Here is a 57,671-nt window from a genome sequence, read left to right as displayed (position 1 = left end):
AAAAAAGCGGCGACAAATGAGCCGGTATTTGATGCGATATTATTGGATTCTCCTTGTACCGCGACTGGCGTAATTCGCCGTCATCCTGATATCAGTATCCTGCGTACCGAAGAAGACATCGAGCAAACGGCGCTGCTACAAGCAGATATCTTGCATAACCTATGGCCACAACTTAAAGCTGGTGGTTATCTGCTGTACGTGACATGTTCTATCTTAAAGCAAGAGAACGTCGAGCAAATGCAAGACTTTGTCACTCATCATAATGATGCAGTAGCGATTGAGTTTACCGAGGATTGCAGTTGGGGTATCGAACAAGCGATCGGTCGTCAGTGCTTACCGATTGATAGCGCAAGCGGTGATGGTTTTTATTATGCGCTGTTGCACAAAATGGCCGAATAAACCGTTTTTCACTATTAAATAACATTATTGTAGACAGGACAATCTAATGAAATATATCAGTACCCGTGGTCAGACAGCGCCGATGGATTTTAGTGATGTGCTTTTGATGGGTCTTGCCCCAGATGGTGGTTTGATGTTGCCTGAGCATTATCCGAATATCGATAGTGCAACGCTTGATGAGTGGCGTACGTACAGCTATCCACAGCTTGCGATGGCGATTATGCAGCGTTTTGCGACAGATATTCCTGTGGCTGATTTGCAAGACCTCATTGAACGCACTTATACCACTGAGGTGTTTGGCTCTGACGAGATTGTTCCTGTCCGCAAACTTGACCATAACTTATATATTCTAGGATTATCAAACGGTCCGACATTAGCATTTAAAGATGTCGCCATGCAGTTTTTGGGCAATGCTTTCGAGTATGTGCTTAAGAAAAAAGACGCGCGTATTACGATCATTGGTGCAACCAGTGGTGATACGGGTAGTGCAGCGGAATATGCACTACGCGGTAAAGAAAATGTCGAAGTGTTTATGCTGTCACCACATGGCAAAATGAGTGAATTCCAGCGTGCGCAGATGTATAGTTTGACGGATGCTAATATTCATAATATCGCTATCGATGGGATGTTTGATGACTGTCAGGACATCGTCAAAGCCCTACAGCAAGATGCTGAGTTTAAAGCCGCTTATAATTTAGGCACGGTAAACTCTATCAACTGGGGTCGTATCCTAGCGCAGATTGTTTACTACTTTAAAGCTTACTTTGCAGTCACGACGAGCAACGATGAAAAAGTCAGCTTTAGCGTACCATCAGGTAACTTCGGTAATATTTGTGCTGGTCACATCGCGCGTGAAATGGGACTGCCAATCGACCGTTTGATTGTCGCAACCAATGAAAACGACGTGTTGAATGACTTTTTTAATCAAGGTGCTTATCAGCCGCGTCCGACTGAAAAAACCTATATCACCTCAAGCCCATCGATGGATATCTCAAAAGCGTCTAACTTTGAGCGTTTTGTTTATCTGTTATTAGAGAAAGATAGCGCCCGTGTCCATGAGTTATTCGAAGGGGTGAAGTCTGGTCAAGGTTTCGACTTATCTGAGCTAATGGAAGCGGTTAATACTCGCTATGGTTTTGCTGCTGGTAAATCTACCCACAGCGATCGTCTGCAAACCATCAAAGCACTGTACGAACAACATGGTGAATTGGTCGATCCACATACTGCTGATGGTATCAAAGTGGCTAAAGAGCTACAGCTTGATGGCGAAATCATCGTTTGTGCAGAGACAGCATTACCTGTCAAGTTTGCGGATACCATTGTTGAGGCGATTGGTCAGATAGACATTGCTCGCCCAGCTCATACCGAAGGATTGGAGAGTTTACCGCAGCATGTAGTCGTGCTAGACAATAATGCTGAGCTGATCGCTGAGCAAATTCGCCAACATGTTACGCCTAATCCAGCCTAAATAATGGCGAGTTTGAGGCTTTTTGAGTGTGTCATCCAAACAAGCTGTATCCGCATAAAAGTTACACCATTGTAATAAAGTGTTTATGATTGTGTTATGGTAGATATAATTGTAATATTAGAAACAGCGTCGGCCATATATCATTGTGCTAGACGCTTTTTTAGAAATCCTACTGGCCAATTATACTGAACCGTTGCCCTATAAGCGTCATAAAAAATTTCTGATATATCACTGATATCGTTGATTTTTACTTGAACTTTAGTCAAGTAAAAATTTTAGAAGTGATAAATCAAGTACGATGTATTGTGACGAAAACAGTGGTACATATTGTGGATATAACAATGAAGATGAGCTTAAAAAAGATAGCAAAAGCACTGTTAATCACGACATTTAGCAGTGCCATGCTAATGACCACAGCCCACGCTAACAATCCACCACCTACCATCAAAGCCGATGCACCTAATCGCTATACCGTCAAAAAAGGTGATACGCTTTGGGACATCTCGGGTCGCTACTTGGACAGTCCATGGCGCTGGAAAGAAATTTGGGCAACCAATAAGCAAATCAAAAATCCCAACCTCATTTATCCCAATGACATTCTTATTCTCTGCGTCATTCAAGGCAAGACTCTCATAGGTGTTGATACGGGCGAGGGCTGTGCTGGTATTGAAAAGCAGCTAACAGGTAACGTGGTTGCTAGTACAGTATCAGTGACTTCAACTGCCAATAGCATTCCACCTATTCCATGGTCTGCTATTCAGCACTGGCTTGATAAAACACTCATTGTTAATCCTCAAGATTTTAATACCACTCCTTATATATTGGCCTCTAAAAAAGGCAACTTAATCACGGCAAGTGGTGACAAGATATATGCCAAAGGTGTGCCGCTTATCGTCGGTCAGCGTTATGGCATTTACCGTGAAGGTGAGCTGTATGTTGAGCCAAAAACCCAAGAGGTTATCGGATTGGAGGTCACGCAAGTGGCAACAGGTCTGGTGACTTCTACTGAGACCAGTGGCGTTACTAGCTTACAGCTGACTAACAGCTATGGTAAAGAAGTGCGTGAAGGGGATCGCGTATTCGTAGAATTAGATAACGCTATTCCTCCTGTCTTTTATCCAATGCCTGCAAGCGTCAGCCGTGGCGGTATGATCGTACGTGTGATGGACTCTATCAGCTCGGCTGCCAAAGGTAGTGTAGTGGCCATCAATTTAGGTAGCTTAGAAGGCGCCAAGCCAGGTGATGTACTGACCGTCTATCAAAAAGGTGCTTTGGTACGCGATACCAAGGACAATGATATGCCCGTACGCTTGCCAAATGAGAAAAGCGGTATGGTGATGGTGTTTAATAGTTTCGATCACATCAGTTATGCCTATGTGCTAGATTCAGAGTTACCGCTCAATGTCGGTGACCAGTTATTGCCACCGCCTTATCTATAAATAAGTAGCACTGCTCTGATATGACCATGATACGTGCGCCTATACGAGACAGATAACTATGACGGCAGTTACCTCTTCCTTATCTGATGATCAGCGCGCTATATTGGCGCTGTGGTATGAGGTGAATGCATCATTAACGGCGTATCATAAGCTTATTGCTGCTTTTGGCAATGCACAGTTTGCATGGCAAGCAACTGTGTCAGCTTGGCGACAGATGGGTATTCATCATACTCATCTCAAACGTCACGAGGAGCCCAAGCAAACCTCTGCCAACATCGAAAAAATTCAGCAAGCACTCGTAGATGGACGTTATGGTCTACTATTTGCCGATCAGCCTGACTATCCTAATCAGCTTTTACAAATCTATGATCCACCGCCATTATTATTTTTTCGAGGCAATAGTGCGCGTCTACATCAAGCTCAAATTGCGATCGTTGGTAGCCGTAAACCCACTGCGCACGCCCAAAAAATCACGTTTGATATGGCGCAATATTTAGCGCAGGCAGGTTATATTATTACCAGCGGTCTGGCGATGGGCGTAGATAAGCAGGCTCATTTGGGCGCATTGGCGCAGACGGATTTTGACTATCAAGGTCGGACGATTGGCGTGATGGGCACAGGTATTGATGTTAATTATCCCAATCATCGCGATCACTTGTTTACCCAGATTATTGAGCAGGGTGGTTGTATTATCAGTGAGCTGCTACCGCACACTCAGCCGCACAAGCATACATTTCCGCGTCGCAACCGGTTGGTGGCTGGGCTCAGTCTAGCGACGATTGTCACAGAAGCTACTATCCAAAGTGGTTCACTGATTACCGCACGTCTAACCTCTGAGCAAGGCAAGCAAGTGTTTGCGATTCCAAGTCATATTGATAATAACAATGCTGAAGGCTGTCACCACCTGATTCGTGAAGGTGCCACTTTGATTTATCACCCAAAGCAAGTACTAGAAGATGTTAGTGGGCAACTTGATTATAATCATCGCTCATATAATGCCTCAAGTCTCGCAGATAATCTCAATAGCCATAAAACGACCATCACGCGCTCTACTGATGCGCCAAACATAGAGCCAGTCGCGAGCACAGCCACCAATCAGCAGCCATCTTCTAGTATCAAGTCACCTCGTAGCGCAGCGGTTATCCCAGAGCATTTAAGCGGTATTTATGAGCAGCTTGATTGGCACGGTCAGGATCTAGACGCACTTATGGTGTCTACCAAGCTGACTGCACCAGTACTGATTGGACAGCTAATGGAGCTTGAGCTGTTGGGCGTGATCAGTGTGCAAGGCGGGCGTTATTTGCGCGTATAAGCCATCTCTACCTCTAAAGTCTCTACCTTTAAAATAAGTATCCATACTTGTGTATGCCTAGAGATACAAACAGACCAATTTTAGAGATATTTAAACTTCTGCCACTTAGTTATTCTGCTGTGCATGATATTATTGATGATTCATTTCTACTATTCTGAACTGTGCATACCATGAATCAATCTACTCAATTTAGCCCGCTTATTACTGACTCTCCAACACTAGCTGCACAGTGGCTAAAAGAGGGGAAACTGCTCGCATATCCAACTGAAAGCGTTTGGGGTATCGGCTGTGATGCCTATGACGAAGTAGCCGTCCAGCGTATCTTAGACATCAAACAGCGCCCGCAAGCCAAAGGGATGATCGTCATTACCGACAGCGTAGAGCGATTAACGCCTCTGCTATCTGCTTTGACTGATGAGCAACGGGCGACCATTACCAAGAGTTGGCAGACAGATAGCGCCAACGATGACCTACACGACAAGCAAGCACAGACATGGCTACTGCCTGTTCCGCAGACCCTAACTATTGCTATTCCTACTTGGGTAACAGGTCAGCATCAGACCATCGCTGTCAGAGTGATTGCTCATCCTGTCATTCGCCAACTGTGCCAGCAACTAGTCAGCGCACACAATCCATTTGGCTTGCTAGTTTCGACCAGCTGTAATCCATCAGGCCAACTGCCCGCTAATACTTTTGAGGCAGCTTATACTTATTTTGGTGAGCAAATTGGTTACTTACAGGCTAAAACCTTGGGCTATACCTCACCCAGTCAAATTCGCGATGCAACGACAGGGTTAGTCATTCGTTAAAACGCAATCTCCCACATTCCTTTACCAAAAGTATGTCAAAGTCATTTTGATATATAGGTCAAAAAAGAAGAGGATGGTTGTATAGGTCGATACTTTATTGAATATGAGATACGACAGCTAGCAGACATAGGGAGTAGGGCATGAATATTTTAATCAGTGGTGGCTCAGGGTTTTTGGGTAGTGCGTTCAGCAAAGAGCTTCAAAGGCGTTATCAACAGGCTGATAGAGACCTAAACGTTACTTGGCTAACTCGAGATAGCAGTCAAGCGCACCCTGACAATATTAACATGATGACTTATGAAGAGCTTGCGACGTCTGATATGAGCTTTGATGTCATTGTAAATCTGGCGGGTGCAGGCATTGCTGACGCGCGCTGGAGTGATGAGCGCAAAGAGCAGTTGCTCGCTAGCCGTATCAAGCCGACTGAGTCGCTGTTAGCATTCATCGCACGCACCAGCATCAAACCCAAATTACTCGTAAGTGGCTCAGCGATTGGGTGGTACGGTACGCAAGGTGATAAACCGTTAACCGAAAGTAGTGATTATGAGTCAGATTTCGCCCATACATTGTGTAATAAATGGGAGCAGCTGGCCGTAAAAGCAACTCAATATAACGTCCCTGTGGCTATCGTCCGAACCGGTGTGGTGATTCATCCTGAGGGCGGCATGCTTGGCAAGCTGTTGACACCATTCAAAATAGGTGTCGGTGGTCAGTTGGCTGATGGTCAGCAAATCATGAGCTGGATCAGCCGTGAAGACTGGGTAGCAGCTACAATATTTATCATTGAGCAGCAGCTTGTTGGCAAGAATGATGAACGTGTTAATGCTTTGCAGACTGCCAACAATACACCAGCACTCGTGTACAACCTGACGGCACCAAACCCAGTGACCAATCATACCTTTACCAAAACGCTTGGCGCATGGCTACATCGTCCAACGTTTTTTACCTTGCCAACATTCTTGCTTAAGCTGATGTTTGGTGAAATGTCTACATTATTGATTGATGGCCAAAAAGTACTGCCGAAAGCATTAGAGAGTGCAGGTTATGAGTTTAGACAGCCAACCCTCAAACAAGCGTTAGAAATTCAAAAATAGCTATTTATGTTTCATGTGAAACAAAAAACCACTTAGATACTTAGATACGCTGCACCTAGATGCAGTGTATCTAAGAGCTATGAATTATTTATGAAAAGTATGTCATTGGTGCGGATGGCCATAGATTTCGTATAAGATGAACCTATTCCTATATGTATAGATACGACTATGTGGCCTTTTATTATTTTTACTCAGCTGTTAGTGGTGATAACCAGTGCCATGCTTTGGTGGTTTATCAAACCCAAACACACTTTTGGCAAAGTAACGCTAGTAGCCGCTGTCTGTATAGTAAACAACCTAGTACTCGTATATGGACTGACTGAGTCCTTGTATGAACGCTTCCACGTTTATTTGGTGGTTGGTATCTTACAAGGGTTTATGGTCTATACTGCTTTGATAGTGGCGATTATTCGGCTTATTTACCACCAGCTATTTAAACACTCTTTTTCTCCTAAGCGCCTACGTGTAGTAGCGGTTGTTATTTATATCGGCATTGTTAGTTTAGCGGTATTCAATGCGTATTCGCCTGTGATACACCACATAACGGTAACGACGAACAAGCCGCTTGATAAACCGATGACCATTGCTTTAGCGTCTGATACCCATCTGGGCAGATGGTTTGGTAATCGAAAACTGAATAAACTTGCTAGTCTGATTGCGTTGCAACATCCCGATGTGGTGATGCTGGCAGGTGATATCATGAACGATACGACTTATTATTATGATAAAAACAACATGCATGAGTCTCTATCAAAACTGCACGCGCCGCTTGGCGTTTATGCCGTCTTGGGTAATCATGATTATTCAGGAAATCAGGTGGAAATTGCGAAGGCTGTGACTGATGCAGGTATAAATGTCATTGATAATAAAAGTGTCCTGCTTGATGACTCAGTGTGGTTGGTAGGTCGATCAGATGAGACCGACCCTATGCGCCCAAAGGCGGCAAAGTTACTCACTCAAGTTGATACAAATAAGCCAGTTATATTTTTGGAACACAGCCCAGCTGCTATGAATGAAGTAAGTGCTTTACCAGTAGACTTGCATCTGTCTGGGCATACCCATGGCGGGCAAATATTTCCGATGACCATTCTGATACACTGGTTGCAGCCGTTGGTGTACGGTGCTAAGCAACTGGGCGGTACTGAGTTTTTGGTCACTTCAGGTTATGGCTTTGGTGCGGTGCCTTTTAGATTAGGTACGCGCTCAGAGATTTGGATTATTAAGTTGCAGTCTACTTCATAGATTGTATTGGCTGTGTCTACTACTAAAATTTTGTAATACATTCAAAAGTAATCGTTTTCGCTTACTGTTACTTCCTTTGTCTCTCTTTTTCTTAACGTCAGTTGTTCCAAATTTATCATGTCCAAGGACACTTCATGCGTTACGCATTTTTCATCACAATTTTTTTATTATTGCAGTTGTTTAGTGCCGGTACGGTCTTGAGTTTACAGTGGTGGTTAGCGCCGTGGTTCTCAGTGATGCCGATATCAATCGTATGGATTAGTGTGTTTACCGTGACTAATGGCTTGCTACTTCTGAGTGTCAAAAGAGCATTTGCTAACAGTTATCGCTGGATCAGTGGCTGGATGTTGGTCATGCATTTTATGCTACTAACGGCGTTTTTCACCAGTCTACTTTATGGTGGATACTGGCTGGCAATCTCATTGATAAATATCCCTTTACATGACTCGTATGTGATAGGTGTTGGACTACGCATGCTAGCGCTAGTGTTATTTGCTGGATTGTTTGTGTACGCACTATACAGCGCCTATGTACCTGTCATTCGCAAACTGTCTATCAACCTTGACAAGCCTTTAGCAAAACCGCTTCGTATCGCTGTTGCCAGTGATTTACATATTGGGCGATTATTTGGCAGTGGGGCGATAGATAGATTGAGTCGCATGATGACGTATTCTGAGGCAGATATATTGCTGATGCCAGGAGACATCATGGATGATAATACAGAGGCCTTTGCTGATTATAATATGCAAAATAATTTGGCAGAGCTGTGTGATAATGTGCCTTACGGCGTCTATGCGACACTAGGGAATCATGATTTGTACGGCCATGAGCAACCGATCAGTCATGCGCTTCGTGATGCAGGTGTGCAATTACTCAATGATGAGGCAGTGTGTATCGAGCACGCTGGGCAGTCTATTTGGATCGTTGGACGTTTTGACAATCATAAACGGCAGCGAGTCGCGACTACTGAATTATTGGCAGGCATAGATACCGCAGTGCCTGTGATATTGTTAGATCATAGGCCGAGCGATATCGTTGAGCATAGCCAGTTGCCTATTGATTTACAAGTCTCTGGGCATACCCACAATGGGCAGGTTTTCCCTGCTAACTTTATCGTAAACGCTATCAATCGGCTAGGCTATGGCTACGAAGCAATCGGCAAAGGGCACTTCGTTGTGTCATCAGGTTACGGCTTTTGGGGTATTCCGTTCCGATTGGGTTCACGCTCAGAGATTTGGTTAATTACCGTTTCTGGTCAGAAAGATTAGTTGGTAACTGATAGTGGATAGGTAGTAGAAAGTAGTAATGATTAACTATGCCACGAGCTGCGATCTTGTATTAATGACTTCACGCACGAAGCCGCCAAAACCATTGATGATATCTTTAGTTTCTTGACCCAGACCTTGATGCACGCTCATAAAATGAATAAAACCATGCGGTGCACCCAGTATCGTCTGCGTCTCAACGAAAATCCCGTATCCTGTTAATTGTTTGGCATAAGCGAATGCCTCGTCACGCAATACATCCAGTTCAGCGGCAACAATATAAGTAGGGCATACTTGACTGTTGTCGCCAAGCATAGGGGCATTGAGGATATGCTGGCGTGGTAGAGGGCTGTCTTTTAGACAAGCAGCACCGAATACAGCCACATCCGCATGATCCAATAGTAAACCTTCGCCATATAATTCCCAGCTTGGATAATCAGTTTCAATATCAGTGACTGGATAAAGGGGCATTTGTGCTAGTGGTGCTGGTAGCTCGTTCAACAAATCAAACATTTTTTGGCCTTCTACGCCTAAATCTAGCCAAGCTGATTTTGAAGGGGCAGATAGCTGCTGCGCCATCAACGTGGACAGACCACCACCCGCACTATCACCTGCGAGGACGATACGCGATGGTAACGCGCCTAGTGTATGGCAATGCTCAGTGAGCCAAGCATAAGCGGTAATACAGTCTCTGAGTGCAGTGGGAGCAGGATATTCAGGCGCCAAGCGATAATCCACACTGACCACTGGCCAACCAGTCTGCTCACAAACTGCATGACAGAACTCATGATGCGTGTCGACATCACCGATACAAAACCCACCACCATGAAAGAACAACATGACGGTTTCATCAGGATTATGAGCGCGTCCTTTTCTAGAGCCAATTTTATTGATTCTTGCTTGATAGCAGCGAACCGTCATCTCGCCATCATCGGCATTGGCTATGGTTTTATCTTCCCAATGGACAGATTTTTCGCCTCTCTTTGTAAAGGGTTTGATGTTACTTAACATATGGCAGCCAGCTTGCTGCCATACTCTCGGTGCCTGCATCGCCACTGCATCTGCGGTAAAACGCTCACGCAGCTCATGCATCGGCGTAAGCTCTAGTGGTGTTTTGAGATGACTGTTGACAGCAAGGATCAAACGCAGATGAGCATTGGCATGTAAGTACTGCTTTGAATGTGGTCCCTTTAGATAGGCAATCAAACTCTCTAGTATCGGTGTTGGCAGATAACCAAGGCTTTTCATTGCGTAATGCAAAGTATGTGGTTGGTAGTTTGTCATTGGGTTGTAGCTGAGCATTTTCTCTTTAACGCTCAGACGCTTTTCCTGAACATTACTTTCTGTTGTTTCGCTACTTGTCTCATCGTTCGACGCCAAATGCAGCGCCATCAATGTTTTGTTAAGTAGGGTATTGATTGATGATACTGTTGAATTAGACATAACATCTCTCAGGACGGTTTTTAAGTGCTTGTTGTTACATCAACGTACACTTTAATGTAAGTAATAATATTTGTAGAAATAATAAGGTAGTAGTGCGTAAAGCGGGGTGTTATTTGGTAATACCGTGGATAGTAATAGTAAAGTATTTAGATTAATTGACGTTTTTTTGTACCTTTTGTTAGCGAATATTGAGATCCATTGACACAACAAGAAAATACTGTGCGGATGTTATAGACAGTGTTGTGAGCATATTTGTCGTAAATGCGAAAAAATCCTTGGTTTTAGGCTTGAAATTTATACCCATCACCTTTATCAAGCAGCTATTGAAGCGTATTAATAAAAACAATCAGTAAGAACCGTTAAACATTGAATGAAGACACAGTAAGACTAGCCCTTGGCTGATCTGCGGTGTCTAAAATCACTCTCTATTATTGACATTCCAAGGAGCTATCATGAGCGAGCAAACCCCGAACCCTGAATCTGTTGACCAAAACGTGGTACATGACAACATTGAGCACAGTGACAGTATCTTAGAAGAAACCATGAAAGAGTTTGATCCACAGAACAACTCAGGTGAAGCAGCTATTATTGAAAACGAAATCAATCTCGATACGTTTACAGCTCGTATTGCTGAATTAGAAGGCGAAGTAAAACAAGCCAAAGAAGGCACGGCTCGTGCTAACGCCGAAGCCTATAATGCGCAAAAACGCATGGAGCAAGAAGCGGATAAGAGCAAAAAGTTCGCACTACAGAAATTTGCTAAAGAGTTATTAGACATCGTCGATAACTTAGAGCGAGCCATGGAAAACGCGGATGCCAACGATCCTGTCGCTGAAGGCGTGCAACTCACGCACAAAGCATTGGTTGCGGTATTGACCAAAAATGGCGTAGAAGTGGTCGATCCACAAGGCGAAAAATTCAACGCTGACTTCCATGAAGCGGTTGGTATTGATCCAGAAGCTGCCGCTGATACTGTAGGCACCGTGTTGCAAAAAGGCTATAGCTTGAATGGTCGTCTACTACGTCCTGCTATGGTACGTGTGGGTCAATAATATTTTTTTTGGGCTAAACCTTACTAATATAAAGGTTTTTCACAAAAAATCACATGAAACACAGTTTTTGCGTGATGATTGCCTTGAAAAAACCAACAGGCAAACCGATATATAGCAACAAGTGACCGACTATGGTCTGGATAGATAAGTATTTATATTGACAATAAATTAGGAGCAATTGATTATGGGTAAAGTAATTGGTATTGATTTAGGTACGACTAACTCGTGTGTAGCAGTAATGGAAGGCGACAAAGTCAAAGTCATCGAAAATGCTGAAGGTACTCGTACCACACCATCAATCGTCGCTTATAAGGATGACGAAATCCTTGTTGGTCAGTCAGCCAAGCGTCAAGCGGTAACCAACCCAAACAATACTTTGTTTGCGATTAAGCGTTTGATCGGTCGTCGTTTTGATGACAAAGTCGTGCAAAAAGACATCGGTATGGTGCCTTATAAAATCGCTAAAGCAGACAACGGCGATGCATGGGTAGAAATCAACGGTAAAAAGCTTGCACCACCACAGGTTTCTGCTGAAATCTTGAAAAAAATGAAAAAAACAGCAGAAGACTATCTTGGTGAGAGCGTGACTGAAGCAGTTGTAACTGTACCTGCTTACTTCAATGACTCACAGCGTCAAGCAACCAAAGATGCTGGTAAAATCGCTGGTCTAGATGTAAAACGTATCATCAACGAGCCAACTGCTGCTGCTCTTGCTTATGGCATGGACAAAAAGCAAGGCGATAGCACTGTTGCTGTATATGATTTGGGCGGTGGTACATTCGATATCTCAATCATCGAAATCGCTGACGTAGATGGCGAGCAGCAGTTTGAAGTACTAGCAACCAACGGTGATACTTTCCTAGGTGGTGAAGACTTTGACTCAGCGTTGATTGACTTCTTAGTTGCTGAATTCAAAAAAGACCAAGACGTCAACCTAAAAGGTGATTCTCTTGCGATGCAGCGTCTAAAAGAAGCCGCAGAAAAAGCGAAAATCGAACTATCAAGCGCGCAAAGTACTGAAGTGAACTTGCCGTATATCACTGCTGATAGCAGTGGTCCTAAGCATTTGGTCGTCACCATCAGCCGCTCAAAACTTGAGAGCCTAACTGAAGAATTGGTCCAACGTACCATGGGTCCTTGTAAGATTGCGCTTGAAGATGCAGGCCTAAAAATTGGCGATATCGATGACGTTATCCTAGTTGGTGGTCAGACTCGTATGCCACTAGTACAGCAAAACGTACAAGCATTCTTTGGTCAAGAGCCACGTAAAGACGTGAACCCTGACGAAGCAGTAGCTGCAGGGGCTGCGATTCAAGGTGCCGTATTATCTGGTGAAAAGACTGACGTATTGCTACTTGATGTGACGCCATTGACCCTAGGTATCGAAACGATGGGCGGTGTGATGACGCCAGTTATTGAGAAAAACACCATGATTCCTACCAAGAAATCACAGGTATTCTCAACGGCTGAAGACAACCAACCAGCAGTAACGATTCAGGTATATCAAGGTGAGCGTAAAATTGCTAACCAAAACAAACAGCTTGGTCGTTTTGACTTGACGGACATTCCACCAGCACCACGTGGCCTACCGCAAATCGAAGTATCTTTTGACATCAATGCTGATGGTATCATGAACATCTCTGCGACAGACAAAGGTACTGGTAAAGCACAAAGTATCCAAATCAAAGCGGATTCTGGTTTGTCGGACGAAGAAGTCGAACAAATGGTTCGTGATGCAGAAGCCAATGCTGCTGAAGATGAGAAATTCGCTAACCTAGCGCAAGTTCGTAACGAAGCAGATGGTCGTATCCATGCGGTACAAAAAGCATTGAAAGAAGCCGAAGATAAAGTCACTGATGAAGAAAAATCATCAGTAGAAACGGCCATCACTGAGCTTGAAACTGCGGCGAAAGAAGATGACCATGACGAAATCAAAGCTAAGCTTGAAGCATTAGACAATGCATTCTTGCCAGTCAGCCAAAAGATTTATGCTGATGCAGGCGCTGGCGCAGAAGGTATGGATCCAAGCCAGTTCCAACAAGGTGCTGACGATGCAGGTAGCAACCAAGCTGATGACGACGTCGTTGATGCTGAGTTCACTGAAGTAGACGAAGACAAAAAATAATACCAAATCCAAAAACGCGATTAGCTGCGTCAAACTCGCTTAGTCTACTTAATGTAGTACTTACGCTCGTTTTCCTTGCTACTCAAGTTTTTGAAAATGGTATAGTCGATACAAATCGATAAGTAGTTGAATTAAAAAACGCATCTTTCGGGGTGCGTTTTTTTGTGGCTAATATTTCTACGAGTTGTCATTACTTCTACTATAGTCAAAGAACTCTAAAAGGGTACAAGGCAGCCGACTGCAGATTGTACAAGTAGTACATCTAAGGAGGGTAGCGCCATAGCGGTTGAGTATTTCACCGACTATATAAGTTACGTGATTAAGGTTTAAAGGAACTCACTGTCAGCACCTCATACGTTAAGTTGACACAAGGCTGTCCTTCCTCATCTTGCATTGAGAAGTGTTGCCAGTAGTCTGATTCAAACTGCTGTAGACGCGATTTTGTCCATATAAAGGTCTGGGTATTATTTGATTGTACTTGTGTCTGATTGGTCGATACGCCAGTGAGCTTCATGTGTTTTAGGATAGCGTAAGGGGTAGGGAACAGCAAATCAAAGCGCTGAGTTGAGAGTTCGATATTCTCAAAACCTGCATCAACCAATGCGCATTGCCACTTATCGATATCTGGATAGTTGAGACCTTGACCGGTCAGTGCCTTAATTTGCAAAAAATTATCTGGCGTAAAGGTACTAAAGAGTAGCTGACCTCTTGATTGTAACCGCTGCGCTGATTGCGCCACAAAGCTAAGCGGATTATCAAACCACTGTATGGCATTGGCACTGATGATTAAACTATGATTTTCTCCTAAGTCCATGGTCTCAGCATCACCAATCCTGATAGTCGCAGGTGGCAAAATAGCCTGTAATGTAGGGGCTTGCTTTGCGCACAACTCATTGATAGTCCACTGTGAGCTATCTATCTGCATCGCCATTAATCGAGTTAACTGACCTGTCCCTGCACCCACTTCTAATATGCTATTTTGCTTAGTATCAGCAATGCTACTGAGTAAAGTCTGACAGACTTGCCGCTGAATACTGGCATGTTGATCATAGTCGTTTGCATTGGCAAAATGTTGAGCGATGGTTTGTTTTCTGGAGGTGAGGCTCGAGGATGTGGTACGCGTTTTCATAATATTTATGGCATCCAAATAGGCCGAATTTCAATTGATAGTATGATTGACTGATTAATGAAAGCTGATGCATAAGCGCTTGCTGCTGAGTGAGATATAAAACTCGAGACTAAATACTATAGCTGCTGAATAAGACGTTCACAGTCCTCGTCAGTCAACTGAGCATTCATTACCAATCGAATACGGGCAGTATTCATAGGCACGGTGGGTGGCCTAATGGGCAAAGCGTAAAATCCTGCTGCTTGAAATTGCGCTGCTTTGGCAAGGGCGTCTGCATTATCCCCTAATATATAGGGCACGATAGGCGAGGCATAAACAATGTCTTGAATGTTTGACGATGTAGAATGTCGCTGTTGTATCGCTTGACTGACCTTGATGGATAAATGAGCGAGATGCGCACGTTCGTTGGTCAATGTGGGCATTTTGGCCAAAATAAATCGCGTCCATGCGTGATTGATCGGTGGTAGTGCCGTGCTATAAATGAGCGGTCGCATGGTGTTTATTAACCACTGTTTGACGACATCATCACACATGATATACGCACCCATTGAAGCAAATGCCTTGCCAAACGTCCCAACCAAATAATCAATCTCAGCCAATGTATGAGTTTCTTCTGCCAATCCGAGTCCTGTGTCACCCAGTACACCAATGGCATGCGCCTCATCGACATACAGCTCGATACGGGCATCTTTGGCTTTTAATGCGACCAGTTTAGGCAAATCAGCACGATCCCCATCCATACTAAACACGCTTTCGGTAACGACAATGATGCGTTCAATGGTAGAGTCGGCTTGTTCAATCAGTCGAGCCAGCTGCTCGTAATCATTGTGACGATAACGGCGATAGGTCACTAGCTTATTCTGAATCAAGCGAAGTCCATCGATAATACTGGCATGAACTAGTTTGTCCGCCAAAATAAGCGTGTGGATGGGTAGTGACGTGAGAGCAGGTAAGAGTCCAATATTGGCATGATAACCACTATTAAAGACAAGTACCGATTTCGCTGTCGATAGCACCTGTTTGTCTGCTACATTTTGATACCAGCTTTGCAATTCAGTTTCTAAGGCATCGAGCTGGACGTCGTTGCCAGTGAGCAGCCGTGATGAAGTAGCACTCATCTTTGGTAGATTATCTTCGGTCAACTGCCCTAGTTGATTGAAAAACTCAGTCTGGAGTTCAGGAGCGCTACCCAATCCAAGATAGTCATTACTGGCGATGTTTAATAGAGTTTTGCTATCACTGATGACATAACGCCCTTTATGTTCGATTTTTGGTAATTTGCGATATTGCTGCTTATCTTTTAATTGCATAATCTCAGTTTGGAGACGCTTATGAATAGGCATAGGCATAAAAAATTGTCCTTTTTATTATTTATCTAAGCAGTGGAGCAGGTAGATAGGCAGCGTAATGAGTAGGGAGTATTACACAAAACCTAGAGATGTAACAGAAAGTTTCATATCTCGCCCTTTGTAACGTTCACACTGATAAACGCTTTCAAATCTTAACTTGGCTACCGCCAAACACAGACAGTGTTTCTGAAATAGTTTGTTACTATGTATCCATCGTTAGCAGACAAGACGATAGGGTCAAAAAGCCCATATAAATAAATAACTTGTTTGTCAAAAAGTAACTCAAGGAGCTCATTATGAAAACTTTACAGAAAACTCTACTAGCACTAGCAACTGGTTCTTTACTAACAGTGAGCGCGCAAGCTGCCGTTAATTATGGCAGTGGTTATACTGGTCAGCCATATGTCGGCGCTAAAGTCGGTCAATTCGATTTAGATGTTGATGGCGCTGATGAGCCAACTGCATATGGTGTTTATGCTGGTTATAACTTCGATCCTAACTTTGGTATGGAAGTCGAATATGTTGGTTCAGATGATGCTGACTATAGAGGCGGCGACATCGATGCTAAAACATATGGCGCTTACGGTACTTATCGCTATGCATTTCCAAACAGCGGCTTATATGCAAAAGGTAAGCTAGGTGTTGCAAAAACTGAAGTAGAAGCTAACAACACTAACTTTGCTGGTGCTTCTGACTTCTCAGACGACGACACTAACATCGCTGGTGGTGTAGGTCTTGGCTATGCAGTAAACTCTGACTTCAGTGTTGAAGCTGAATATGACATGCTAGGTAGCGACGCAGATCTTATGACTGTTGGCGCACAGCTAAAATTCTAATTTATTAGAAAACAAGCTTTTAGCTAAACAGCTATAACAAAGAAACGATCACTTTAAGTGGTCGTTTTTTTTGTCTAAAATTTACGATAAAGCTTTTATGCCAATCGCCCATCAATACCTAATGGCTAATATATCATTACCGTTAAAGCATTGTTATCTTTGAAAATGTGCTACATTAAAAGCTAGAATCTCACAGACAAGAGGGATAGGTGCGATGGAGATACTTTGGATGATTGAACCTTGGCATTGGCTGGTATTAGGATTTGTACTGCTAATCGTTGAGATGTTTGTACCCACGTTTGCAAGCCTATGGTTTGGTGCAGCTGCCATCATCGTTGCTGCGCTTTCGTGGTTATTGCCAATCTCTATCGTTGCCCAAGTCATTATTTGGCTAGTACTCTCTGCCATATTCTTGCTGGCATGGTTCAAATTTATCAAGCCGTTATCAGTCGATCGTACCAAAGCTGGGCTTGGTGGTAGTGTGATCGTCGGCGAGGTTGGTATGATTATCGAGCCGCCACAATTGGATCGAGCAGGTATGGTCAGGTTTAGCGTGCCTATCGTCGGCGCTGCTGAGTGGGTGTGCCGGACGAGAGGGGAGCAAGTGGCAGTCGGTGATAGAGTGGTCGTGACCGATATAGTTGGCAACGAGCTGATTGTGAGCAGTATGAAATCGCAGGCAGCGATGCATAAAAATATGCAGGTATAATAATAGGGATGAGTTATGGAAAGCTTTAGTATCGTAATGATCGTATTGATTGCACTGGTGGTATTAACCGTGTTCAAAGGCGTGCGTATCGTACCGCAAGGTTATAAATGGGTCGTGCAGCGACTGGGAAAATATAGTCAAACGCTGGAGCCGGGGTTAAACCTGATTATTCCTTATGTCGATGATGTGGCTTATAAAGTCACCACCAAAGACATCGTGCTTGATATTCCATCACAAGAAGTCATCACTCGAGACAACGTGGTGATTATCGCCAATGCCGTGGCTTATATTAATATCGTGCGTCCTGACAAAGCGGTATACGGCATCGAGGATTATGAATATGGTATTCGCAATCTAGTGCAGACGTCTTTGCGCTCAATCATCGGTGAAATGGATCTAGATAGTGCCTTGTCGAGTCGCGACGAAATCAAGATGAAGCTAAAGCATGCAATCTCAGAAGATATCGCTGATTGGGGCATCACCCTAAAGACGGTAGAGATTCAAGATATTAACCCATCGCAAACCATGCAAGCGTCAATGGAAGAGCAGGCGGCGGCAGAGCGTCTGCGCCGTGCCACAGTGACCCGTGCTGATGGTCAAAAGCAAGCGGCTATCCTAGAAGCCGATGGGCGTCTAGAGGCCTCACGCCGTGATGCTGAAGCGCAGGTAGTGCTAGCGAGAGGCTCTGAAGAGTCGATTCGTTTGATCACCAATGCGATGGGCACGGAAGAGATGCCGATTGTTTATTTGCTTGGTGAGCAGTATATCAAGGCAATCCGTGAACTGGCTGAATCTGATAACTCAAAAATGGTGGTGTTACCTGCTGATATTTTAAGCACCGTAAAAGGTATGGTGGGTGATAAGTTAAAAGTGTAGTAACTATTATTTCAGATAAAAAAAGACCTCTATTGAGGTCTTTTTTGTGCCATAAATTCACCGTTACTTTTTAACGTTATTTTTTAACATTGCTTCTTAAAGCTGTTTTAAATCACTTTCGAAAAACGATTCTTGTGTTTTTTCTCAAGATACTCATCAAACACCATAGCGACATTACGACCAAGCAATCGACCTCTTGGTAAGACACGAATACCAGCGGCATCCATATCAATGAGCTTATCGTCTTGCATGGCGCCGAGCTGTGCTATTTCATCGATGAAGTAGGTAATCGCATCGATACCGAATTTCTGGTTTACGTCTTTAAAATCAACATAGTCGTGACAGAGCAACTTCATAATCACGTATTCACGCAGACGATCTTTGATTGATGTCTTGATGACTTTTACCGCTGGCATGACAGTAGGATTGATTTTTGCCATATCAATATTGGCTTGATAGGCTTGCAGATCCGTATCATTCTGCAATATATAGCGGGTACTGGCATTGGCGATTTGACTGATGGATGAGACCCCGAATCCTAATAAATCACAGTCACCCATGATGGTATAACCCTGAAAGTTACGATGTAATTTGCCCTCGCGCTGTGCGATAGCGAGTTCATCATCAGGCTTGGCGAAATGGTCAATACCGATATATTGATAGCCCGCGTCGCTCAGCATATTGATAGTATTGCCAAGCATCGTAAGCTTCGCTGCTGGATTGGGTAGGTCTTCATCTTTGATCTGACGTTGCGCCTTAAAGCGCTCAGGCAGGTGCGCGTAGTTAAATACCGACAGACGATCTGGTGACATCTCAATGATGCGCTGTACCGTTTGGTTAAAGGTATCAGGCGTTTGATGCGGCAGACCATAAATCAAGTCGATGTTAATAGAGTGAAAGCCGAGTTCGCGTGCTTCATTGAGGACGTTCTCAATCAATTCTGCGGAATGCACACGATTGACAGCGATTTGTACGGTCTCATCTAAATCTTGCACGCCCAAGCTAATACGATTAAAGCCAAGATTACGCAATACTTTTAGCGTATCTTCACTTAGCTCGCGTGGGTCAATCTCAATAGAGTAATCGCCTTCATCTTCGGGCAAAAATTCAAACTGCGTCTGCAAAAACTCCCACAGCTGAACCATTTCTTCGTCACGCAAAAATGTGGGTGTACCACCGCCCAAATGTAGCTGCTTGACCAACGGTTTGCTACTGCCTTCTGGCACAGATAATAAGCGACGCTTAAGCTTAATCTCAGCGATTAAATACTGCAAATAGTCACCTGAGTCGCTATTTTTTTTGGTGATGATCTTATTGCAAGCACAGTAGTAGCAAAGATGACGACAGAAAGGAATATGAAAATATAGAGACAGTGGTGCACGTGCTTCACGGTTTTGCAGGATTTTGGTCTCAAGACTGTCAGTGATTGGCGCGAACTCTAAAGCCGTGGGATAAGAAGTATATCGTGGCCCAGAATGATTGTATTTATTGACAATCGCTTCATCAAATGCAGGTAGGTGTTTGCTCGTAATACTGCCACGCGTACTGGTATAAGGGTTGTCTGGCTGCATGACAGGACGTGTCGTGGTCGGTTGCTCTCCTGCACGATTATAAGGCTGCTCGATATGGTCAGCACTGTTAGAATTGTTTTGTTCTGAATGTTCTGTCATGCGATATTCCTCGTTTTGACCATATATATTGCTAGGGTTTATGTGGTTCAAAGGTAGTAATTGAAACCGTTCGTTTATGACCACCTTTCTAGCAATATTTATGTCTAAATAGACAGTGGCTAGTATAACAAATCCTTGTTAATAGTGGGGTGAATGACTAGGTCTTTTGGATAAAACGTACAGGTATCATTAGATAATAGCTGGCTCATTAAGTATTGGCGCTCATGATTCAAAACACGACATTTGCGTACCTATGTGTAATCCTCTATTATCGAGAGAGCCTCTCTATAGGAAACACTCATGTCGTTTGCTCAAGTCTATACCCGTTCAGTCGTCGGTCTGCACGCACCCAAGGTTATTATTGAGGTGCACTTGTCGCAAGGTCTGCCTGCATTGACCATTGTCGGTCTACCAGAAGCTGCGGTACGTGAGAGCAAAGACAGAGTCCGTTCTGCGATATTGAATTCTGGATTTCAGTTTCCCAATCGCCGCCTCACTATTAACCTAGCACCTGCGGATTTACCCAAAGATGGCGCAAGGCTAGATTTACCGATTGCTATCGGTATTTTGGCAGCCAGTGATCAGCTCGATCCAGAAGTGCTATCAGGGTTTGAGTTCATCGGTGAATTGGCGCTAAACGGAAATCTGCGGCAAGTGACGGGTAGTCTGGCAGTGGCACGAGCAATTAAAGCGGAGCAATTGGCTGTGACGTCATCGAATAGTAATGAGCGACGACTAGATGAACAGCAGGCAGTAGAAGCAGTAACACCAGTCAAATTAATCGTGCCAATGGATAATGGGGCAGAAGCCAGCCGTGTCGAGGGAGTAGAGGTGTTAGGTGCGCAAAGTCTCAAAGCCGTTTGCGACCATCTACAGTCGCTAGCGAATCCAAGCATATCCAATGAGAGTTTGGCAGTTGTTACCCCCAGTCCGGCACCGCAGCATGTGGGTTATCAAGTGGACTTGGCAGATGTCAAAGGTCAGCATCATGCACGGCGTGCATTAGAGATTGCGGCGGCAGGTGGTCACTCGATATTATTTACAGGGCCGCCCGGTTCAGGCAAGACATTGATGGCATCGCGTCTACCGACTATTTTGCCTGATCTTAGTGATGAAGATGCGTTAGAAGTAGCCAGTACGTATTCAGTCGCAGACAGCGATTACGACTATGGCACACGTCCTTTCAGACAAGTTCATCATACGATATCAGCCGTGGCGTTGGTCGGTGGCGGTTCACGTCCGAAACCTGGTGAGATTACCCTTGCCAATAAAGGCGTATTGTTCCTTGATGAATTGCCAGAGTTTGATCGTACGGTGTTAGAGGTGTTGCGTCAGCCATTGGAAGCCAAGCAAATCACCATTAGCCGTGCCAATTCACAGATGACCTTTCCTGCAAATTTTCAATTGGTCGCTGCCATGAATCCCTGTCCATGTGGTTATGATGGCGATACATCAGGGCGTTGCCGCTGTCGGCCCGAGCAAATCAAACGCTATCAAGACAAGCTGTCAGGACCACTATTAGATCGTATTGATTTGCATATCACTGTGCCTGCTTTACCCATTGCTGACTTGCAAAATGCCCAAGCAGGTGAGACCTCTGAACAAGTACGTGTTCGAGTTATTGCTGCTCATAAGCATCAGATGCAGCGACAGCAAAAGGTCAATAATGAGCTGAGCCCTAGCGAGATTGATAAATATATCCAACTAGGAGAGAGCGAGCAGCAGCTATTACAACTCGCTCAGCAGCGTCTGAATTTATCCGCGCGTGGCTACCATCGAGTATTGCGAGTGGCGCGTACTATCGCAGACCTTGCTGATAGTGTAGATATAACGAGTGTCCATGTATCCGAGGCACTCAGTTATCGTAGCAAATAATCGTACTTATCTAAGTCAGTGAACGCCACTACCTTATTACAATACTGTAGAGATGATGCATAAAATATGACGCATGAGAGATGAAGTATGGGTTAAGCCTTGTCTCTCATAATCCAAGTCACCAAATCAGCGAAACCATCAAATGCTTCGGTCGGATTCAACTCACGAATATCTTGCCCGTAGTTATAGCCATAAGACAATCCAAGCGTGTCCATATTGGCATTTTGTCCAGCTAAGATGTCGTTTCTAGAATCACCAATCATAATGGCTTGTTCTGGAGAAACGTTTAATACTTTACAGACATGCAATAGCGGTGCAGGATCAGGTTTTTTGGTCGAGAGGCTATCACCGCCTAACACTTCACTGAATAAGTCTTGCCAGCCAAAGGATTGTAAGATTTTTGGTACAAAACGAATGGGTTTATTGGTCACTAACGCCAGTGTATAACCTGCATTCTTCAGTTTCTTTAGTCCGCTATCGACATCTGGGTAAGCGACGGTTTTGCTGCCACTGAGATTTTTATAAGCCTCAAAAAATATTTGCTCTGCGTGATTGGCTTCCTCGACCGTTAACTCATTTTCTAACACTTCTACCTTACCCACTAGCGCGCGCTCGACCAATAATCTTGAACCATTGCCTATCCAGTTACGTATCATCTCGATAGGGTAGGTCTCTTTGCCCAGCGTGGTTAGCATAGCGTTAGTCGCATCGGCCAAATCAGGCACACTATCAATGAGTGTTCCGTCGAAATCAAAAATCAAAAGTTGCTTATCCATTATTCCTCGCTATTTGAAACAGTTATATTTGTTATATGGGTTGCATCGCGCTTTGTGTCATACCTTAGCATAATCGTGTTTCAAGGCTAAAGAGTTCCCTTACTCAATGTTCAACAGACTCTAATGAACAGAAGCAATCATTCGACATCTTTATAGCGTTCGCGATGCTCTTTTTTCATTCTTAGATAATCTTCGTTTTTACGACACTCGTCCCATTTTTGTTTAAATATGCGTGCAGATTCTGCTTTGATAGGGTCTTCGATTTGCCGTGGTAACTCTTCACGCCCATGCGCACCGCTTTGACCTTTTTTATCATCGGGTACGGCACCTTTATATTTTTTTCCACCTTTATGATTGGCATAGCGGCGGGCACGGGTATAGCCCATTTGAATAAATTTGCGTGCCATATCCGCACCGACAAAGTCATCGTCAGCCAAGTAATCTAAGAACATCTGATAAATAGTATCACTACTCTCGGTCGCAATGTCAGGATCGGCAAAGCGCCAGTGGGGTAGTATTTCTGATTTGTAGGGCTCTACGAGTAGTACACCCTGCTCACCACGGCCAACACGATACAGCTCGGGCTGCGCGCGCAAGTCTAGGTTTTTGTAGTCTAAGTCGTAATCAAACTCTCTCATAACGTTACCTGCTAAGCATATCGATATTTAACACGCCCTAGTATACTGAGCCGAACTGTTGAAAAAACAGCCTATAAATGTTGTTCAGCTGTGACTATCAGGAAACCAATTATCATGAATAAAACCATTGTCAATTACTCAGGCATCATGACATCATTAAAAAATGTACTCATAGCATTGGCCATACTGACAAGCGTGTTGACTACGACTGCAGCTCATAGCGCTTGGTTTGAGGGTTTGATTCCAAAAGGGGAGACATACACGGTACGCGAGATAGATCGTGATTTGGCATTTGTGATTGATGGGTTTATTTATGATGCTCGTAAATCTTGCTTCTTAGCAGTGGGCGATCGGGTTATATTTTTTGAAGGACGTCATGGTATTGATTACCGTGCGACGGTTTATGATTTGGACTCGCGTGAGCGTTGTGAGTTATTATTAAGAAAGCGTTTGTGATAAGTAAGAAAGCGCTTATAGTCAATCCACTATAAAAATATTACTGCGTTAATCTTGCTTGAAGTATTTCATATACATCTGAGCATGTTATCTAAGCATAAAAAAAGCCCCAAACATAAATGTTCGGGGCTTTTTAGAATTCTTAAACGAAATGGTGGCTCGAGGCAGGTTCGAACTGCCGACACACGGATTTTCAATCCGTTGCTCTACCGACTGAGCTATCGAGCCGTCTTCGTTGAGGCGCTATTAAACTAAATATACGCACTGCTGTCAAGCAGTTTTTGCATTATATCTGATAAAAGACGATAAATAGTCAGATATGGGCAAAATTAAACATTCTAGTTGTCAGTTTAGTCTTTGACACGCAGTAGTTCGTACTCGCTCATAATACGATGAATATCCGTATCCACAGGCACAAACTCACGTACGCCTTTCTTCACTTCGGCATCATAGACCAGTTTAATAAACTTGGCATCAATGGCTCGGCCGCGATTTTGCGCATGTACGGTCAGGTATTGTAAGCGCTTAGCATTGGTCTGCCCATCATCAAAGCAGGCAACTGCAGCGATAGGCTTGTCATTGAACATACCGACATAGAGATACTGTCCACGCTTAAATCCTTGCTCAACGAGACTTAACACATCGGCACCACTGGGCTGAGTATCATCGCTGTCATATAAAGCCTGCAGGCGTTCTGCTAGCTCGTTTTCGCGTGCAGGTTTTTTAATCAGTGGTGCATCCAAACTATTGATGGCGATCGCTTCTAAAGGCATAGCAGTTCCTATAAACAGAGGGTTTCTATGATGTGAGACATCATAATGTCATAGAGTGTGGTGTCGCAAATGGTCATGTTATAGCATTAGCGTGCGTCATGATTGATAATACTGAACGCACTATTTTAGCAGAATGACGTAAATTTGTGCGTGGTTTACGGCTTGGACATAGCAGTAAATGTTAGGTTTTGCTATGATGAAGACAGACAACGCTTGAGGCGTGTAGACAGTAATATTATTCGTATCATACGTAAACATTGATAGATTTTTTAAATGTTGCGATATTCACTTATTTAAAGACTCGGGCGTGTTTTCGTCCTATCTTATTGACCGCTTTTCACTGATAAAAAACTGATAGAGAGTAGCCATGACAGCCAATGCAACTGAGCAAAACCCATCACAGAACCCGAACCTACATGGTCGTCCAGCGCGTATCGCCACGGTTGAGCGTATCACTGCAGAGACGCAAGTGAAGTGCACTGTCAACCTTGATGGTACTGGTCAAGGCACTGTAGACACTGGTGTACCGTTTTTGGATCATATGATTGATCAAATCAAGCGTCACGGTTTATTTGACTTGGATATCAAGTGCACAGGCGATACCTTTATCGATGATCACCATAGCGTCGAAGACACCGGTATCACCTTGGGACAAGCGTTCAATAAAGCATTGGGCGACAAAAAAGGTATCCGTCGTTATGGGCATTTTTATGCACCACTCGATGAGTCGTTGACTCGCGCCGTTGTCGATCTATCAGGTCGTCCTGGTTTACACATGGACATTCCGTTTACCCGCTCGCACGTGGGCGGTTTTGATGTTGATTTGTTCAGTGAGTTTTTCTACGGCTTCGTCAATCACTCATGGATGACCGTGCATTTGGATAATCTCAAAGGCAAAAACAGCCATCACCAAATCGAATCAACCTTCAAGGCTTTTGCTCGCGCCCTGCGCATGGCTTGTGAATATGACGAGCGTGCGTTAAATACATTGCCATCGACCAAAGAGGCATTTTAATGGCTAAAGTGACCAAAATTGCACTACTAGATTATGGTATGGGTAATTTGCATTCCGCCAGCAAAGCGTTGTCAGTGGTCGGGGCAGAAGTCTCTATCACCAATGACCCCAAAGTCGTTGCTGCGGCAGACAAGATCGTCTTCCCCGGTGTCGGTGCCATGCGTGATTGTATCGCTGGCATGCAAGATGCTGGGATTGATGAGGTCATACGTCAGGCTATATTTAATAAGCCCGTTATGGCCATTTGTGTGGGTATGCAGGCGTTGTTTGAGCAGTCAGCGGAAAATGGTGGTACAGATTGTCTTGGTATCTTAAAGGGCAGTGTAGAAGCATTTGACCCTACGTGGAAAGACCAGCAAGGCGCTACGATCAAAGTACCACATATGGGCTGGAATACCATCAGTGGTATGGACTTTGACCATCCACTGTGGACAGGTATCGAAGACAACGCGCATTTTTACTTTGTGCACAGCTATTACTGCGAGCCTGCCGATAGCGCACAAGTGGTTGCTATTTGTGATTATGGTCAGCCGTTTTGTGCCAGTGTTATCCAAGACAACTTATTTGCGACCCAGTTCCATCCAGAAAAGAGCCACACCGCTGGTTTGCAGCTGTTAAAGAACTTCGTCGACTGGAATGTATAACTAGACGATAAACGTGAATTGAATGTTTAATTTAGCAGAAGGCAGATTATCCATTGTATAATCTGCCTTTTTTGTTCTCAGATTTTATTATCAGCTGTCAATTTTTAGCCACCACTTTTTAGTCATATTGTTTATAGTCGATTCAATTTAAAAGTAGTACAAGGCAACCGAGTGTAGATGTATATGTGATACTTCAAGCGAGGTTAACGCTGTATACTTTTATAGTGGGATGGCTATAGTGATACGCTCAGTGGTTCTCTGCTCGCTTATATTTGGAATATCTCAGTGGATTTTACTGCCTTTAAAATGAATGTTGTTGAAACAACGGGCCTTGCCAAAGATGCGCTACATATCTATGTTGGCATCGGTGTCTACCTGCTGTGCCTCATGGTACTACGCCCTATCATCAGGAGCCAAAATCTTAGATCGTTTGTCGCTCTAATCGCCGTAACCAGCATTGCATTGTTGGGTGAGTATTTGGACAATCGAGAGACGATTGAATCGCTAGGCCTAACGGGTTTAAGCCGTGAACAGCTGACCGCCAGTATCCGTGATTTGATTAATACCTGCATGCTGTCTTATGTGCTATATGCGTTGAATAAATGGACCAAGATATTTCATCCAACCAGTAAGCCTGCCTCACTGACCAAGCGACATAAAAAAACGGACTATTAATCAGTCCGTTTTTTTCGTTTTACTATTTGAATTTTGATTCTAGCAGCTAATCTTATTTTTTAGCTTCATCATACAACTCACGTACCACTTCACCAATCACTCTAATACCATCGGTCAGCGTCTGCTCGTCAGCCGCGATACTCATACGAATACATTCATGTGCGTGTTGATAATCGCTAACATCGACACCGGGGAAGAAGTATTCGCTTGGCACAATAAGCGTGCCTTTTTCTTTGAGACGTTCGTATAGCTCAAGCGTGCTAATCGGTAAGTCTTTAAACCATAACCATAAGAAAATCGCGCCTTCAGGCTTATGAATCATCAATGGATAATCACCCAAGGCTTCTTTTAACAGCTTCACGGCAAGGGTCGCCTGCTTTTGATAAAACGGCTTGATCTCATTATCAGCTAACTGCTTGATACGGTCATTCTCTACCAGTGGCGTGGCAATCGCTGCACCAAAGCGTGTTGGGGCTAGATTCACTACCGCATTCATCGCGCTGACCGCTTCGATCACTTTGGCATCGGCCACGATAATACCCGTACGCATACCGGGCAGGCCAATTTTAGACAGGCTAAAGCACAGAATCGTATTGTCATCCCACGTCAAATGCGCGTCTGAATAGATGATGTTAGGGAAGGGCATACCGTAGGCATTATCGATGATAAGCGGTATGTCATAACGCTTGGCAATCTCGGCCAAATGCGCCATTTCTTCATCCGTCAGTACGTTGCCCGTCGGGTTGGTCGGGCGTGAGCAGCAAATCGCGCCAATACGGCCCTCGATCAGCGCTGGCAAGTTCTCTAATGCGTCAAAATCGACACGATATTTAAAGAAACCTTCCGCGCCGTCATGAGTCACTTCATCGATATGTGGCAATACCGCTGCGAAATGCTGACCTTCGACATGCACGTCGCTATAGCCGATATATTCAGGGGTCAATGGCAGTAGAATGGATTTGTCGATAGATTCGCTTGTTTTATCTTGATTGCTTTCATCAGCGAAAGCGCCGCCAAACAGATTAAACAGATAGAAAAACGCATTCTGTGAGCCATTGGTCAGGGCGATATTTTCTGAGGTGAGATTCCAATCATAATGACGGTTAAAGAAGCCAACCAACGCATCGATAAAGGCCGAATCACCTTGTGGATTAGAGTAATTCGCCATGCTAATAATCGCGCTACTATTGGGCACGCCTGCATCGTTATCAGTGCCTAGCGCCTTATAAGTCTCTAGAAATAGCTCATTGACCGCATCAATTTTGGCAGGATTACCACCGCCCAGCATGTTGACGGGCTGATCGCTTTTTAGCGCATCGCCAAGATCGTCCATCAATTGTGAGATGCCAGTGGGTTGGGTGAATTTTTGACCGAACTTTGAGAATTTCATAAGACTACCATGCTGTTTTGGAGGATGTTGTAAGAAGGGATTTGATTGATAAAAGTTAGGCTAGTATAGCAAATGAGGGCTAGGTAATCCCCCCAATAAATAAGCAAACTACATGGCTGATATTGGTTTATATGGCTATACGCCCTACGAAGCAAAAAACGCCTTCTAGGTGAATAGAAGGCGTTCTGTTTTTGTAGCTAATCCTACTTTGCGCTTGTAGTTGGCATTCTGTGGCGCACAGCACCTAAACAAAGTAGTGTTCCAACGTTCGAGCGACTACTTCTGTGCAAGGTGCTGTAAGCGTCACACTCTACCAAGCTACCACTTCAATCGAGGCTAAAACGCTCCCTAAGGTGAGTATTGTTAAATGGACAAAAGCTTAATAAAAAATAGGTGATATCTATAACTCAATAAAAATATTAGTTAGATAATTTTTTATCTATATTTCTACTATTATGAAACCTCTGTAAATCATAGAATTTTTGATGGTTATATGCTTTTATATCTTTTAGTATATTCTTATATTTACTGAATAATTCATCAATATAATCGACCTTCTCTCCTTCACTGTCAATATAGTATTGTCTGAAACTTTCAATACTAAAAATATATTCACCATTTTCGTCAGTATGAAAAAAGAGATTTAGATTAATAGTTAATTCCTTAAATACATTTAAACTATATGCATCAGTATTGTTATCAAATTCATGTATTTTTTCAAAGACAGTAAAATCTATAATATCTTCTAAATATTTCTTTAAGGATATATCATACCGTCGCTCATTTCTCTTTCTAGTAATTAGTTTACATTCAACCTGCTCATCACTTTCGCTATCACTTTTATTCAAATAAGCGTTAATAAGTTCTTCTTTAGATATATTTAATGAGGATAGGATACTCGAGCGATCTTTGTAGTACTGTCTATATGGTTCAAAAACCACCTCTTCCTCAGGAAGTATTTTTTGAGTATAAAACTCATAAATGCTAGGCCCTGAATAATTATCACTTAGAACAACATAGTATTGATAAGTTGAGAATAACTCTATATAACATACTAGTAATTTTGGGTTGAGTATAGAATTGAATAATATTAAAGTATGTATAGGATATGGCTGGAATTTAGGTTTATAATCTTCAATTATTTTATCAATTATACCTAAAGGATAAAAAAACATTACAGATTTAGCTTCTTTAAAATTAGCGGTATTACTATTATCTTCAATTTGTAGTACTAAGTTTAGTTCATCTCTAGGTATTTCATGAAATGAAGCGTAGTTTACTGCTATTTTAGCTAAACCTTGCTTAAATGTATAATTATCCATTTTAAAGTCAAAAGAAGTCATGCCATATAAGTCGTCACAAAATACTATCTCTGGTAAAGGTATACAAGGATTTTTATTTTTAAAATCAGAAACTACTTTTTTCTTAAAATATTTAGCTGTTTCTGAGTTTGAGTAGATTGTTACTTTTTTGCCATCATCGCTATATATTTCAAAAGGTTTGTTAGGGTGTACTTTTCCTTTAGACCAAGTTACCCCTATCTTCCTCTCATCCAGTATTTTTTGTATTTCAGGTATGAAAGCCTGATGATTTCCTGTTATCTGCTTTCCATTTATATCCTTTCTATCTCTTTTTATTCCCAATAATACTGATGTCTGTTCAAATATTTTATTAAAATCTATATCTATATCATCGTTAAGCTTTGAACCACATCTTTCACATAGTATATTTTTAGATGTGAGGCTTCCACCTATAGCTTGCTGAATTATATGTTCTTTGTGCTTTTTTACAGATGAGCCATTAAACTCTAAACCGCATAAATAACATTTTTCCATGGAAAGTACCTATTGATATTAATTTATATTTTTGTATGCTCAATCATATAGATATCAGAATATTTCCTCCATATTTTTGCAAGCTCATCAAAATCAAGTTTATCGTTTTGCCTCTGGAAGATTAGATTTCCATGCTTTTTGCTGTCATAAGCTACTTTGTTCTCATGTTTCCAATGGTTTTCTAAATGAATTTTTTTGTGAGGAACAGGATACTTACCATCCCAAAGTATATATTCAGTTAATACTCTTAATATATCTTCCTCACCCTTTGTTAGTTTCAGGTTTGCTGAATTGGCAAGATCAACTAGCTGATGTGTAGCAGAAAAGTTGAGACCTCTTTGAATAGAAATTGATTTGAAGAGTAATTCAAAGGATAAGCCTATTAGCATCTTATAGGATGACCAGCATGCGACAGCGTTAGCATCACTACTATCCATTGCTTCCCATAAAACTTTTGCCGATATGAGTAAGTCACTAGCCTTACTATGCCAGTACGATGAGTTTGCGGTCCGTAGTTTAAATTGAGATTCATAAGGATCCATTTAATTACTTCCTTTATCGTCAGTTAAAGATTAAGTTTGGGTTTTAAGTGTTCAGAAATATTTCTAATCTTAACCCTTACCTTACCTAAACTAGCAGATAATAATGACTTAAAAACCCCAATTAAGGGGTTTTTTCGTATAAAGCCAAAACCGAATACGCTTAAACCATCGCCCGCACCCTAGCCATAATCCCGCGTCCAATCACCAAGCGTACATAAATAATAGCAATGGCAAACAGCAAGGCAACTAACGCAATACCGCCAAGTCCTAAGTTTGCCCACGGCACACTAAAGCGCAGATTGAACCACTGAGTAACCGCCAGCCACGCACCGCCAGTAGCGATAATCACCGCAAATGTCGCCGCACTAATCCCAAGCACACCCAGCTCTAAAATATTGAGCATGTACAAGTCACGCTTTTGCATACCGAGTAGCCTAAACGAAGCACTCTCTTTCATACGATCTTGTGACGTAGAGAGTAGCGAGCTGATGAGCACCATGATGCCCGTGAGCAAGGCAAGCAACGTAAAGATATAGACCAAGCGGCTCATCTGCGCGACCAACCCTTGGACTTGCTCCGCGATAATCGTACCGTCAATACTGGTCACAGCAGGGAATTCGCGTACCAGCTCACCTTGCAGGTCAGGAATATCATCGGCAGAGACATGCGCCGTCGCAAATTGAATTTGCGGTGCGCTAGCCAGTATCTCAGGCTCAAATAAGAAGTAGAAAAACGGACTAGGGCCACGCTCGAAACGCGAGCGAATACTGGTAATCTCGCCAACCAACTCGATACCTTGAATATTAAAGCTGATCTGATCACCCATGCCGACGTTCAGCATTTCGGCTGCCGTGTCCAAAATAGACAATGGCTGCACTTGCGAAATCGCAGAGGCACTCGCATCTTGATTTTCAATGGGCGTATAAAGCGCATCGTCAGTCAGCGACTCAGTAATGAACTCTGTGTCCATGATCGTATCGGAATAACTTAGATTGAACACGCGAGTAGGGTCGTCTTCGCCTTCAGGCGCGTCGATATCTTTGGGTTCGACACCATTGGCCGTACCGATACGTGCTCGAATCACTGGATAATACGTCACAGGTTCTTTGAGAATACTGTCTATCTTATCGTGCTGCTCGGTTTGCACATCTAACAAAAACAGATTCGGCGCATCTTCAGGATACGCATTGATAAACTGCTCATTGATACTGTGATTAATCGACGTGATAAGGGTCAATACCGCAACGGATAATGATAATGTCACAAAGAACAACGCTGACTGATTGCCTTTACGCGCCAAGTTATGAATGGCAATGCGCTGCATCCAGCTGATTTTTTTACCAGTAGCGATGCGCGCCAGCAACCAGAGCCAACCGCGTGCCAATGCCCAAAATATCGCGATGAATACAATCAATCCGACCAGTATCTGTGCGCCCAACGCTAAAGATTGCACTTCATAAGCTAGGAAGGCATAGAGTCCGATGAATAATAAACCATAGCGTAACAATGGTATCCGCTGCTGCCAAGGCAAACGTTTTGATGATTGACCAGTACTTTGATTAAGCAGTGCCGCAGGTTTCGTACCATCAAGCGCGCGCAGACTGCGCTGGGTAATCAGTAGCGTCATGACAAGGGCGATGACAATCGTCTTGAAGATACTAATCGGATTAATCGCCAATCCTAAATCTGACGGTAAAATAGCTGTCAGATACGGCTGACCAATCTTGAGTAATACAAGGCTTAGCGATACGGCAGCGACGCAGGCCAAGACAGACATGATTAATAGCAGCCAGTAATAGCTACGCTTAATCGAACGATTGGTCTCACCCAGCGCCATGCGTATAGCATCGTTGGATTGCTGCTTGGTCACAAACGCGGTGATGACCCCATACATGGCAACCGCAGATAATAATAGAACGGCAATGACTAATAGCTTAAGGAACATCAATACATTATCAGAGATACGTGAGACAGATGTCTCCTCTGAGGTAGGGTCAGACATCTCTATATCAGGATAGTTGACGAGCATCTGCGTCAACTGCTCACGCTGAGTGGCAATGACTTCTGGCGTGCCTGCCATCTCGATTTGGTAACTGACTCGGCTGCGCTGACCGATTAGATCGGTCGCTTCTAAGGCGTCTTGCTGCATCATGACGCGACCACCAAAGCCAAAGGCCGTTAGTGGGCGATCCGGCTCTTTGACGAGCTCATCACTGATGGTGAATTTTCCCTCACCAATATTGATACTGTCACCAATCGACACGTTTAAACTTCTAAGAACCTCAGGCGCAACCACCACGTTTGTTGTACTTAGCTGCTCGGACAAGGGTTTGCCTGATGCCAGTTCAACCTCACCGTATAAAGGATAGGCCGCCGTGACACCTTTGATACGAGCCAATAGCGTTTGGTCTGCTGCGACCAACATAGCATTGAACTGATAATCATAAACCGTTTGGCTATCAGGTAATGTCTGTACCTGTGCTAATACTTCCTCAGGCCATGCTTGATTGCTTTCTAGTATTAAGTCACCACCAACGAGTGCCAGCTGATTGTCATTGACATAGGTGTTTACTGACTGTTGGATAGAGTCCAATGTCAGATAAGTCGCAAGCGATAGCATCAACGTAAGTAGGAATAGCAGGGGATATACCCAGCGTCGCCACCAACTGCGAGACAAAGCCTGTGCGCCTAAGGTTCGGCTGCTAAAAAAACCGCCACTTTTAGCATTAGCAGTTTTATTATTGATAGCAGTATCGTTTTCTGTGATTGTGGCTTTAGTCATAAGTTTTTTGCTTAATCGATAGAAGTGTTAAGATGTTTTAGAGGTTTCATCAGGTAACCAAATATAGATAAAGTCGAACAACTCTGCATCTGTCATATCAGTTAACGAATGAACGAATTTTTTATCTTTGACTTTCTTGTATACCGCACTAGACACTACTTTTTGATAAAGAAGAGATTTACCTTTTACTTGCTGCTCAAACCATTGGCTATCTATTTCGCTAGGTAAGCTATAAAACAAAGAAAAGTCTAGCTGTTCACTGAGGCGGTTCAACTTTTCGTATTTGTGAGTATCAAAGTAATACAGATGTCTTAATACATCATTCTGTAGTGTGTTTTGCCGATTGTGTAGTAATTCCAAAAAACAAAGATACTCTTCATCATGTTCCATAAAGTAAACTAAGGGATATAGAAGATAGCAATTCGCGCTACAATATCCCTTGTTTATTGCTTGTAAAGTAAGCTGACTTACCTCGTCTTTGTTCGCATTGATAAAAGGTTTTGAGTAATGCTCTAATATAAAGGAGAGTGCAAAAATAATGGAATAATCGTCTGAGCTAGCCATCTGTTTTAGATAATAAAGCGCGTTATCTAGTTTATAGATTGAAACTAATTTATTAATGGCTTGGCTATAGTCTTCGGTTTCAAAAGTGAAATTGCCAGCAATTAGCTGCTTTGCTAACCTTTCTATTTCGAGAGCTTCCATCGCACTGACCTTATTTAAAAATGAAGAAAAAATTCTTATTTAGCTCTCAACCTGTCCATCATGCATGGTAATGACGCGATCTGCCATGTCCGCCAGTGCAGGGTCATGGGTCACGACGACCAATGCTGAACCGACTTTTTGTCGTAAATCTAACAATAGCTGCATGACTTGGTCGGCGTTTTGCTCATCCAAGTTACCCGTAGGTTCATCCGCGAACACGATTTTTGGATGCGAGACCAGTGCGCGAGCGACAGCAGTACGTTGCTGCTCACCACCTGATAATTGATTGGGCAAGCTATCACGTCTATGACCGAGTCCAACGGCTTCGATTAACTCATCAACTCGTGCAGGGTTTGGCTGTCGTGCGATATCTAACGGAAAGGCAATATTCTCTGCCACGGTTAACGTTGGCAGTAGATGAAATGACTGAAACACAAAGCCCATGTCACGCTGACGGATAGCCGCCAGTGCATCTTCATCAAGGCTGCTGAGCATTTGACCTGCCAGCTCAACCGTGCCACTGTCAGGGTAGTCTAATGCGGCCAGCAATCCCAATAACGTCGATTTACCAGAGCCAGACTTGCCCACAATGACCACAAACTCGCCCGCATTAATATGAACGTTCACATCTTTAATAATAGATAGAGTCTGCTCACCGACTTGCACGGTTTTGTTTAAATGCGAGGCGGTCAATAATGCTTTTTCTGTAGCGGTAGGCGTCGTCACTGTGTCCGCTGAAGGTGATGATGTCATTGCGTGGTCTCAGTTGGCGTATTGTTTGATGCTAGTTCATTAGGCGTTTTTGATGCTGTCGTATTAGTGCTATTACTGGCTTTCAATTTTTCAATCTCAGGCTTTAAAATAGGCAAGATATTGTCTTTGACGATAATCTGATAGCCTTCCTTGGTTGGATGAATCGCATCGGCTTGGTTCAGCTCAGGGTCACCGCCCACACCTTCTAAAAAGAAGGGAATAAGTGGCACATTCATGTCTTTGGCCACACGAGGGTAGATGTCTGAAAACGCGGAAACATAGTCATTACCGAGATTGTCATAAATCGACATACCACCCAAGATAACGTGACTACCATTGTCTTGTAGAGTCTTAACCGCAGTACGGATGTTTTTTTCAATGGTAACCACATCTAAGCCGCGAATGGCATCATTGGCACCAATTGTCAAAATAGTAATATCAGGTTTGGTCTGCGCTACCCAATCTAGACGATTCACTAAGCCAGTACTGGTTTCACCGCTTAGACCTGAGTTGATGACTTTGGCATTGGTATAGCCCAACTCTTTTAAGCTGGCTTCTAATTGCGCAGGATAATTGGCATCACTATCAACACCAAGACCTTCAGTCAATGAGTCGCCAAGCGCTAATATCGTCAGTGGCGAATTGATTTGTTGGTCAGTGGATACTGGCGCGTCAGCCGTGACTTGGCTGGTATTGGTTTGAGTGCTTGTTTGAGTATTGATGGCTTGAACGTCAGTGTTTTGCGAACTGGTATTTTGCGAATCAGTCGCGTCAGTTGGTTCAGCGTCTTTTTGGCAACCACTGATAGCCACGGCGATGGTCAGCACTGCCATTGCTGGCAAGTTTCGAGAGAAATGAGAAGATACTTTCATGATAATTATTCTGTCCTATATGCAATCGAACCAGTGTAGCAAAATACGACAGAGACCAGTATTGCCCTACGGTTAATGTAAGGGTCTTTTTATTGCGCTTTAGCAATCAAAGCTTTGTTAAAATTAAAGCTTTTTTAGCGTTAAATATATTTGCCATCGACCATGACCGGGCGACTGATGAGCCAAGCAATCACCACGTTTAGCATCATCAGTACTAGCAGGATAAGAAGCGGTATGCTCCAGCTGCTCGTCGTTTCATGGAGCCAACCGGTGCCTAACGGCCCAAAAAATGCAATGACATAGCCAACGGCTTGCGCCATACCAGACAGCTCGCTTGCCTGATTGGTGGTGTAGGTTCGCAATGAGAACAGCATCATGCTCAAGGTAAAAATCGCCGCACATCCCATGCCCATCATTCCTGACCAGAGCCATGCCAAATCAGTCGATAGATAGCTGACACCCAACACCCCAACCACATTGAGCACCGCAGCAAACACCGCGAGCGCTTGGATCGGGCGACCACGATTGATGAGCCATGTCAGACTCAAAATAGAGACGGGTGCCATAAACTGAAACACGGAATTCATTTGCCCGGCACTCACCACAGACAAACCTTTACTGACCCAAATGGATGGCAAAAAACTGGCGACGGTATAAAATAACAAGGACTGTAGCCCCATAAACACAGCTATCTGCCACGCAAAAGGCGTACGCCACATCGATATATCAGAGGTCTCCGATATAGAGGGCACAATCGCTTGATGGTTCGAAGAGCCCAAACGCACACGTAAAAATAGCCAAATAACGATCGCAAAAATGCCCAATAGCGACCATCCACCCAGTGCCCATTGCCAGCCCACTTGCTCAGATAGTGGCAGTACAACGCCTGCGACGATGCCTGCCGTTACTGTCATCGTCAAACTAAAAAGCCCCGTTATCAATGGGATATGCTTGGGTGTGCGCTGCTTGATAACAGGGGACGCTAGTGTATTGGCAAAGCCGATGGCCAAGGTTAGCAGTAATGTCCCGATTAAAAACCCAGACCAAGTGGGGATAACCGTACGAATAATCATACCGGCGGTTAATAGCCCAATCATCGCAATCAGCGTGTTTTCCAGTCCGAATCGTTTGCCAATGGTTGGAGAGATGAGCGCCCCAATCGCAAACGTTAGCATAGGAACTGCGCCTAGCCAGCCAATTTGAAACTCAGAGATATCGAGTGCTTCTTGCACCACTGGGGCAATAGAGCCAAGCGCTACGATAGGCGCGCGCATATTGGTCGCCAGCAGTATGATGGCGCACAGCACTAGCCAAAAGGTAAAACGTGAGGAGGGCAGGCTGGATGAGGTAGACATAGCAATACAACGATAGCAGCGAAAAAAGACACGTTATTCAACATCGCCGACACATCGCCGCTTATCAAACAACACCTATCAAACAACATCATAGAGAGTGTAACAAGAGACTAGCGGTTAGCCTAGATAAAATAGAGAACATTTGAAGAGTTTTTTATGAAAGTATTTGCTCATATTTCTGCTATTAATTAGCATGAAATGCTCGTATAGATAGTGAGAGTGCACCTTAATATAGTAATGTTTACTTTAAACGCTGGATACGATAGCCGATTATAAAGGCTTCGGGTAATAAAATAGCGCCAAGTCATCTTCGGACGACTTGGCGCTATTATAAGAACAGATGTTAGCTAAATACTATCTGTGTCCGGTAACCGGTGATAGTCTTATACGGGCTTGCCCAACTGCGCAGCTCTCAATGCATTTTCTTGTTGTTCAGAAATGATAGAGTCGCATTTGTTAGGATCATCGCCGCAGTATGAGCATTTTTCGTTGCCCATCAGTTTAGCGACACCGCCACAAGATCCTCTAAGCGGCTTTTTTTTGACCATATAACCAACACCCATAAAGATAAAAAATAGGACAAAGACGGTAAAGGTAATGGCAAGCATGGGAAGCAATTGGCTAAGCATAGAGGAAACCTCGTTTTTTAAAAGTGGGACAGTTGAGACGAAACAAAGCACTCTGTCTTCGATATCAACGATAATTTAGTATAACAAATTTTGGTGTCGCTCGTTGTGCGTTATCGTACTCTCTTGTTTCAGACATATAACGTTGCTAAGGTTTTTTATCAGCACGCAATGCCTGCATGGCAGGGGTTTGTATCACTTGCCAGTCATCGATACTCTCATCAGAACCATCGGCTTTTGCTCGATCAGTCAACACGACAAACATAGCCGCTAGATTTTGTGCTTTAGCGACCTCCACTGCTTTGTGATAGGGCATAGCAGTGAGCGCGGTGGCCCAAGCATCAGCCAGTGCGACGGAGTCCGCTGCCACCGTGACTGAGGGTGCACCACCAGCGATAGGCTCTCCAGTGGTCGGGTCAATGGTATGACTATAGCGTTTGCCATTGAATATAACAGAATTGCGATAGTTACCAGAGGTTGCCAGATGCATTTGGGTCGCTGTGTTTTTTGGTTGGCGAATCGCAGAGATGCTTTGGCGCTCGCTCACGGTGCTGCCTTCGATAGGCGCATCAATCGCAATTTGCCATGGCTGCTGTTGGTTGTTCACACCAGAAGTCGAAATCTCTCCACCAATCTCAACCATATAATTGCGAATCTTATAATCCTCTCTCAATACGTCAGCGATGACATCGACGCCATAGCCTTTGGCAACTGCTGAGAAATCAAGACCGACACCGTCTTTGGTCTTATAAACGGTTTTATCTTTTTGCACGACACTCTCAAAATCGACCAATGCTTTTGCTTGGGCAATCTCAACGGCAGTGGGTGGGCTTTGTAAGCGATCAACGGTCATGGTACTGCCAAACCCCCACGTTTCTACCAATGGCATCACAGTGGGATCAAAAGCACCGCCAGATTGTTCATAGACGATACGTGAGACGTCGAGCACGCGACTAAAATCTGCATCGATAGTGATGGGTGTCTCTTTGCCCAGTTGATTGAACTTGGATATGGTTGAATCGCTTTGATAAGTCGACATGCTGTCATTGATTTGTTTTAGACGCTCATCGATTGATGCTTTTATGGCAGCTTCATCTGCATCTTCAGGTAGCTGATAGCTAATATGATAGCTTGTACCCATGGTCTCACCAATCAGATAGTCATAATCTGGTGTTTGTTGACAAGCGCTGAGGCTTACGATGCTGGCAAGACTAACAATGCCAAACAAAGCGTTTTTGGTGGTTTTTTTGGGAAGTGAGCGAGGTATTGTATTTTTCATAATATAGTCAGTATGGTGCAAAAATGAGAAGGGGTATAAAACAAGCCTTGCTTATTTTACACCCCTTAAACCCAAAAGTACCCATGATGACAACGTTAAGTGACAATTTGGTTGATGACCAAACTTAGGTGACCTGTGATTCACGAATCAGCTTATAGAGTTTGGGCGGTGACACACGGTTGACTCGGGTTGCCAGCTTTTCTTTTTTGCCAGCAACGATGATGTATTCTTCACCTTTTGTGAGCGCCTTAACAACCTGTTTGGCAAATTCTGTCGCAGTCAACCCTTTCTTGGTGGCATCATCCATCGTACCTTGTGCGCTACCGTCACCTGTTAAGGCATTGATAGAAACATTGGTCTGGATAAATCCTGGGAATATGGTGGCAACCTCTATCCCTTGCTCATGTAATTCAGCACGCAAGCTGTTTGCCCACATATGCAGCGCCGCTTTGGCAGCACCATACGCACCGCGATACTGAGTCCCTAACAGGCCTGCTACGCTGGATACCATAACCACTTTGCCGCCACCTTGTGTGATCATATCTGGTAGCACCAATCGTGTCAGGCGAGTCTGGGCAAAGTAATCTATCTCCATGATTTGACGTTCGACCTCTTCCTCGGTATCCATGATGAGCGCGCGTTGACTGATACCGGCATTGTTAATCAGCCAATCGATCTTTCCTGCTTGTGCTATCGCCATCTCATAAGCAGATTTTGCTTGACTGGCATCACTGATATCAAAGGGAATGACAATATGTGTGTTAGGACGCTTGCAGCGTTGTTTGACTGTGTCTAATCTTTCCTGATCGCGTCCACTTAAAATAATCCGAGCACCTTTTTTGGCAAAGGCAATGGCAAGGGCTTCTCCAATACCGCTAGAGGCACCTGTAATCCAAATGGTGAGATCTTTGTATTTCGTTTTCATAAGCATCCTTTCTTAATGGTTAGATAGCTCATCATATAGGATAATAAAGCCAGTCTACCAATTAGATTTGTAGTCTCAACAACCACAATTGTATCTAGAAAAAATACAAAAAAAAGAGCCTCAATTGAGACTCTCTTTATATATGTTATTCAGTTTACTGCTTTGCTTAACCACCGAAGTCATCAAGCATGATGTTTTCATCTTCAACACCCATGCTATGTAGCATGTCGATGACTGCAGCATTCATCATCGGTGGCCCACACATGTAATATTCACAGTCTTCTGGGTTTGGATGACCTTTCAGATACTCTTCTAATAAGACGTTATGGATAAAGCCGGTGTAGCCTGTCCAGTTGTCTTCAGGAAGCGGATCTGATAATGCCACATGCCACTCAAAGTTAGAAAAATCTTCTTGAAGTTGATCATAGTCTTCAACGTAGAACATCTCGCGAATAGAACGTGCACCATACCAAAAACTGATTTTACGGTCTGTATTCAAACGCTTAAGCTGATCGAAAATGTGCGAGCGCATTGGTGCCATACCTGCACCACCACCGACGAAGATCATTTCAGCTTCAGTTTTCTTAGCAAAGAACTCACCGTAAGGACCTGATACCGTTACTTTATCGCCAGGCTTTAAGCTAAATGTCCAAGAAGACATCTTACCTGGTGGGATACCATCTGGACCACGTGGTGGTGGGCTTGCGATACGAATATTGAACTTGATAAGACCTTTTTCTTCAGGATAGTTGGCCATTGAATAAGCACGGATAACAGGCTCATCAACTTTTGATACATAGTTGAAGATACCAAATTTTTCCCAATCTTCGCGATATTCTTCTGCAACATCAAAGTCTTTATAGTGCACTTCATGTGGTGGCGCTTCTAGCTGTACATAACCACCAGCGCGGAAGTTAACTTCTTCGCCTTCAGGGATTTTTAGTACCAGCTCTTTAATGAAGGTGGCAACGTTATCATTAGAGACAACCTCACATTCCCATTTTTGTACATCAAAAAACTCAGGGTCAATCTCGATTTTCATGTCTTGCTTAACAGCTACCTGACAAGCTAAGCGCATGTGATTGCGGATTTCGCCTTGAGTAAAATAGCCTTCTTCAGTCGGCAAGATCGAACCGCCGCCTTCAATAACGCGGCAACGACACTGCGCACAGGTACCACCGCCACCACATGCTGAAGATAAGAAAATACCTTCGCTCGCAAGTGTTTGCAGTAGTTTACCGCCCGCTGGTGTCACGACGTCATTATCGGAATTATCATTGATATGGATGGTAACATCGCCTGAACTGACCAGTCTTGAGCGCGCCGCCAAAATAATGGCGACAAGGCCCATGATGATCAAGGTAAACATAGCAACGCCACCAATCGCCGTAGCGTAATCCATGGTAGGTATCCTTAATCTATGGAGTAGGGGAGCGAAAGAACGTCATAACGTTTTTCTGAACCCCTACCGAATAAATGAATTAAATAGGTCAAATCGCTAAATAAGTGTTTAAGCTTAGCGGTCTAAATTGACATACCGCCGAAAGACATAAAGCCAAGTGACATCAGACCAACGGTGATAAACGTAATACCAAGACCACGCAGCGGTGCTGGGATGTCTGAGTATTTCAGTTTTTCACGGATACCAGCCAATGCGGTAATCGCTAATGCCCAACCAAAACCTGCACCCACACCATAAACGACTGATTCGCCGAAGTTATAGTCACGCTCAACCATAAATAATACACCACCTAAGATGGCGCAGTTTACAGTGATGAGTGGTAAGAAAACACCAAGGGCGTTGTATAGACTAGGAACGAACTTATCCAAGAACATTTCTAAAATCTGTACGGTAGCGGCAATAAGACCAATATAACTAAGCAAACCTAAGAAGCTTAAATCGATATCAGGGAAACCTGCCCATGCCAGTGCACCATCTTTTAGGATGAACTGGAATAGTAAGTTGTTTAATGGAACCGTAATCGCCATGACGACGACGACAGCAACACCAAGACCAATAGCGGTTGAAACCTTCTTTGATACTGCCAAGAAAGTACACATACCTAAGAAGTAGGCAAGCGCCATATTCTCAATAAAGACTGAGGTTATAAATAAACTAACATAATGTCCCATTAGTGACCGCCTCCATGTGCCATGCCTTTAGACTGCGGCTTCATTACAAATTCAGCTTCTTCAACCTGTTCTGGTTTCCAAATACGGACGATGACAATGAACAAAGCAATGATAAAGAATGCTGACGGTGGCAATAATAGTAGGCCGTTTGGTATATACCAACCGCCGTCAGTCACTGGTTGTAGAATAGTGATACCGAACCAAGTACCTGCGCCTAATAGCTCACGGATAGTGGCAACGAACAGTAGTACCGCAGAGTAGCCAAGACCATTACCAATACCATCTAAAAAGCTCGGTACTGGTGGGTTGCTCATAGCAAACGCTTCAGCACGGCCCATCACGATACAGTTCGTGATAATCAGACCAACGAAAACTGACAAGCCTTTGCTCACATCGTAAGCGACAGCTTTTAGTACCTGATCGACCAAGATAACCAATGAGGCAATGATGGTCATCTGCACGATGATACGAATACTTGATGGAATCTGTTTACGAATAATCGAGATAAAGAAGCTCGAAAATGCCGTTACCAGTGTCAATGCTACACACATAACCATGGCATTTGCCATGCTTGTGGTGACCGCTAGTGCCGAACAGATACCTAAAATCTGTAGGGCAATAGGGTTATTATCAAAGACAGGCGAGGTTAAAATACTTTTAGTGTCAGCCATGTTAAGCCTCCTTGCCGTTTGCTACTGGTAGTTTTGCTGCCAGTTCGGTTTTAGGTTGAGCGGTTTTCTTTGATTGATTTGCTTGTGTCTCTGCATTATCAACTGTCTGACCACCCTCTTTGCGCAGCATATCTAGATAAGGCTTATAACCTTGCTCGCCTAACCAAAACTGAATCATGTTACTGACACCGCGACTAGTCAATGTCGCACCGCTGATACCATCAACCCAGTTGTCTTTTGGATTACCTGCTTTGGTCACACCAGTAGCAACTTCACCGTTTTCATCATAAGACTGGATACCAGTCCACTTGGCGCGCCACTCTGGCTCTTCGATACGAGCACCCAAACCTGGGGTTTCTTTATGCTCATAGAAGCTGATACCTTTGATGGTATTCATGTCGCTCTCAAGCGTCAAGAAACCATAGATAGTACCCCATAGTCCGTAACCTTGAATAGGTAATACGACGACTTCAGGTTGACCAGCATCGTCTTTTTTGACATAGACTTTGGCATATTTAGGCTTACGACCGATACCCGCAGGATCATCGTTACCTAGGTCGTCACTCAATGCTTGATTCTTAGTCGCTTGACTAGCGTCATAAGCATTGCGATCAGGGATACCTGCGTCTGCTAGCGTTGCATCATCGACATAGTTGCCTTTGTTTAAGTCAATAATCTCGACATCAAAGTCTTTGAATCGTTCGGCGACATCGTCTTGTGTGTCAGACTCAGCATCGTACATGTCAGCCGCGACCAGGATGTTTTTGTTACGGTCTAAACGCGCGTTTTCAAGCTGAGCTGGCTTTAGGCCAACTGCAACTGCTGAGACTAATACTGAACACACCAAGCATAGCGTTAGTGCCACACTGATGGTTTTCGCATTATTACTTTTGGGCTTGGACATAACGAACCCTCCGAGCTGTTTGGCGTTTGATGTTTGCTTGGGTCACAAAGTAATCAAACAATGGCGCAAATAAGTTGGCGAATAGAATGGCCAGCATGATGCCTTCTGGGAAAGCTGGGTTGATGACACGAATCAATACCGTCATAAAACCAATCAAGATACCATAAGCCCAGCGGCCTTTATTGGTATGTGCAGCTGACACTGGATCAGTTGCCATAAACACTGCACCGAAGGCAAAACCACCGATGACTAAGTGCCAATAGAACGGCAAGTTCATCATCATGTTGTCTTTAGAGCCAATCATGTTGAAGATAAGTGAGGTAGCCACAAGACCAACCACACAACCTGCCATGATGCGCCATGAGGCAATACGCGTCCATAATAGGACAGCAGCACCCATTAAGATTGCTAGTGTTGATACTTCACCGATACTGCCTTGCATGTTACCGAAGAATGCATCACTCCACGTGATCGCATTGCCATAGACGTCGACGAAATCTTGAGGAGAGACACCAAGTGCCGCAAGACCAAGAGGCGTTGCTCCTGAAAAACCATCAACCGCTGTCCATACAGAGTCACCAGACATATAGGCTGGATAAGCAAAGTATAGGAATGCACGACCCGATAGGGCAGGGTTAAGGAAGTTTTTACCTGTACCACCGAATACTTCTTTGGCTACGACCACACCAAAGATAATACCCAAGGCAACTTGCCATAAAGGAATATCTGGTGGTAAACATAGTGCAAATAGTACCGAGGTCACAAAGAAGCCTTCGTTGACTTCATGCCCGCGTACCACGGCAAAGATAATCTCACAGAGAATACCAACGGCAAATGTCACAAGGTAAATAGGTAGGAACTGCATGGCACCGTAGACAAAACTTGCCCAGACACTGTCTGGGTTATAGCCTGCCATGCTAGTGATAACCGTACGCCAGCCTTCAGGCTGCAAGCCAAGCTGAGCAACCGCCGTTAGCGCTTGATGACCGATATTGTACATACCCCAAAACATCGCTGGGAAAGTACATAGCCATACAGTAATCATAATGCGCTTTAGATCAATCCCGTCGCGTACGTGTGATGACGCATATGTGGTTGAGTCTGGTTGACGCAAAAACGTATCAAACATCTCAAAGATGGCATAGTATTTTTCGTGTTTGCCGCCTTTGGTAAAAGATGGCTCCATACGATCGAACATATTGTGTAAAAATTTCATCGTGGTTAGCCCTCCAGTTCGATGCGCGTTAAGTTATCACGCAAAATATCACCGAATTCATATTTGCCAGGAGATACAAAGGTGCATAGTGCCAAATCTTCTTCATCCAACTCAAGTACGCCTAAATCAACAGCGACCAACATGTCTTCGACAATTAATGCACGTAGTAGTTGGGTTGGTAGATAGTCTTGAGGCATAACTTCTTCATAGACACCAATTGGCACCATCGCTCGCGGTGAGCCATTACTCGTGGTGGTAAAGTTGTACTTTTTGCCACCAAAAAACTGAGAGATATAGATAGGCAGCTTTGAGAAGCGGTTTTTACCTGGCGTAAAGAAGTGGAACGCTGGGCGCTCATGACCTTCCGTCAGTACACTGATCTGATTGTGAAAACGACCGATATAGGCAATATTGCTAAACACTTTGCGACCAGACAATACCGAACCTGAAATGATACGGTTCTCGCCAGCTGCTAGCTGACCTTTGGTCAAGGCAGTAATATCAGCGCCACGCTCAGTCATAACTAAGTGTGGGTTATTGACAGATGGGCCTGCTAAGCTAATCAAGCGAGGCGTATATAGACGGCCGGTGGTAAATAGCTTACCAATCGCAATCACGTCTTGATAGCCAATCGTCCAGACACTCACGCCACGCATGATAGGATGCAAGAAATGAATGTGCGTACCTGCCAGACCTGCTGGATGCTTACCAGCAAAACCGTGATACTCAGTGGTATTATTGACAGCAGTTTTTGCCACAGGGGTCAATTGAGTATCACCATGATGGCAGACAAAAGTCTTTGGACTAAGCGTAGAGAGTACGGCAAGTCCATCGTTGAACGCTTGCAGCTGCTCATTGATCACAAGCATCGGGTCAAAGGCTAATGGATTGGTATCCGTTGCTGTGACAAAGATGGCATGTGGACGAGCACCAAGTTCTGGCGCGCGGCTAAAGGGGCGCGTACGAAACGCGGTCCATTCACCAGAGGCAACCAATTGGGTTTCAACGACTTCAGAGTCTAGGTCAGCAAGCTGCTGTGAGTCATAGCGCTCGAAGTCTACTTCTTCACCATTTGGGTCAACCGCAATCACAAGACTTTCGAACACTCGACGGTCGCCACGTTTGATCGCGACGACTTTGCCAGCAGCAGGGGCCGTATAGATAACGCCAGCACGTTTTTTGTCTTCAAAAACGGGCTGACCTTTTGCTACGACGTCACCTTCTTTGACATTCATTGTGGGCTTCATGCCTACATAGTCATAGCCAACAAGGGCTACATGTGTCGGTTGGTGCTCAGATATCTCGCGGGAGGGTCCACCAGTGATGGGCAAATCCAAACCTTTTTTGATGGTAATCATAAGCGAAAACTTAGTCCATAGTCTAAAACGATACCAGACATCCTGTGTGGTATATCGATAGTATGAGCAGCCATATTTATCGAAAGAGAAAATGACTTCCTATTTCCATAGTGAAATAGTGACAAAATCTTTTCAACGGTATGGCATGATCATAACTACTAGTAAGAGCATTAACGCTGACCTTAGACTCCTTAACAACACGTTAACGTCTTATTCGAATTACCAAAGTGGCGTCTGGCTACCAAGGTGTATGCCAAGACCATCTTATTAAAATCAATCGCCAAAGCTTGTGGCTTAAGAGAGTTCTTCATAAACAGACAGTCTTACCATACGTTTCATTGAAATTTAAAACTTGTAACACCAGTATCATTGGCCATATCTGCCTTATCAGTGCTATTGAAGACACTAAATGGCTTAAAGCGGTGGTCAACTAACGATCTATTGAGGTAGATGATACACTGGTTAAAAGACAAACTATCTCAGCGGGTTTAAGTCAGAGTTACTCATTACAAACCGCTGTAGATATGGTCATAACTGTTTTAATTTGATTGACCAGTGATAGAGGTTTATGAGGTATTTGGTCGAGTTTAATACGGTAGGATTGAAGGTCAAAGAGCTGATGATTGAAAATCATATTCAGTCCTATCTAGCAATATATTGGCCAATCTTATACAGTCACACTAAGCCATTGCTTGATCCATTCTAATCATCATGTCGTATTAACCAGTCGTGATGACTGAATAAAACCATAATACATCGTTGCTTCACATAACTACTATCACACAGAAACAAATAAAATTTACCTAGGATTATACGCTAAATTGACCTAAAATTGCCAGTCAGTAATAGAATTTAACGAATGTTGGCGGTACATCTACGCACTAAAACTTATGGTTATGATTGCCTGTTTTCTATTATTTTTCATCTATCTAGGGGCAGGTTTTTTAGCCATGTATCGCCCAAGTCGCTTTTTGGTAACGCTTTTTATTATTGTATGATGCTTAAAGACTATCTCGTTTTCAAAAATGTAATGAACCAAATTTATTATTATTATTTTGCTTTATAAGGAATGCTATATGTGTGCTGTGCCTGTTATTATCCCGGCGATTGATTTAAAAGATGGTAAATGTGTACGTTTAAAACAAGGCCGTATGGAAGATGATACGGTATTCTCTGATGATCCAGTAGCAGTCGCAGCGCGTTGGGTCGATGAAGGCGCACGTCGACTACATTTGGTCGATTTGAATGGTGCTTTTGATGGCGTGCCAGTACATAGACAAGTGGTCAACGATATTGCCAAGGCGTATCCGAATCTGCCGATTCAATTAGGCGGCGGTGTGCGCAATATGAATACCATTGAGCAATATATTACCGCAGGGCTGACATACATTATCATCGGTACAAAGGCCGTTGAAGATCCTAATTTTGTCGCTGAAGCGTGCCGCGAGTTCGGTGGTCATATCATCGTCGGTATCGATGCAAAAGACGGTATGGTTGCTACCCATGGTTGGGCGAATGTCACAGATACCAAGGCAACTGAGCTGGCCAAGCGTTTCGCTGATGTAGGTGTTTCCTCTATCGTCTATACTGATATTGCCCGTGATGGCATGATGCAAGGCGTCAACGTTGAGCAGACCGTAAACTTAGCGCGTGAAGGCGGCCTACCAGTGATTGCATCAGGCGGCGTGACTGATATGAAAGATATTGAACTGTTAAAGCCTTATGGTGATTGTATCGAAGGCATCATCACCGGCCGTGCTATTTATGAAGGTACGCTAAGCTTAGCTGAGGCGCAGATTTATCTAGATCGTAAATAAGCAGTAAAAGCTTATTTATAACAATCAGTCATAAAGATTAGTCATAAAAATTAGCAATAAAATTCAGTAACGACAGCAAAGGATGCTTATGGCCACTTACTTTGACCGTTCAATGATACGCTGTGTTATAACAGCCTTGGGTCAAATGGTATTGCTACTAAGCATCCTTTGTACGTGGCCAGCCTATGCTGCTGGAGAAGAGCTTTCTAGTATTACAGCAGCTCTAGGTATAGAGGGTTCAGAGGCGCCAGAAGCTGATAGCGCTGTCACTACAGACAGCGAATCATCAGCACCCGCCACCTCAATACCGACACCTGCCCCGCCACCAGTCATCAGTGGCGAAAGCACCAATAATGCCCAAATTGAAACCACACCCACACCGCAAAAAGACAATGACATTCGTCAGCGTATCACTGGTATTTTCTCAGAAATCGAAGGCTTACAAGCTGTCAATATTAGCGTCACCCAAGGAGTAGTCACCTTAACGGGAGAAACGGCTAACGAGAAAAAAGCCCAGCAAGCCATTAATCTAACCAATCGCCTAACTGACGTGGTTACTGTAGAAGACAAAATCAATCGTACGCTGGATGTTCAAGAGAATGTCTCGACGGTTTATCAGGGTCTAAAAGCACAGGTGGCAAATCTAGTAAAAGCATTGCCACTACTGCTCGTCGGTATCGTTATATTTGCCTTAGTGACGTGGTTTGGTAGCTGGTTGTCCAGACGCAAAAAAATGTGGCAACGCCTGACGCCCAATCCTTTCGTTGCTGAATTGCTCTCACAAACGGTCAAAGTCATCTTTATTATTTTTGGTCTTATCTTAGGACTGAGTCTGATAGGGGCAGAGACGATTTTAAGCACATTGCTTGGCGGTGCTGGTGTCATTGGTATTGCAGTTGGCTTTGCGGTAAAAGATACCATTGAAAATTATATCGCATCCCTAATGCTCAGTATTCGTCAGCCTTTTCGTGCCCGTGATCATATTGTGATTAACGGGCAAGAGGGTATCGTGGTGCGCTTGACCTCACGCGCGACGATACTAATGACGTTAGACGGCAACCAGCTACGTATTCCCAATTCTGAGGTTTTTAAGGGTACTATCCTTAATTACACCAAAAACCCTGAGCGCCGCTTCACTTTTGAGTTAGGTGTCGATGCCAACGATGATCCATTGGCTGCTATCAAAGTGGGTCTAGATGCGATACATACGCTAGATTTTGTTTTGGATGAACCCAAAGCGATTGCCGTCATTACCAATGTAGGCGACTCTAATATTGTTTTGGAGTTTCAAACTTGGGTCGATCAATCTCAGACAGACTTTTCTAAAGCACGTAGTATCGCTATTCGTGAGACCAAACACGCGCTAGAGAATGAGGGCTTTAGTCTCCCTGAACCTATTTATCGCCTACGTTTTAACAATAAGCTGGAAAAAGCTTTTGAGACGATGCAGGACAGTGCGAGAAATGTTGAATCTGATATGACGGTGACAACGAGCACTCCTGAGCCTACAGTTAAATATCAGAATGATGAGAGTCATACTGATGACCAAGATAAAAAGCAAGCGAAGGCACGAGCCAAAGTGATTTTACAAGGTCGCAGTGCAGATGATGTTCTCGATGCTCGTCCTAATGACAAATTGATGGAAAAAGTCGAGCAAGAGATTGCACAAAGCTCAGATGAGACCGATTTACTGAACAGTAATAGCCCGCAAGAGTAGTATTATTAGACATATGTTAAATTAGGCATAAAAAGTGCAGCAAAATCTATATTTGAGGTTTTATCAAATACGGAGCTTTTTATGGAAATGAAACATTTAATTATATTTGCAGTGATTGGTATCGTGTCACTGCTTGGCTTTAATATCATCAATGGTAATAGTCGTGAGCAAAACAGAGAAGCGATGGTTAGCAGTACCGTTCCCGAATCATCTACAGTAACGGTAGCCCCTGAGCCAGATACTAGCGGTAGCTCAACAGATATCACAAGCCAGCCATTGGGCGAGCAGCCCAAAGCCTTAGTAGATAGCGCCACTAGCAAAATCGATCAAGCACAGCAAGCTGAACAAGAGCGCATGGATCAAATCAGCAGTACGCAGTAATGGGTTACTCAACCTGCAATTAAAAAAAGCAAAAAAAAGGCTAACGATAACGTTAGCCTTTTTTATTTAATAGCTCAGTCCAAACTTAACTCTTTTTACTGGCACTTCTACGATTGTTACTTCTTTTCGTAGGGCTCTTTTTTGCCTGCTCTTTCTTAGGTTGGTCTTTTTTCGTTTGGTTCATGGCGCTAGACTGCAATTTAGCCTTCAAATCAAAGTCAATCTGTAGCAAGTCCATATTGACACCAGCGACCTTCACTTTAACTGAATCACCAAGTCCAAATACGGTACCCTTGTCCTTGCCAATAAGCTGTTGTTGCTGCTCATCATAAACAAAGAAGTCATCACCAACATTCGAGATGTGTACCAAACCGTCGATGTATAGGTCAGTCAAGGTCACAAACAAACCAAAGCTAGTAACCGTAGTGACAACACCTTCGAACTCTTCACCGACATGATCTTTCATATAGTGGCATTTGAGCCATGACTCTACAAAACGTGACGCTTTTTCAGCACGGCGTTCTGTATCTGACGTCTGCGTACCAGCACCTTCAAGAGAGAACTCCATGACAGGCTGTGAGCTATTGGTTACTTTTGCTTTAATCGCACGATGCAGCATCAAATCAGGATAACGGCGAATAGGCGACGTAAAGTGGCTATATTCGTCATATGCCAAGCCAAAGTGACCAATATTGTCAGGTGCATAGTTGGCTTGCATCATTGAACGCAATAACATGCTATGAATACTGATCGCATCTGGTCTGTCTTTAGTCGCTTCAATAATGCGCTGATAATCCGCTTGCGTTGGATTCTCTTCTGGGAATGGTAAGCCAAAGTTCTTCGCATATTCATGAATACGCATCGACTTTTCACCATCAGGCTTATCATGGTTACGATACAAGACTGGCAGTTCATGCTTGAGCGCAAAGTTTGCCGCACAAGTATTGGCAAGCAACATACATTCTTCGATGAGCTTCTGAGAATCACCACGAGTGCGTGGCAGGATAGCCTCAATGCCACCTTTTTCGTTAAACTTGATATACGTTTCAACGGTTTCAAATTCCATCGCATGACGTTCTTCACGTTTTTTAACCAGTAGCTCATAAAGCTGATATAACGTGTCGACAGATTTTTTGACGTCTTTATTACCCGTTAATGATTTCGGCAGTCTTTTGTCATTCGGATTCACAAGATAATCGTTTACTTGATTATAGGTTAAACGTGCTTGCGAATGCATCACTGACGGATAGAACTCATATCCTGTGACCTTACCTGCGCGTGATATTTTAATATCAGCAACCATGCATAGGCGGTCAAGATCAGGATTCAATGAGCATAGGCCATTAGAGAGCACTTCAGGCAGCATCGGAATCACGCGATGCGGGAAGTATACCGAGGTACCACGCTCGTAGGCATCTTGGTCAAGTGCTGAGTTTGGTGTCACATAATAGCTGACATCAGCAATGGCCACTACCACGCGGTAATTACCGCCAGAGCGCTTTTCAGCAAATACAGCATCATCAAAGTCGCGGGCATCTTCGCCATCAATAGTGACAAGGGGCAGGTGACGTAAGTCTGTGCGACCTTTTATGTCTGCTTCAGTCGGTTCTTGATAGCCGTCAGCTTGTTTAAGCGTAGCTTCGCTAAAGTCTGATGGAATGTCATAGTTAAGTAGCGTGGTTTCAATAATGAGCTCGCGATCATTGTCATCAGACAACACTTCGGTAATCTTACCAGTCGCAAATTCATGCTGATTTGGCCAATCAATGATATCGACTTTGACAGGCGCACCTTGCTTGACATTGAGTGCCTCTACATTGTCATCAGTGACCGTAATAGGCTGATGATTATTCGGACTGCCAAGCTCGACGCAGTAGCCATCCTCGTCACGAGCCAGCGTACCGATGAAATTGTTTTGGCGACGTTCGACGACATCAACGATGCGACCTTCTGTACGGCCACGGTTGTCTGTTGACGTACCGACAGCGGCTACTGTGTCGCCATTAAATACCCAGCGCATTTGCTTTTCGTGCAAAAACAAGTCTGGCATATCGCTCAAAACAACAAAACCGAAGCCTTTTGGATGTGCAGATACCATACCAGTGACAATATCTTGCTTAGTCACAGTACGGTAGCGATAGGGACGGCCGTCGCGATTCACTTGACCATCACGTGCCATGGCTTTTAGGCGATTACCCAGAGCATCAAATTGGTCAGGATCATCAATATTGAAGGCTTTTGCCAACTGTTGATGCGTGACTTCCCCATGCTCATTAATCGTGCTGAGTATCAGCTCGCGACTAGGGATAGGATTGTCGTATTTTTTTGCCTCACTTGAGGCGTTTGGATCATTCCAACTCATAAATTACCGTATCTATTTTTAACATTATTAATAGGAGCTATCTTAACACGAACGACGTTGCAATATCTTGCGTCAATTGTCTTATGTGCATTCGGTAGCAGGAAGCGGTCCGTTTTTTAGCAACAGCTATAGGGACAAATCAAATATTGATATCAACACCGCTAGATTGATTGGTGATTTTCTTGCTATCTAGCTCTTTTGAGACTTCTAGTACCGTGGTCTGATTTGATTTATCCAAGTATTTTTGTGCTTTATCCACTTCAGTGGTCAACGTATTGACCGTTTGTTTCATGTTTTCTAGTGCTTCAATTTTATAATTACTAATCATATCCATCGTATCATAGACATTATTAAAAGCATTTTGAAGTTTATCAAGTTCAATGCTACTGCTGGTGGCTTGCTCATGAATCTCACTTGACTGACGCTTTAGCATGGCTGAGGTTGATTCAATCAAGCTACTCGTGGTTTTATTCAATGCAGTAATTTGATCAAGGACCAGTTTTTGGTTAGTCATGGCTTGCGCGACGACGACAGCTGTACGTAATGCCGACACGGTCGTCGTGGTGGCACGATCGACACCCTTGATCAACTCTAGATTATTACGGCGAATAGTATCAAGCGCCAAATAACCTTGTATGTTTACCGCTAACTGGGTCAAAAAATCCGTATTTTTTTGACGCACATAAAACAGCATTTCTTCTTTAATGACGCGTGCTTTTTCAGGATCTGTTGCTTCTATTGCGTAGACCTTTTGCTCTAGTTGCTCATCGATCTTTTTACCGATATAGATATATTGGCGAATCGACTGCATCAGCTCCCACATATTGACTTTTTCTTGCTCAATCATTGCATTGTCTTTGAGCAATTCGTCTTTACCGTTATACAGACTGGTGACCACGGCATTGATATGTGACTGCGCTGACTCGTATTGGCGAAAGTAGTCTTGCACTTTATTGCCAAATGGAATGAGACCAAACAATTTGCGCGAACTTGTTAGCTCTTTTTTACTGGGATCTAAGTCTTCTACAATACCACGCAGCTCAGTCAAAGACTTTGCAATAGGGGAGTTGTCAAACAAACTGTCATTGAGGCTTTTTGCAGGTAAATCGAGCATCCGGTTAGAGACTTGCGCTGATTCACGAATCTCTTTCGTACCCAAATTATGAATAGACTGTACGTTCTGTCGAAACTCGTCGCTATTCACAGAGTTGGTAATCACATGGTCGACGAAAGCATCGACTTTGGCATCTAGCTCTGGGATTTGGCTTTCATCCAACTTGACCATCTGATCTGCTTCACTTTTTTGAATTTCTTTGACAGGTTCAGGCGCAGTCAGAGAGATACTAGGCGTTCTCGCATTTTCTGGTGGGGTCAATTCTTGCATGAAATTTCCTCTGATGTTTAGGATGCGTATGATATTTGAACGATACGTTGTTTTTTCAACAATTAGAACATGAGTAAATAGAAACAAATAGATCTTTAGATTACCGTGTAATCTAAAAGTTGAGAAGGCAGGATTTGTAAAATAGCGTCAGCCAAATATATCTGAGTGAGGACGCAGCGTTAAGATAACTATCTATGTGTATAATAAAAAACCATCAATATCCCGCAGTATATTGATGGTCATAGTGATAAATATCTATGTCAGTTGACAGTGCGCGCTCAAAATAACCTTAAAAACTGATTATTTCTTTTTGGTTGGTCCAAGCAGCATACCCATCTGACGACCTTCCATCTTAGGATACTGCTCGACGTTTGAGATGTCAGCGGTGTCTTCGATGATACGATCAAGTTGTTTGCGACCGATTTCTTGGTGCGCCATTTCACGTCCGCGGAAACGGATGCTAATTTTAACTTTGTCTTGATCTTCCAAAAAGCTAACGATTTTTCTCAGTTTAACCTGATAATCGGCCTCTTCGGTACTCGGACGTAGCTTCATCTCTTTGAGCTGAGTCTGTTTTTGGTTTTTCTTAGCTTCTTTCGCCTTTTGCTTTTGATCATAGAGGAAATGCTTATAGTCCATGATCTTACATACTGGCGGCTTAGCTTCAGGAACTAATTCAACCAAATCTAGACTGTCTTCACGTGCCGCTTTCATCGCGGTTGCGATATCGACCACGCCCATTTGTTCGCCATCTTCTTTAACGAGACGGACTTCTTTGGCACTGATATCTTCGTTGATGTTCAAACGGTTCGACTGTTTAATAGGTATTACTCCTCATCTGTTTTTGGGGTCTGTCGGCCTTTTTTACTGACAGCGGTCTGTACTAATGTAATAAATTCAGAAACACTCATCACGCCAAGGTTTTCACCTTCACGCGTTCGGACATTGACGCTGCCCGATTCGACTTCTTTATCCCCTAATACTAGCATATAGGGAATACGTTCTAATGTTTTCTCTCGTATCTTAAATCCAATCTTTTCGTTACGCAAGTCACTATTGGCGCGCAGACCTGCATTTTTGAGCTCACGGACCACATTTTCGCATGCATCCGCTTGTTTATCGGTGATATTCATGACCACAACTTGCTGCGGTGCTAGCCATACTGGCATCCAACCAGCATAGTTCTCGATCAAGATACCGATAAAACGCTCAAAAGAACCCAAAATTGCACGGTGCAACATGATAGGGATTTCGCGATCGTTTTGCTCGTTGACGAACTCTGCATCGAGGCGCTCAGGCATGTTTGGATCCACCTGAATCGTACCGCACTGCCACACGCGTCCTAACGAATCTTTTAAACTGAATTCAATTTTTGGACCATAGAATGCGCCTTCACCAGGCAGATAATCCCAGTCTAGCCCTGAACTATCAAGGGCATCTGATAAGGCTTTTTCGGCGAAGTCCCAAGACTCATCACTACCGACACGCTTTTCAGGGCGGGTAGATAGTTTCATAATAATATTGTCAAAGCCAAAATCTTCATAGACAGCAAGGGTGAGCTTGATAAAGTCAGCCACTTCTTGCTGAATCTGTGCTTGAGTACAGAATATATGGGCATCATCTTGAGTGAAACCACGTACACGCATCAGACCATGTAGTGAACCTGATGGCTCGTTACGATGACAAGAACCAAATTCTGCCATACGCAATGGAAGGTCACGGTAAGACTTTAGGCCTTGATTAAAGACTTGTACGTGACAAGGGCAGTTCATAGGTTTTACAGCATAATCACGGTTTTCACTAGAGGTCGTGAACATATTAGTCGCATAGTTGCCCCAGTGACCTGAACGCTCCCACAGACTACGATCTACGATTTGCGGCGTTTTGATCTCTTCGTAGCCATTATCGTGCTGTACTTTACGCATATATTGCTCAAGTACTTGATAGATTGTCCAACCATTAGCATGCCAGAACACCATACCTGGCGCTTGCTCTTGCATATGAAATAGGTTTAACGCTTTACCAATTTTACGATGGTCACGTTTTTCTGCTTCTTCAATACGCTGAATATAGGCTTTTAGCTGTTTCTTGTCTGCCCAAGCCGTGCCATAGATACGTTGCAACTGCTCGTTTTTTGCATCGCCGCGCCAATAAGCACCTGACATTTTAGTCAGTTTAAATACTTTTAGGAATCGTGTGTTTGGCACGTGTGGGCCGCGGCACATATCGACATATTCTTGATGATGATACAAGCCAAATGCTTCTTCACCTGGCATATCATTAATGAGCTTTAGCTTATAATCTTCGTTACGTGACTCAAATATCTCAATCGCTTCAGCGCGTGGCGTCATTTTTTTGATAACGTCATAATCTTGCTTGATCAGCGCCATCATGCGCTTTTCAATCGCTTCCATGTGATCAGGCGTAAACGGCGTCTCACTGAATATATCGTAATAAAAACCATCATCAATAACAGGACCGATGACCATCTTAACATCAGGGTACAACTGCTTGACGGCATGACCTAATAGATGTGCACATGAGTGACGAATGATATCGACACCGTCATCATCTTTTGGGGTAATGATTTCTACTTTGGCATCAGCGACGATAGGATCATGAGCATCTACGAGATGACCGTTTACACGTCCAGCAACCGTCGCCTTAGCAAGCCCCGCCCCGATACTTTGCGCCACTTCCATGACTGTTGTATTACCTTCGAAATCTTTTACGCTGCCATCGGGTAAAGTAATCGCTACCATAATCTATTCACCTATTATTGGGTCCGTTGGCAGTGATGATTGCAACCATCAATCATATAACCGTGAGACCACATCAAGTACATCTGTTCATTGTGGGAGGTATACATTATTTTATAAGTCGCTTACTACTATTATATAGTGTGAAACTAATGGATTGTTCAAGTGTGTTTGACCAATGCCGATATAATAGGTGACGTCATCAAATTAATAATAGATGATTAGCGGAAATAAAATAATGCAGTAAACCAACTATTATAGCAAAGACCATCTATCAACACTAGATATCAAGGGATAGAGCATTAGTCTCAATAAGACATGAACCATAATATAGACTGTGAAAGCCATTTTGGACATTTCAGTATAGAGTGTTGGCGAAGCTCTGTGAATGACCTTTTATATAGTGCTTTTTATAGAAATATCAACATTAAAAGAATAAGTAGGAACACACCCAAAGGATATTCCTAGCCATCTTCTTAGCCTATCGGGAGCAATAAAAACCTAACCTATTGAAAAGAATCAACTATTAGAAATTCGATCAAACTAATTAATAAACCTTTGATAAAGGTCTTGACTCAGACTTTAAACCGTCTATAATACGCCCTCATCAAGACGGACTGGCAGTAACTGATGTGTGATTACACATTAATAACCCAGTTAACCTGATGAAACAATTTATAAAACAGCTTGACAAACCTAATCATTATGATAAGATAGTCGGCTCGCTAGATAGCTTGACCCGCGAGGGTTTGAGATTAAACAGCAAGAGAGTTACCCTATATATCAGTTACTGGACGACAGTGATTGAGCACTATTTAAAAGCATAACTAAAGAAC

Annotated in this window: 49 protein-coding genes and 1 tRNA gene (1 of these 50 running past the window's edge); 21 read left to right on the top strand and 29 right to left on the bottom strand. The window is 43.6% G+C overall.

All coding sequences use genetic code 11. The features are described from left to right. The 8 genes from IP510_RS02905 to IP510_RS02870 form a co-directional block, all read left to right on the top strand. On the top strand, nt 1-399 hold the 3' portion of the coding sequence (locus IP510_RS02905) for a transcription antitermination factor NusB (RefSeq protein WP_194363310.1). 1,191 nt of this gene lie to the left of the window's left edge; only the last 399 of its 1,590 coding nucleotides appear in the window; its start codon lies beyond the left edge, outside the window; the stop codon is at nt 397-399. Nucleotides 400-445: 46 nt separating this feature from the next. Further along, entirely contained in the window at nt 446-1,867 is a 1,422-nt protein-coding gene (thrC, locus tag IP510_RS02900) for a threonine synthase (protein ID WP_194363309.1), read from the top strand. Between the two features lie 341 nt (nt 1,868-2,208). Continuing rightward, the gene (locus IP510_RS02895) at nt 2,209-3,306 is read left to right on the top strand and encodes a LysM peptidoglycan-binding domain-containing protein (RefSeq protein WP_227669442.1); all 1,098 of its coding nucleotides are present in this window, start codon (nt 2,209-2,211) and stop codon (nt 3,304-3,306) included. 58 nt (nt 3,307-3,364) lie between these two features. Beyond that, entirely contained in the window at nt 3,365-4,618 is a 1,254-nt protein-coding gene (gene dprA / locus IP510_RS02890; protein WP_194363307.1) for a DNA-processing protein DprA, read from the top strand. Between the two features lie 170 nt (nt 4,619-4,788). Then, on the top strand, nt 4,789-5,427 hold the full coding sequence (locus IP510_RS02885) for an L-threonylcarbamoyladenylate synthase (RefSeq protein WP_194363306.1): 639 nt from the start codon (nt 4,789-4,791) through the stop codon (nt 5,425-5,427). 140 nt (nt 5,428-5,567) lie between these two features. Continuing rightward, nucleotides 5,568-6,521 carry a TIGR01777 family oxidoreductase gene (locus IP510_RS02880; protein ID WP_194363305.1) on the top strand — a complete coding sequence of 318 codons (954 nt, stop codon included), beginning with the start codon at nt 5,568-5,570 and terminating at the stop codon, nt 6,519-6,521. A gap of 168 nt (nt 6,522-6,689) precedes the next feature. Beyond that, on the top strand, nt 6,690-7,763 hold the full coding sequence (locus IP510_RS02875) for a metallophosphoesterase (protein ID WP_194363304.1): 1,074 nt from the start codon (nt 6,690-6,692) through the stop codon (nt 7,761-7,763). A 134-nt stretch (nt 7,764-7,897) separates the two neighbouring features. Beyond that, nucleotides 7,898-9,031 carry a metallophosphoesterase gene (locus IP510_RS02870; RefSeq protein WP_194363303.1) on the top strand — a complete coding sequence of 378 codons (1,134 nt, stop codon included), beginning with the start codon at nt 7,898-7,900 and terminating at the stop codon, nt 9,029-9,031. A gap of 45 nt (nt 9,032-9,076) precedes the next feature. Here IP510_RS02870 and IP510_RS02865 read toward each other — a convergent pair whose 3' ends face one another. Continuing rightward, complete coding sequence (locus IP510_RS02865; RefSeq protein WP_194363302.1) at nt 9,077-10,471, bottom strand: alpha/beta hydrolase; 1,395 nt, start codon at nt 10,469-10,471, stop codon at nt 9,077-9,079. A gap of 452 nt (nt 10,472-10,923) precedes the next feature. Here IP510_RS02865 and grpE point away from each other — a divergent pair, with 452 nt between their 5' ends. Next, a complete protein-coding gene (gene grpE, locus IP510_RS02860; RefSeq protein ID WP_194363301.1) occupies nt 10,924-11,523 on the top strand; it encodes a nucleotide exchange factor GrpE in 600 nt (199 codons plus the stop codon). Between the two features lie 184 nt (nt 11,524-11,707). After that, on the top strand, nt 11,708-13,648 hold the full coding sequence (dnaK, locus tag IP510_RS02855) for a molecular chaperone DnaK (RefSeq protein WP_194363300.1): 1,941 nt from the start codon (nt 11,708-11,710) through the stop codon (nt 13,646-13,648). 319 nt (nt 13,649-13,967) lie between these two features. On the opposite strand, the gene IP510_RS02850 is transcribed toward dnaK, so the two are convergent. After that, nucleotides 13,968-14,777 carry a methyltransferase domain-containing protein gene (locus IP510_RS02850; RefSeq protein ID WP_194363299.1) on the bottom strand — a complete coding sequence of 270 codons (810 nt, stop codon included), beginning with the start codon at nt 14,775-14,777 and terminating at the stop codon, nt 13,968-13,970. Between the two features lie 116 nt (nt 14,778-14,893). Further along, nucleotides 14,894-16,126 (bottom strand): 8-amino-7-oxononanoate synthase, encoded by a 1,233-nt coding sequence (locus tag IP510_RS02845; RefSeq protein WP_265087554.1) that lies wholly within the window; start codon nt 16,124-16,126, stop codon nt 14,894-14,896. Nucleotides 16,127-16,422: 296 nt separating this feature from the next. On the opposite strand from IP510_RS02845, the gene IP510_RS02840 reads away from it, so the two are divergent. The 3 genes from IP510_RS02840 to IP510_RS02830 all read left to right on the top strand — a co-directional run bounded on the left by IP510_RS02840 (nt 16,423) and on the right by IP510_RS02830 (nt 18,547). Continuing rightward, nucleotides 16,423-16,962 (top strand): porin family protein, encoded by a 540-nt coding sequence (locus IP510_RS02840; RefSeq protein WP_194363298.1) that lies wholly within the window; start codon nt 16,423-16,425, stop codon nt 16,960-16,962. Between the two features lie 214 nt (nt 16,963-17,176). Further along, the gene (locus IP510_RS02835) at nt 17,177-17,671 is read left to right on the top strand and encodes an NfeD family protein (protein ID WP_227669441.1); all 495 of its coding nucleotides are present in this window, start codon (nt 17,177-17,179) and stop codon (nt 17,669-17,671) included. A gap of 15 nt (nt 17,672-17,686) precedes the next feature. Then, a complete protein-coding gene (locus IP510_RS02830; protein WP_194363297.1) occupies nt 17,687-18,547 on the top strand; it encodes an SPFH domain-containing protein in 861 nt (286 codons plus the stop codon). Between the two features lie 107 nt (nt 18,548-18,654). Here IP510_RS02830 and hemN read toward each other — a convergent pair whose 3' ends face one another. Further along, a complete protein-coding gene (gene hemN / locus IP510_RS02825; protein ID WP_227669487.1) occupies nt 18,655-20,118 on the bottom strand; it encodes an oxygen-independent coproporphyrinogen III oxidase in 1,464 nt (487 codons plus the stop codon). A 399-nt stretch (nt 20,119-20,517) separates the two neighbouring features. Between hemN and IP510_RS02820 the strand changes: the two genes are divergently transcribed. After that, nucleotides 20,518-22,092, top strand: coding sequence for a YifB family Mg chelatase-like AAA ATPase (locus tag IP510_RS02820; protein ID WP_194363295.1), 1,575 nt, complete (start codon nt 20,518-20,520; stop codon nt 22,090-22,092). Between the two features lie 92 nt (nt 22,093-22,184). On the opposite strand, the gene IP510_RS02815 is transcribed toward IP510_RS02820, so the two are convergent. Then, nucleotides 22,185-22,868, bottom strand: a complete 684-nt coding sequence (locus tag IP510_RS02815; RefSeq protein WP_194363294.1) for a phosphoglycolate phosphatase — start codon at nt 22,866-22,868, stop codon at nt 22,185-22,187. 137 nt (nt 22,869-23,005) lie between these two features. Continuing rightward, nucleotides 23,006-23,506 carry a DUF4385 domain-containing protein gene (locus IP510_RS02810; protein WP_194363293.1) on the bottom strand — a complete coding sequence of 167 codons (501 nt, stop codon included), beginning with the start codon at nt 23,504-23,506 and terminating at the stop codon, nt 23,006-23,008. A 114-nt stretch (nt 23,507-23,620) separates the two neighbouring features. Here IP510_RS02810 and IP510_RS02805 point away from each other — a divergent pair, with 114 nt between their 5' ends. Continuing rightward, on the top strand, nt 23,621-23,962 hold the full coding sequence (locus IP510_RS02805) for a hypothetical protein (RefSeq protein ID WP_194363292.1): 342 nt from the start codon (nt 23,621-23,623) through the stop codon (nt 23,960-23,962). Between the two features lie 152 nt (nt 23,963-24,114). Here the strand turns inward: IP510_RS02805 and IP510_RS02800 are convergent. Together IP510_RS02800 and IP510_RS02795 are read right to left on the bottom strand one after the other, a co-directional pair. Further along, a tRNA-Phe gene (locus IP510_RS02800) sits at nt 24,115-24,190 on the bottom strand. Between the two features lie 122 nt (nt 24,191-24,312). Next, nucleotides 24,313-24,735 carry a hypothetical protein gene (locus tag IP510_RS02795; RefSeq protein ID WP_194363291.1) on the bottom strand — a complete coding sequence of 141 codons (423 nt, stop codon included), beginning with the start codon at nt 24,733-24,735 and terminating at the stop codon, nt 24,313-24,315. Nucleotides 24,736-25,102: 367 nt separating this feature from the next. On the opposite strand from IP510_RS02795, the gene hisB reads away from it, so the two are divergent. The 3 genes from hisB (at nt 25,103) to IP510_RS02780 (ending at nt 27,069) form a co-directional block, all read left to right on the top strand. Next, nucleotides 25,103-25,750 carry an imidazoleglycerol-phosphate dehydratase HisB gene (hisB, locus tag IP510_RS02790; protein WP_110922184.1) on the top strand — a complete coding sequence of 216 codons (648 nt, stop codon included), beginning with the start codon at nt 25,103-25,105 and terminating at the stop codon, nt 25,748-25,750. After that, entirely contained in the window at nt 25,750-26,394 is a 645-nt protein-coding gene (gene hisH / locus IP510_RS02785; RefSeq protein WP_194363290.1) for an imidazole glycerol phosphate synthase subunit HisH, read from the top strand. Before hisB ends, hisH begins: the two co-directional genes overlap by 1 nt. Nucleotides 26,395-26,679: 285 nt before the next feature. Beyond that, nucleotides 26,680-27,069 (top strand): hypothetical protein, encoded by a 390-nt coding sequence (locus tag IP510_RS02780; RefSeq protein WP_194363289.1) that lies wholly within the window; start codon nt 26,680-26,682, stop codon nt 27,067-27,069. 52 nt (nt 27,070-27,121) lie between these two features. Here the strand turns inward: IP510_RS02780 and IP510_RS02775 are convergent, their stop codons facing one another. The 17 genes from IP510_RS02775 to IP510_RS02695 all read right to left on the bottom strand — a co-directional run bounded on the left by IP510_RS02775 (nt 27,122) and on the right by IP510_RS02695 (nt 46,415). After that, nucleotides 27,122-28,459, bottom strand: a complete 1,338-nt coding sequence (locus tag IP510_RS02775; RefSeq protein ID WP_194363288.1) for a valine--pyruvate transaminase — start codon at nt 28,457-28,459, stop codon at nt 27,122-27,124. 419 nt (nt 28,460-28,878) lie between these two features. Next, a complete protein-coding gene (locus IP510_RS02770; protein ID WP_194363287.1) occupies nt 28,879-30,294 on the bottom strand; it encodes an HNH endonuclease in 1,416 nt (471 codons plus the stop codon). 23 nt (nt 30,295-30,317) lie between these two features. Next, nucleotides 30,318-30,836 carry a hypothetical protein gene (locus IP510_RS02765; RefSeq protein ID WP_194363286.1) on the bottom strand — a complete coding sequence of 173 codons (519 nt, stop codon included), beginning with the start codon at nt 30,834-30,836 and terminating at the stop codon, nt 30,318-30,320. Between the two features lie 160 nt (nt 30,837-30,996). Continuing rightward, the gene (locus IP510_RS02760; protein ID WP_194363285.1) at nt 30,997-33,618 is read right to left on the bottom strand and encodes an ABC transporter permease; all 2,622 of its coding nucleotides are present in this window, start codon (nt 33,616-33,618) and stop codon (nt 30,997-30,999) included. 27 nt (nt 33,619-33,645) lie between these two features. Beyond that, nucleotides 33,646-34,323 (bottom strand): hypothetical protein, encoded by a 678-nt coding sequence (locus tag IP510_RS02755; protein ID WP_194363284.1) that lies wholly within the window; start codon nt 34,321-34,323, stop codon nt 33,646-33,648. Nucleotides 34,324-34,362: 39 nt separating this feature from the next. Continuing rightward, complete coding sequence (locus IP510_RS02750; protein WP_194363283.1) at nt 34,363-35,076, bottom strand: ABC transporter ATP-binding protein; 714 nt, start codon at nt 35,074-35,076, stop codon at nt 34,363-34,365. Continuing rightward, on the bottom strand, nt 35,073-35,948 hold the full coding sequence (locus tag IP510_RS02745; RefSeq protein WP_194363282.1) for an arylesterase: 876 nt from the start codon (nt 35,946-35,948) through the stop codon (nt 35,073-35,075). Before IP510_RS02745 ends, IP510_RS02750 begins: the two co-directional genes overlap by 4 nt. Nucleotides 35,949-36,088: 140 nt before the next feature. Beyond that, nucleotides 36,089-37,303 carry a CynX/NimT family MFS transporter gene (locus IP510_RS02740; protein WP_194363281.1) on the bottom strand — a complete coding sequence of 405 codons (1,215 nt, stop codon included), beginning with the start codon at nt 37,301-37,303 and terminating at the stop codon, nt 36,089-36,091. Between the two features lie 383 nt (nt 37,304-37,686). Continuing rightward, entirely contained in the window at nt 37,687-37,932 is a 246-nt protein-coding gene (gene nqrM / locus IP510_RS02735; protein WP_194363280.1) for a (Na+)-NQR maturation NqrM, read from the bottom strand. A 145-nt stretch (nt 37,933-38,077) separates the two neighbouring features. Continuing rightward, nucleotides 38,078-39,208, bottom strand: a complete 1,131-nt coding sequence (locus tag IP510_RS02730) for an FAD:protein FMN transferase (protein ID WP_194363279.1) — start codon at nt 39,206-39,208, stop codon at nt 38,078-38,080. A gap of 124 nt (nt 39,209-39,332) precedes the next feature. Then, nucleotides 39,333-40,133: an SDR family NAD(P)-dependent oxidoreductase gene (locus IP510_RS02725; protein WP_194363278.1), complete on the bottom strand. Its 801-nt coding sequence runs from the start codon at nt 40,131-40,133 to the stop codon at nt 39,333-39,335. Nucleotides 40,134-40,299: 166 nt separating this feature from the next. Then, nucleotides 40,300-41,535 carry an NADH:ubiquinone reductase (Na(+)-transporting) subunit F gene (gene nqrF, locus IP510_RS02720; RefSeq protein WP_194196320.1) on the bottom strand — a complete coding sequence of 412 codons (1,236 nt, stop codon included), beginning with the start codon at nt 41,533-41,535 and terminating at the stop codon, nt 40,300-40,302. A 122-nt stretch (nt 41,536-41,657) separates the two neighbouring features. Further along, nucleotides 41,658-42,266, bottom strand: a complete 609-nt coding sequence (gene nqrE / locus IP510_RS02715; protein WP_011281361.1) for an NADH:ubiquinone reductase (Na(+)-transporting) subunit E — start codon at nt 42,264-42,266, stop codon at nt 41,658-41,660. Then, nucleotides 42,266-42,937, bottom strand: a complete 672-nt coding sequence (locus IP510_RS02710; RefSeq protein ID WP_110924425.1) for an NADH:ubiquinone reductase (Na(+)-transporting) subunit D — start codon at nt 42,935-42,937, stop codon at nt 42,266-42,268. Before IP510_RS02710 ends, nqrE begins: the two co-directional genes overlap by 1 nt. Nucleotide 42,938: 1 nt before the next feature. Continuing rightward, complete coding sequence (locus IP510_RS02705; protein WP_194363277.1) at nt 42,939-43,841, bottom strand: Na(+)-translocating NADH-quinone reductase subunit C; 903 nt, start codon at nt 43,839-43,841, stop codon at nt 42,939-42,941. Then, nucleotides 43,822-45,057 (bottom strand): NADH:ubiquinone reductase (Na(+)-transporting) subunit B, encoded by a 1,236-nt coding sequence (locus IP510_RS02700; protein ID WP_194363276.1) that lies wholly within the window; start codon nt 45,055-45,057, stop codon nt 43,822-43,824. Before IP510_RS02700 ends, IP510_RS02705 begins: the two co-directional genes overlap by 20 nt. Nucleotides 45,058-45,062: 5 nt before the next feature. Then, complete coding sequence (locus IP510_RS02695; RefSeq protein WP_194363275.1) at nt 45,063-46,415, bottom strand: Na(+)-translocating NADH-quinone reductase subunit A; 1,353 nt, start codon at nt 46,413-46,415, stop codon at nt 45,063-45,065. A 1,076-nt stretch (nt 46,416-47,491) separates the two neighbouring features. Here IP510_RS02695 and hisA point away from each other — a divergent pair. From hisA to IP510_RS02680, 3 genes are all read left to right on the top strand, one after another. Beyond that, nucleotides 47,492-48,232 carry a 1-(5-phosphoribosyl)-5-[(5-phosphoribosylamino)methylideneamino]imidazole-4-carboxamide isomerase gene (gene hisA, locus IP510_RS02690; protein WP_194363274.1) on the top strand — a complete coding sequence of 247 codons (741 nt, stop codon included), beginning with the start codon at nt 47,492-47,494 and terminating at the stop codon, nt 48,230-48,232. A gap of 88 nt (nt 48,233-48,320) precedes the next feature. Further along, nucleotides 48,321-49,949: a mechanosensitive ion channel domain-containing protein gene (locus IP510_RS02685; protein WP_194363273.1), complete on the top strand. Its 1,629-nt coding sequence runs from the start codon at nt 48,321-48,323 to the stop codon at nt 49,947-49,949. An 81-nt stretch (nt 49,950-50,030) separates the two neighbouring features. After that, nucleotides 50,031-50,330: a hypothetical protein gene (locus IP510_RS02680; protein WP_194363272.1), complete on the top strand. Its 300-nt coding sequence runs from the start codon at nt 50,031-50,033 to the stop codon at nt 50,328-50,330. Between the two features lie 85 nt (nt 50,331-50,415). Here IP510_RS02680 and rnr read toward each other — a convergent pair whose 3' ends face one another. The 4 genes from rnr to thrS all read right to left on the bottom strand — a co-directional run bounded on the left by rnr (nt 50,416) and on the right by thrS (nt 56,838). Further along, nucleotides 50,416-52,692 (bottom strand): ribonuclease R, encoded by a 2,277-nt coding sequence (gene rnr / locus IP510_RS02675; RefSeq protein WP_194363271.1) that lies wholly within the window; start codon nt 52,690-52,692, stop codon nt 50,416-50,418. Between the two features lie 139 nt (nt 52,693-52,831). Continuing rightward, on the bottom strand, nt 52,832-54,076 hold the full coding sequence (locus tag IP510_RS02670) for a toxic anion resistance protein (protein WP_194363270.1): 1,245 nt from the start codon (nt 54,074-54,076) through the stop codon (nt 52,832-52,834). 300 nt (nt 54,077-54,376) lie between these two features. Further along, a complete protein-coding gene (infC, locus tag IP510_RS02665; protein ID WP_194363269.1) occupies nt 54,377-54,880 on the bottom strand; it encodes a translation initiation factor IF-3 in 504 nt (167 codons plus the stop codon). Between the two features lie 23 nt (nt 54,881-54,903). Beyond that, on the bottom strand, nt 54,904-56,838 hold the full coding sequence (gene thrS / locus IP510_RS02660) for a threonine--tRNA ligase (protein WP_194363268.1): 1,935 nt from the start codon (nt 56,836-56,838) through the stop codon (nt 54,904-54,906). Nucleotides 56,839-57,671: the final 833 nt, after the last annotated feature.

It is taken from the genome of Psychrobacter sp. NG254 (genome assembly GCF_015277735.1).
Taxonomy (GTDB): Bacteria; Pseudomonadota; Gammaproteobacteria; order Pseudomonadales; family Moraxellaceae; genus Psychrobacter.
This window is presented reverse-complemented; position numbering and strand designations above follow the sequence as displayed.

What these genes read in the sequence shown, in the direction of transcription:
- thrC (WP_194363309.1), top strand. Translation starts at nt 446, where the DNA reads ATGAAATATATCAGTACCCGTGGTCAGACAGCGCCGATGGATTTTAGT.
- IP510_RS02895 (WP_227669442.1), top strand. Translation starts at nt 2,209, where the DNA reads ATGAAGATGAGCTTAAAAAAGATAGCAAAAGCACTGTTAATCACGACA.
- dprA (WP_194363307.1), top strand. Translation starts at nt 3,365, where the DNA reads ATGACGGCAGTTACCTCTTCCTTATCTGATGATCAGCGCGCTATATTG.
- IP510_RS02885 (WP_194363306.1), top strand. Translation starts at nt 4,789, where the DNA reads ATGAATCAATCTACTCAATTTAGCCCGCTTATTACTGACTCTCCAACA.
- IP510_RS02880 (WP_194363305.1), top strand. Translation starts at nt 5,568, where the DNA reads ATGAATATTTTAATCAGTGGTGGCTCAGGGTTTTTGGGTAGTGCGTTC.
- IP510_RS02875 (WP_194363304.1), top strand. Translation starts at nt 6,690, where the DNA reads ATGTGGCCTTTTATTATTTTTACTCAGCTGTTAGTGGTGATAACCAGT.
- IP510_RS02870 (WP_194363303.1), top strand. Translation starts at nt 7,898, where the DNA reads ATGCGTTACGCATTTTTCATCACAATTTTTTTATTATTGCAGTTGTTT.
- IP510_RS02865 (WP_194363302.1), bottom strand. Translation starts at nt 10,471, where the DNA reads ATGTCTAATTCAACAGTATCATCAATCAATACCCTACTTAACAAAACA.
- grpE (WP_194363301.1), top strand. Translation starts at nt 10,924, where the DNA reads ATGAGCGAGCAAACCCCGAACCCTGAATCTGTTGACCAAAACGTGGTA.
- dnaK (WP_194363300.1), top strand. Translation starts at nt 11,708, where the DNA reads ATGGGTAAAGTAATTGGTATTGATTTAGGTACGACTAACTCGTGTGTA.
- IP510_RS02850 (WP_194363299.1), bottom strand. Translation starts at nt 14,777, where the DNA reads ATGAAAACGCGTACCACATCCTCGAGCCTCACCTCCAGAAAACAAACC.
- IP510_RS02845 (WP_265087554.1), bottom strand. Translation starts at nt 16,126, where the DNA reads ATGCCTATGCCTATTCATAAGCGTCTCCAAACTGAGATTATGCAATTA.
- IP510_RS02840 (WP_194363298.1), top strand. Translation starts at nt 16,423, where the DNA reads ATGAAAACTTTACAGAAAACTCTACTAGCACTAGCAACTGGTTCTTTA.
- IP510_RS02835 (WP_227669441.1), top strand. Translation starts at nt 17,177, where the DNA reads ATGGAGATACTTTGGATGATTGAACCTTGGCATTGGCTGGTATTAGGA.
- IP510_RS02830 (WP_194363297.1), top strand. Translation starts at nt 17,687, where the DNA reads ATGGAAAGCTTTAGTATCGTAATGATCGTATTGATTGCACTGGTGGTA.
- hemN (WP_227669487.1), bottom strand. Translation starts at nt 20,118, where the DNA reads ATGCAGCCAGACAACCCTTATACCAGTACGCGTGGCAGTATTACGAGC.
- IP510_RS02820 (WP_194363295.1), top strand. Translation starts at nt 20,518, where the DNA reads ATGTCGTTTGCTCAAGTCTATACCCGTTCAGTCGTCGGTCTGCACGCA.
- IP510_RS02815 (WP_194363294.1), bottom strand. Translation starts at nt 22,868, where the DNA reads ATGGATAAGCAACTTTTGATTTTTGATTTCGACGGAACACTCATTGAT.
- IP510_RS02810 (WP_194363293.1), bottom strand. Translation starts at nt 23,506, where the DNA reads ATGAGAGAGTTTGATTACGACTTAGACTACAAAAACCTAGACTTGCGC.
- IP510_RS02805 (WP_194363292.1), top strand. Translation starts at nt 23,621, where the DNA reads ATGAATAAAACCATTGTCAATTACTCAGGCATCATGACATCATTAAAA.
- IP510_RS02795 (WP_194363291.1), bottom strand. Translation starts at nt 24,735, where the DNA reads ATGCCTTTAGAAGCGATCGCCATCAATAGTTTGGATGCACCACTGATT.
- hisB (WP_110922184.1), top strand. Translation starts at nt 25,103, where the DNA reads ATGACAGCCAATGCAACTGAGCAAAACCCATCACAGAACCCGAACCTA.
- hisH (WP_194363290.1), top strand. Translation starts at nt 25,750, where the DNA reads ATGGCTAAAGTGACCAAAATTGCACTACTAGATTATGGTATGGGTAAT.
- IP510_RS02775 (WP_194363288.1), bottom strand. Translation starts at nt 28,459, where the DNA reads ATGAAATTCTCAAAGTTCGGTCAAAAATTCACCCAACCCACTGGCATC.
- IP510_RS02770 (WP_194363287.1), bottom strand. Translation starts at nt 30,294, where the DNA reads ATGGAAAAATGTTATTTATGCGGTTTAGAGTTTAATGGCTCATCTGTA.
- IP510_RS02765 (WP_194363286.1), bottom strand. Translation starts at nt 30,836, where the DNA reads ATGGATCCTTATGAATCTCAATTTAAACTACGGACCGCAAACTCATCG.
- IP510_RS02760 (WP_194363285.1), bottom strand. Translation starts at nt 33,618, where the DNA reads ATGACTAAAGCCACAATCACAGAAAACGATACTGCTATCAATAATAAA.
- IP510_RS02755 (WP_194363284.1), bottom strand. Translation starts at nt 34,323, where the DNA reads ATGGAAGCTCTCGAAATAGAAAGGTTAGCAAAGCAGCTAATTGCTGGC.
- IP510_RS02750 (WP_194363283.1), bottom strand. Translation starts at nt 35,076, where the DNA reads ATGACATCATCACCTTCAGCGGACACAGTGACGACGCCTACCGCTACA.
- IP510_RS02745 (WP_194363282.1), bottom strand. Translation starts at nt 35,948, where the DNA reads ATGAAAGTATCTTCTCATTTCTCTCGAAACTTGCCAGCAATGGCAGTG.
- IP510_RS02740 (WP_194363281.1), bottom strand. Translation starts at nt 37,303, where the DNA reads ATGTCTACCTCATCCAGCCTGCCCTCCTCACGTTTTACCTTTTGGCTA.
- nqrM (WP_194363280.1), bottom strand. Translation starts at nt 37,932, where the DNA reads ATGCTTAGCCAATTGCTTCCCATGCTTGCCATTACCTTTACCGTCTTT.
- IP510_RS02730 (WP_194363279.1), bottom strand. Translation starts at nt 39,208, where the DNA reads ATGAAAAATACAATACCTCGCTCACTTCCCAAAAAAACCACCAAAAAC.
- IP510_RS02725 (WP_194363278.1), bottom strand. Translation starts at nt 40,133, where the DNA reads ATGAAAACGAAATACAAAGATCTCACCATTTGGATTACAGGTGCCTCT.
- nqrF (WP_194196320.1), bottom strand. Translation starts at nt 41,535, where the DNA reads ATGGATTACGCTACGGCGATTGGTGGCGTTGCTATGTTTACCTTGATC.
- nqrE (WP_011281361.1), bottom strand. Translation starts at nt 42,266, where the DNA reads ATGGGACATTATGTTAGTTTATTTATAACCTCAGTCTTTATTGAGAAT.
- IP510_RS02710 (WP_110924425.1), bottom strand. Translation starts at nt 42,937, where the DNA reads ATGGCTGACACTAAAAGTATTTTAACCTCGCCTGTCTTTGATAATAAC.
- IP510_RS02705 (WP_194363277.1), bottom strand. Translation starts at nt 43,841, where the DNA reads ATGTCCAAGCCCAAAAGTAATAATGCGAAAACCATCAGTGTGGCACTA.
- IP510_RS02700 (WP_194363276.1), bottom strand. Translation starts at nt 45,057, where the DNA reads ATGAAATTTTTACACAATATGTTCGATCGTATGGAGCCATCTTTTACC.
- IP510_RS02695 (WP_194363275.1), bottom strand. Translation starts at nt 46,415, where the DNA reads ATGATTACCATCAAAAAAGGTTTGGATTTGCCCATCACTGGTGGACCC.
- hisA (WP_194363274.1), top strand. Translation starts at nt 47,492, where the DNA reads ATGTGTGCTGTGCCTGTTATTATCCCGGCGATTGATTTAAAAGATGGT.
- IP510_RS02685 (WP_194363273.1), top strand. Translation starts at nt 48,321, where the DNA reads ATGGCCACTTACTTTGACCGTTCAATGATACGCTGTGTTATAACAGCC.
- IP510_RS02680 (WP_194363272.1), top strand. Translation starts at nt 50,031, where the DNA reads ATGGAAATGAAACATTTAATTATATTTGCAGTGATTGGTATCGTGTCA.
- rnr (WP_194363271.1), bottom strand. Translation starts at nt 52,692, where the DNA reads ATGAGTTGGAATGATCCAAACGCCTCAAGTGAGGCAAAAAAATACGAC.
- IP510_RS02670 (WP_194363270.1), bottom strand. Translation starts at nt 54,076, where the DNA reads ATGCAAGAATTGACCCCACCAGAAAATGCGAGAACGCCTAGTATCTCT.
- thrS (WP_194363268.1), bottom strand. Translation starts at nt 56,838, where the DNA reads ATGGTAGCGATTACTTTACCCGATGGCAGCGTAAAAGATTTCGAAGGT.